The organism is Paenibacillus pasadenensis DSM 19293 (genome assembly GCF_000422485.1).
Taxonomy (GTDB): Bacteria; Bacillota; Bacilli; order Paenibacillales; family Paenibacillaceae; genus Paenibacillus_O; species Paenibacillus_O pasadenensis.
In genome coordinates this window covers 216,479-272,106 of sequence record NZ_KE383850.1, presented here as the reverse complement: position 1 = coordinate 272,106, position 55,628 = coordinate 216,479, and the positions used below count along the sequence as shown (strand labels likewise).

The following is a 55,628-nucleotide window of genomic DNA, read 5'->3' as shown; positions in this document are numbered from 1 at the left end:
CGACTGGACGCCCGTTTCCTTGACGCCGGCCTCCTTGAGATCGGCCAGCAGCCGCTCCAGGACGGCCTTGGCCGCCGCCTCCTTGGCGCCGCTCGCCTTGACGACGAGCTGCACCGGTTTGCCCGAGCGCAGATGCTTGTCCGCCTGGCGCAGCTTCGTCTCGTAGTCATGCTCCTCGATGTGGGCGGTGAAGCGCAGCTCCTTCGCCTTGTCCGCTCCGCCCTTCGCTGCTGCGCCGCCCTTGCCGCCAGCACCCGGCTTGCCGCCGGCTCCCGCTGGTGCGGCCGAGCGCCGCGCCGCAGCCGCTTCTTGCTGGGCGGCCGCCTTACCCTTGCCCTTCGGCATCAGCCGGCACGGAGGCGGGCTGCTCATGAGCGACGTGCAGACGAGATCCGCTCCCGCCGCCCGCGCCAGCTCCAGCGCCTCCGCCCGCTCCACGACCCCGAGCCGCTCTCCGCCAAGGCCGGTCAGCTCCACCTCGAACGCCTTGATCTGCTCATTGATGAGCACTGCCATCTGCTCGCACGACCTTTCCCTATGTAGTCCCGTGCCCTTAGCATACCTGCGATCGCGGGCCGGTTCAAACAATCGCGGGCCGCAAGAGCAACCGCAAGGCCCCCGCAATGCTCCGACATATCTCCCGCAAAGCTTCGCCAAGCGTACGCGCCGAACCCCCGCGCCCCACCCAAAGCCTCGCACCTACAGCCCCACCTACAGCCTCGCGCCCACCGCCCCGCATTTACAGCCTCCCTCCCACAACCTCCCTCCCGCAGCAAAAAAGCCGCCCCCGGTCCGGTTCGCGGACCTGGAGCAGCTCCTTGCAAGCGCGGCCTAGCCTTGACCGCCCCTTACTTCCATTCGGCGACGCGGTCGATCGGCAGCCGGGTCGTGAGGCGGGCGTCCTTGGCGGCCTTGCCGATCGAGATGAGCATGGACGGCACGTAGCGGTCCGCCTCGAGGCCGAACGTCTCGGCTGCGCGCGACTTGTCGTAGCCGCCGATCGGGTTCGTATCGTAGCCGCGAGCGCGCGCCGCGAGCATGATCTGCATGCTGACGAGGCCGGTATCGAGCAGGATCATGTCGCGGAAAGCCTCCTTCGGCACGCTGCCGAACAAGGCGCCGTAATTGGCCAGCATCTGGTCCATGACCTCCTGCGTCATGTAGCCCTTGGCGACGGAGCTCGCCATGATGTCGCCGGCATAGTCGAACGCCTGCATGTCGCCGAACACGGCGATGACCGCCGCCGACGTGATGACCTGCGTGCGGTTGCGCGGAGCGATCTCCGCCAGCGCCGCCTTCGCCTCCTCGCTCTCGACGACGACAAAGCGCCACGGCTGCAGGTTGACGGAGGAAGGCGCCAGCGTCGCTTCCTCCAGCAGCTCCGTCATTTCCTCGCGGCTGATCTTGACGGACGGATCGTACTCGCGCACCGAGCGGCGCCCGGCGACGATCTCGCGGTAATCATTGGTACGGACAACGGCAGCTGCATTCGTCATTTCGGTTTCTCTCCTTGTGCAGGCTCTTGCGGCCTGCTTTTTATAGGTTCCTATCCTGCTTGCGTCCAAAACGCGCCGTCCCGCCTCGCGGCCCGGACGGTTCCGGCTCCATCAATCTCCGATCAGCCTCGCGCCCGCCTCGCGCCGGACCGTCGCAGCCGCAGCGCCGCCGGCAGCGGGAGGCTCCTCCAGCGAGCGGCCGAGCGCCGCGAGCAGCCGCAGCAGCTCCTTGCGCTCCGACTCCTCCAGCCCCGCCTGCAGCCGCTCCATGAAGCGCTCCTTCTGACGGTTGCACGACTCGATCCAGCTCCGGCCCTCGTCGGTCAGCCGCACCTTGGTCACGCGGTTGTCGTCCTGGCAGCGGGTGCGGACGAGCTTGCCCTCCGCCTCCAGCTGCTGCATATGGCGCGTCACGGCCGCGGGGTCGATCGAGACCGCCTTCTGCAGCTCGGACTGGCTGATCTCCTCCGCGCCCCGCAGCTGGCACAGCAGCTCCAGCCGGTTCGGGCTCACCCCGACATCCGTCTCGAACCGGCAAGCCAGCTGCTTGTTCAGATGGATCAGCACATACAACAGATCCTCGGTGCGGCAGCTCATGATGCCTCATCCTTTCTTCCGCATCCTCCGGATGCCGCTTTTCCTTGATCCCTCAATCGTTGATGGGTCAATGTTATCATAGGCATCGCTCCTCGCGCAAGCCCCTCCCGCCAGTCGGCGTTTGCCACCGGCAGCGCGATCCATTATGCTGAAAGGAACGACGAACAGGCATTCCCCCGCGCGGGAGACGCCTTTTGCAACAGGAGAGACATGCCCCATGAGCGCCAATTTGCCTTTGCCTTTCAAAAAACCGTTCGGAGCGGCCGGCCGCGGCTTGCCCGCAGCCGCGCTCGCCTCCGGAGAGAACAGCCGCCGCCTCGTGCCGGACGACGATGCCGACAGCGACTATTTCCGCGCGCTCGAGAGCCGCGGCCTGTTCCTGAACGGCCCTCAGATCGAGGCCGTCCGCCACGGCGCCGGACCGCTGCTGACGCTCGCCGGAGCCGGCTCCGGCAAGACGAGCGTGCTCGCCGCCCGCACCGGCTATCTGATCGCGGAGCGCGGAGCCGATCCGCGTTCGATTTTGCTCGTCACCTTTTCCGTCAAGGCCGCCCAGGAAATGAAGGACCGGATCTCCGCCCTGCCCGGCATCGCGCCGGCGGCCGCCAAAGCGGTAACCGCCCGCACGTTCCACTCGTTCTTCCTGCAGCTGCTGCGCAGCCAAGGCTATCGCCAGGAAATTCTCGGCGGCGGCCCGCTTGCCGTCATCGTGCTCAAGGGCATGCTGCGCGAGCTCGGCATCGCCGACCGGCTGGAGCCGGAGACGGCGCTCGCCGCGCTGTCCGAGGCCAAGCTGAGCCTGCGCTCGCTCGGCGAGCTGCCGGAAGCGAGCCAGGCGGAGCGCGACCTCAAGCGGCTGCTGCTGCGCTTCGAGGAGTGGAAGGAGCGCGAGGGCCGCATGGACTTCGACGACATCCTGCTCTGGTCGCATCGGCTGCTGACCGAGCGTCCCGCCCTGCTGCGCACGCTGCAGGAGCGCTTCCGCCTCATCATGATCGACGAGTTCCAGGATACGAGCCGGCTGCAGTACGAGCTGATCCGCCTGCTCGCGGGCAAGCGCGCCAACCTGATGGCCGTCGGCGACGACGACCAGACGATCTATGGGTTCAGCGGCGCCCGGAGCGAGTATATCCTCGGGTTCCGGGACGCCTTTCCCGGCGCCCGCGTCGTCACGCTCGACACCAACTACCGCTCGTCCGCGAGCATCGTCGGCCTCGGCAACGACATCATCCGGCACAACAAAACCCGCTACGCCAAGACGCTCAAGGCGGTGCGGACGAGCCGCCAGGTGCCGCTCTACATCCGGCCGTTCACGACCGACCAGGAAGCGGCGGCCGTCGCCGCCCATATCCGCGAGCGGGTCGACGAGGGCGCGCGCGGCTGGGGCGACTTCGCCATCCTGTACCGCACCGCCAGCAACAGCCGGGCGATGTTCGAGCAGCTCGTGCTGTCGGACATCCCGTTCCATCTGCAGGACAGCGGCGAGCTGTTCTACGACCAGTCGGCGGTGCGTCCGCTCGTGGACTACTTGCGCCTGTCGGTCAAGCGGCGCGACTTCGCGGCGATGGAGGGCGTGCTGCCCTCAATGTACGTGGGCCGCGCCAAGGGCATTGCCCATATCCGCGCCAAAAAAGGCCCGCTCATCCATCTGCTCACGCTGGACGGGCTCAAGGACTTCCAGCGCGACTCGATCCAGGCCCGGATCACGTTCATCAAGGGGCTGAAGGCGCTGAAGCCGGCGGACGCCATCCGCCGCATGCGCAAGGACTTTTACGACGCCTGGCTCGACGCCGAGGCCGCAGGCGCGGGCGGCGCCGACACCGTCTACAAGGAAACGCTGCGCGAGGCGCTCGACGAGCTGGAGGCATCCGCCGGCCGCTTCGCCGACGTGCCGTCGTTCCTCGCGTTCGTGAAGCGGATCGGCGAGCGCCACGCCGAGATGCGCGCGCTGCCGCCGGAGGCGGCCCGCGATGCCGTCAAGCTCATGACCATCCACAAAAGCAAGGGGCTGGAGTTCCCGGCCGTCGTCCTCATCGGCGCCTCCGAGGGCATCCTGCCCCACAGCCTCGCGCTCGAGGCGGACAAGCTGTCCGACTACGGCAACGGAGCGGCTGCGGCGGGCGATCCCGCCTCGCTGCGGGAGGCCGCGCTGGAGGAGGAGCGCCGCCTCGCCTACGTCGCCGTCACCCGCGCGCGCGACGAGCTGCTCGTCAGCTCGCCGAGCCTGTGGCGCGGGCGCAAGACGGACGTGTCGCGCTTCCTGCTCGACGCGTTCCGCACGGCCGCTCCTGCGGCTGCGGCGGCTGGCAGAGCCGCGGGCGCGGCTGCAGGGCGGGGCGTTGGCGTTTCGGCCGCGGCCGAGGCCAGTCCGGCCGCTCGGAGCGCAGCGACGAGCGCTACCGCTGCGGCCCGGCCGCGGGCCAGTCCGGCCGCTCGCCGCGCTAACCTTGGCGCAACGACGAGCGCTGCCGCTGCGGGCGCGGCCGGGGCCAGTCCGGCCGCTCGTCGGGCACACCCTGGCGCAGCGACGAGCGCTACCGCTGCGGCCCAAGCCGCGGGCCGAGCCAAGGCCGATCGGCCTCAAGCGTGACCGAAAGCCTAGTGCTTTCCCAATCTGTTTCCATCATCGGCGGGTTCGTACAACTCCATGATCGAACAGAAGCAGGCGGCTCCCTATCCACGCGCCCGTCTGCCCTGTCGAGGCGAATAGCGCGCTGACCCGCGCTGACCCGAATAATGGCTGCAAAATATTCGTTGGCGAGGCACCTGTCGGCGCCGAAACAGCCGCCGGCCCAAAGTCCCGCCCTTCTCGGGCGGGGCTTTTTACTATTGCGCTGCTATTTCCCTCCGTCTGCGGAGCGGCAAGCGCGAGTGTACGAGCTCTAACGAAACTGGAAGACGCTATTGTGCTTTAAACGAGCGATCTAAAATTGTAACGATACTGAGGAACGTTATTGACGCGTTGCGAGGCAGACGGGATGCTTTTTTGACTCCATAGCGCTTCTCCGTATCGTTAGCTTTCGGAAAACGCGGATATAGGCAAAATAGCGTTTCTCCGTATCGTTAGGTTGGCTACGACTCGGACCGGAAGCCGTCACAAGCTGCTCCCGCGACGTCCGCCATTCCAGTACGCCATGCCCTCCTTATGACGTCCGCCACTCCAGTAGGCCTTGCCCTCCCGCGACGCCCGCCCATCCAGTACGCCGTGCCCTCCTTACGACGCTCGCTCCCTCCAGTACGCTGCTCTTTACGACGCTCGCCCATCTAGTACGCCACTCTTTGCGACGCCTTCCGCTCCAGCCGTCCGCACTTCTCCCGCGACGTCCGCCCCTCCAGCTCCTCCGCGCGGCAATCTCCTCCGATGGCACCGTTCCAGTACATTCTCCTTCTTCACCACGGCGTTCCGCCAACGGCCTTTCCCTACGACATCGCCGGCTCACCCAGCGGCGCCTGCCATCCGGCATCCGCCCCGCTGGCCGACACGCAAAAACCGGCCTGTCCCTGGGACAGGCCGGCTTCCGCTTCCGATGGAACGGGGAGCGGAATCGTTATTTCTTCTTCTTTTTGTTTACCGAGCCGAATGCGGCTTTGGCATCCGCCGTCAGGTCCTGCGCGAACTCCGTATCTTGGTTAGCCGCGAAGCTGTTCAGCTTCGTCGATTGGACGTCTGCCTTGCTTGCCTTGTTTTTACCCATGAGAATCGGCACCTCTTTCGTGGATAATGGGCTTGCCCCGATAGCTTGCGCACGACGGCAGCTTTTCATGCGGTTCCTGCCGCGCACAACTTCCGCCCGAGCCGATCCCGGTCCCGGGTCCAGGTCGGATTCCATTCGGGGGGCCGTGTCGGCGCTCCCGGGCCTGGAGGTACAATAAGGACATCAAGCCGCACAGCCGGGCAGCCGGCGGTGCCGCATATAGAGGAGACTGACACCGCCATGAAAACCTTGTATCGCTCCCGTACCGACCGCAAAATCGCGGGGCTGTGCGGAGGAATCGGCCGCACGTACGGCTTCGATCCCGGACTCGTCCGGATCGGCTTCATCGCCGTCGGCGTCTTCAGCTGCGGCACGGCCTTGCTGCTCTACGCCGCAGCCAGCGTCGTCCTGCCCAAGGAGCCGGAATGGAACGGCCCGCCCCCGCGGGAGCCTTTCTACAGCTGATCGCCTCACCGCAGCTGCTCGCCCGACTGCAACTGAACGCCTCACCGCAGCTGTTCGCCCGTCTGCAGCTGATCGCCTCACCGCAGCTGTTCACCTGACTGCAGCTGATCGCCTCACCGCAGCTGTTCGCCTTTCTACAGCTGATCGCCTCACCGCAGCTGTTCACCTGACTGCTCGCCCGACTGCAGCTGATCGCCTCACCGCAGCTGATCCCGACCGATGCTCATTCTTTCCGTCCAGGTCGGAATCAACATCATTCCCTCACCCCCAAAAGGAGCGTGTATCCATGAGCGTATTCGACCGTATTTTGAACCTGACCAAAGCGACCGCCAACGAAATGCTGAACAAGATGGAAAACCCGACGCTGATGATGAACCAATATATCCGCAACATGGAAGAAGAGATCGACGGCATGAAGAGCGAGCTGCACCGCCAGCAAGCGGCAAGCCGCTCGTACGGCTCCCGCCTGGAGGAAGTGACGCAGCTCGCCCAGCACAACCAGGCCAAGGCCGAGGAGGCGCTGCGCGAAGGCCGCGAGGCGGAAGCCCGCGCCGCGCTCGAAGCCAAGCTCCGCTACTCTGATCAGGAGCAGGAATACCGCCGCTTGCACGAGCAGGCGAAGCATGCCTCCGTCGAGCTGGAGATCCGGCTGGACTCCGCCAAGGAAGAGCTGCAGCGCCTCATCCAAAAGCGCAACGAACTGAGCGAGCGCATCCAAAAAGCCGAAGCGGCCGCCGAGCGCACCGCTCCGAGCTTCAGCCACGGCTTCGAGCCGGGACGCGCCTCGCGCGGCTTTGAGCGCATCGAGGAAAAAGTACTCCAATGGGAAGCCCAGCTCGGCCTGAGCCGGGACTACAAAGGCCCGTCCGCTTCCTCTTCGAGCTATGCCGGAGGCTACGAGGCCGCTCCATCCGCCGCGCCGGACAACGGCCGCTCCGCCGCCATCGACGAGCAGCTCGCCGACCTGCGCCGCAAGATGAAGGGCGAGTAATCCTCCGCTCAAAAAGGCTATCCTGAAACCCAGGATGGCCTTTTTCCTGTCGAGCCCATTTCAGGGAAAGAGAAACAATTGCCCGCCCTGCCGCGTACAACATGGAAAAGGAGGTCTGCCTCATGACGCGCATCACCCTCGTCTTCCTCTCCGCCGGGCTCGGCTTGGCGGCCGTCGCCGGCGCGGTCGGCCTCGTGGCCGGCCAAGACTCCCTCGTCCGAATCTCGGCTTGGAGCGGCGGCATTCCGCTGCTGCTCGCGATGCTGTTCTCCGGGGCATTCATCCAGGCGGATTCCCGGCGCATCGGCACCTACACGGACGACGGCGAATCGCTGCGCCGCCGCAACGATTGGTCGGCCCGCTGCCTGCTGCTGGCGGTTCCGAGCCTGCTGCTGTGCGCTGGCGCTTATTTCCTTTAATTCGAAAGGAGCTCCTGCCGATGACGATGCGTCGGTTCCTGGCCAGTCTCGTCTTTTTGTCCACGAATATCTTCCTGGCCGCCTATGCGCTGGACATCAAGCAGTTGCCCGGTCCGGCCTGGGTCAACGACGCGGCGGACGTCGCCTACGTGCTTGGACAGGCGCTCGTCCTGCTGCTCGCGGAGGTGCGCCGGCCGCCGGCCGAAAAAGCGCTGCGCCTCTACTCGCTGGTCTCGCTCGTGATGCTGGTCGTCTTCGCATCGGTCAAGCTGGCTTGAGGCTGCCGCAGCACCTTGGCATGTATTGACAGCTTTTTGAATCGGTGATAGGCTCAACTCGTTGCGAGTGATAGTGATTCTCATTATTGATCGCGATAAATTATCATCAATCACCGGGGGTAACAAAATGAAAAGGCTTTTGTCTGGCACGACAGCCCTGCTTGCCGTGCTCCTGCTTACGGCAGCTTGCGGTTCGACAACGACGGAAAACACCGGCTCTGCCGCTACGAGCTCTCCCGCTCCGAGCTCTGCCGAGACGGCAGGTCCGATCGTCATCAAGCACGGAAAAGGCGAGACTAAGCTGGATAAGCCGGCTGAAAAGGTCGTCGCCCTGGAGTGGATCTATTCCGAGGAATTGATCGCGCTCGGCATTCAGCCCGTAGGCAACGCGGACAACAAGGAATACAAGCTCTATGTCACGGACGAAGCCGCGCTGGCGGACAGCGTCACGGACGTCGGCTTGCGCTGGGAGCCCAATCTGGAGACGATCGCCTCCTTGAAGCCGGACCTCATCATCTCCAACACGGACAACAACGACGCGATCTACGATCAGCTCCAGGCCATCGCCCCTACGATCGAGTTCGATCCTTATCCGAACGAAGGAGATGCCTACACGGGCATGGTCAACGACTTCAAGACGATCGCCCAAGCCGTGGGCAAATCGAAAGAAGCCGAGCAAGTGCTTGCCGATCTCGACGCGCACTATGCGGAGGCCAAGCAGAAGCTGGCGGCAGCGGGCAAGGACAACTTCCACTATGTCATCACCCAAGCGTTCACCAGCCAGAACGCAGCCGCGCTGCGCATGTTCACCGACACCTCGACCGTCGTCCAAACGCTCGACCGCATCGGCTTGATCAACGACTGGAAGTCGGAAAAATTCGAGAAATACGGCTTTACGGACGCGACCTTCGAATCCTTGCCGGCCGTGAGCAGCTCCAACTTCATCTATATCGTCCAGGACAATGACAATGTCTTCGGCGAATCGGCGAAAGACAACAAGGTGTGGAACAGCCTGGACTTCGTGAAAGAGAACCGGACCTACGGCATCGGCGGAGATACATGGACGTTCGGGGGCCCGCTTTCTTCCAAAGCATTGGTCGACCGTGTCGTCGACGCGATCACAAAATGAGAACAAGCATCCTATTCGGGGGCGGCGCTGCTGCCCTCTTCCTTTTGCTGATTGCCAGCCTATGCTTCGGAGAAGCGCAGATTCCGGTCCATGTCGTCGCGGACGCCCTCCTCCATCGCCAGGATGCGCTTGAGCATCATATCATCTGGGACATGCGCCTGCCGCGCGCGATATTGGGCGTCCTGTCCGGAGCAGGGCTGGCCGTGGCCGGAGCGCTGCTGCAGACCGCGACCAAAAATCCGCTCGCTTCCACCGATACGCTCGGCATCAATGCGGGCGCTTATTTCATGGTGGTCGCCGGAACGGTCTACTTCCCGACCTTGCTTCACCAGTCTCCGTTCCTCTTCGCCGCCGCCGGCGGCGGCCTGGCCGCGCTATGCGCCTACGTGCTCGGAGGGGGGCGAGCCGCGACGCCGATCCGGCTGGCCCTGTCCGGCATGATCGTCGCGATGGTCATCGGTTCCTTTACGAGCGCGCTGCATATTTTCCATGCCACCGAAACCCAGTCGCTCTTCCTGTGGGGCTCGGGCTCGCTCGCCCAGCTCGATTGGCACGGCGTCTCCTACGCTTGGCCGGGGGTCGTCGCGGTCGTGCTGATCGCCTTTTTCATGAGCAGGCAATTCGATGTCCTGAACCTGGATCCGTCCACCGCCCGATCGCTCGGGCAAAAGGTGGAGCTCGCCCGCTTCGCGGGGTTGACGCTGGCCGTGCTTGCCGCTTCCGTCGTCGTCAGCGTCGCCGGACCGATCGGATTCGTCGGCCTCGTCGCGCCGCATCTCGTCCGCCTGAGCGGACTGAGCAAGCATAGCGGCCTTTTGCCGGCAGCCGCCCTGTGGGGAGCCGTGCTGCTCACCGGAGCCGACGTCCTGGCGCGGATCGTGCGCAGCAGCATGGGGGAGATGCCCGTCGGCGCGATGATGGCCATCATCGGAGCCCCGTGGCTGATCTGGCTCATCCTGCGCAAGATGAACGGCGCCTTGGGCTCGCCGCCCTCGTCGCCGATGTCGATCGGCTCCGGCCGCGTGCCGATCCGGTTTCCGCTGCTCGCCGCCATCATGCTCGCGGCCGTCGTCTCCTTCATCCTCGTCAGCATGACGATGGGCGGCACGCGCATCCCGCTCGGCCAGCTCTTCGCGAGCCTGATCGGCTCGGAGCAGGCCGGCTCCTATTCCGTCCTCTTGAACCTGAGGCTGCCGCGCACCCTGGTCGCCGCAGGCGCAGGCATCGCGCTGAGCGTGAGCGGCGTGCTGATCCAAGCCTCCGTCCGCAATCCGCTGGCCGACTCCTCGATTCTCGGCGTGACCTCGGGAGCCGGCTTCGGAGCCTTGCTGGTGCTCATCGCCTGGCCCGAGTCTCCGATCTTCCTGCTCCCGATCGCGGCTGTCGGCGGGGCCGCCGCGGCTGCGGCGATCATCTTCCTGTTCGCATGGCGAAAATCGCTCAGCCCCGCGGTCCTCATCCTGCTCGGCATCGCGGTTTCCGCTGTCGGCTCTGCCGGCATTCAAGCGCTGATCGTGCTCGGTCCCCTATGGGGAAGCACCGGCTACATCTGGCTGACGGGCTCGACATACGGACGCACATGGACTCAAGTCGGCGTGATCGCCCTCTTCCTGGCCGTCCTGCTGCCTGTGGCCGTGCGGCTGAGCCGCAAATTCGACGTGCTGGCGTTCTCCGACGACAGCGCCGCCGGACTGGGCCTGCCGGTGCGCAAAACCCGATTGGCCGCGATGACGACAGGCGTCCTGCTCGCCGCAGGGGCCGTCGCCGTCGCCGGAACGGTCGGCTTCCTCGGACTGATCGTCCCGCACATGGTCCGCAGCCTGATCGGCCACAACACGCGCCGCTCGATCCTTTTGTCCAGCCTGATCGGAGCTCTCCTCATGGTGATGGCCGATGCCGTCGGCCGTACGATCCTCGCTCCGGTCGAGATTCCGTCCGGACTGTTCATCACCTTGATCGGGGCGCCCTATTTCCTGTTCTTGATGTTCCGGTCGCAGACGAGAAAGATCTGAGCATGGCGAAGCCCCCCTGCCGCTGCGCGCGGCCGGAGGGCTTCTTCGAGTTCAATTACGGAACAGGGCTGCCTGCGATCTCCGCAGCTGCGCGCCCGAGTCCGGCCGACTTAGCGTCCCGCATGCTCCAGCACGAACTGCAGCTTGTCCCGACGATGGGCGCCGTTCACCTCATGGCCGAGAAACGGGTAGTCGCGGATTTCCTTAGGCGCATGGATGCGGTTGTACGCCGCGTAGACCGTCTCCGGAGGACAGATCGGGTCCTTCCAGCCGACGCTTGCGAGCACCGGCGCCGAGATGCGGCAAGCGAGATTCATGTTGTCGAAGCAAGCCAGATGCTCCAGCAGCCGCGACAGCTCCTCCGGCTTGCGGCTCGCCAGCTGCCCGGCCTCGGACAGCGAGCCAGCCGAGCTGAAGATCGCCTGGTCGACATGACATAGGTTCGGGATGTCGGCGAGCACGGCCGCCAGATCGATGCCGGCGGGCGCCTCCAGGCCGCATAGCGCGGCCACCGCCAGCGCGAGGCCGCCTCCTTGGCTGCCGCCGCAAGGCACGAGCCGGCGCGCGTCGACCTCCGGCTGCGAGGCCGCCGCCTGCAGCGCCTTGAGGCTGTCGACAAAAAGCGCCATGTAATACGTCCGGTCCGGCCCCTCCAGCAGATTTTGCGTCATCCATCCTTTGGCCATGCCATGCAGCGAGGGCAGCAGGCTGCCCGTCTCGCCCCCCTGGCCTCTCGCATCGACGGCCAGCACCGCATAGCCCGCCAGCAGCCAGCCCGCATGATCCTCGGGGTAGCCGGCGCCTGCCGTGTAGCCGGGGTAGATGACGATGCACGGAACTTGCCGGCCCTCCCGGGCCGCTTGCGCGGGCACCATATACAGTCCGCTTACCGGCGTCTCGTCATAGCCCTCATACGTGATCCGATACACATCCGCATAGGGAAACAGCTCCTCGTCCACGCGCTTGCGCGTCTCGCGCAGCGGCTTGCTCCAAGCCTGCTTGAGGCGCGGCTGCCAGAACGCCTCGCTTTTCTCCTTCTCCATCGTCAGCGGCGGCATATACAGCTGCAGCTCCATCTTGCGCCGCTGTAGATGGTTCAGCTCGGTGTTGCCGGGTATGCTCGCATAAGAATTCATCATCCCGCCTCCTCGCCCGCTCGGGCTTCCTTCTGTGCAAAGGGTACCTGCTTCGCCCGCCCGCCGTCAACGCCTCGTTTCCTATTACCCATTCCGCTCTCGCTCCCCAGGAACATTTGTTCCGTCTTTTTTTGGATTGCTGCCACCCTGTTGTCACAGCTGCCGGTTAAGCTGGATTCAGATCGCAGCCCGGCAAGCTTGGACTAGGCATTCCCGCCTTTCCGCTTGACGGGGAACCCAAGGAGGAACCCTTTATGATGGCAGATGACCTATATCGCTACGAGCTGGAGCTGAAGCGGCATCACCGGCAGTCGGGCCAAGCGGCAGGAGGGCCGAGGCTTCCGGGACAGGCCGCGCCTCCGAATCCGCTCGTCCGCCCCGGCAGCGTTCGGCCCGGCACCGTGAGCCCCGGCGCCGGCCGCGCGCTCCTGTCCTGGTTCCGCAGCTGACCGGACGCAGGGCGCCGTCGGCAAAAAAAGCCTCCGCCCTCCCGGCAAGCGGGATGGCGGAGGCTGGATCGATCAGGCATAATGGCAGGCGGCCCAGTGGGACGGATTCGGTCCGACCTGGCGCAGCTCCGGCACTTCGGCCGCGCAGCGCTCGGTCGCCGCCGGGCAGCGGGTGCGGAACGGGCAGCCGCTCGGCGGGCTGATCGGGCTCGGCAGATCGCCGCGCAGCACGATGCGCTCCTTGTTCGCCTCGATCTCCGGATCCGGGATCGGGATCGACGAGAGCAGCGCCTGCGTGTACGGGTGGCGCGGATCGGCGTACAGATCCTCGCTGTCGGCGATCTCGACGAGCTTGCCGAGGTACATGACGGCGATGCGGTCGCTGATGTGCTTGACCATCGCCAGGTCATGCGCGATGAACAGGTACGTCAGGCCTTCGGCGCGCTGCAGGTTCTGCAGCAGGTTGACGACCTGCGCCTGGATCGACACGTCGAGCGCGGAGATCGGCTCGTCGGCGACGATGAATTTCGGATCGACCGCGAGCGCGCGGGCGATGCCGATGCGCTGGCGCTGGCCGCCGGAGAATTCATGCGGGTAGCGCGTCAGATGCGAGGGGTTCAGGCCGACCTTATCGAGCAGGCGCTCGACGGCGACCTTGCGCTCCTTGGGACTGGACACGAGCTTGTGGATGTCCAGCGGCTCGGCGATGATGTTCTCGACCGTCCAGCGCGGGTTCAGCGAGGCGTACGGATCCTGGAATACCATCTGCATCTCGCGACGGAAAGCCTTGAGCTTGGAGCCTTTGAGATCGTAGATGTTGGAGCCATTGTAGCGCACTTGGCCGGAAGTCGGCTCGTACAGGCGCATGATCGTGCGGCCGGCCGTCGACTTGCCGCAGCCGGACTCGCCGACCATGCCGAGCGTCTCGCCCTTGCGGATGGACAGGCTCAGGCCGTTGACCGCCTTGAGCGTCTTGCCCTTGCCGACTTCAAAAAACTTGCTGAGGTTGTCCACCTCGAGCATCGCGTTCGGTTGGCTTGCCATCGGTTCTCCTCCTTACTCCGGCTTGGCGTGGAGCCAGCACTTGGATTCGTGGGTGTCGCTGTGCGTAAACATATACGGATCCTGCTCGAGGCAGACCTCCATCGCGTACGGACAGCGGGCGGCGAACGCGCAGCCTTGCGGAGGATTCGCCATGTCGGGAGGCGTTCCATCGATCGGGATGAGCGGCTCGTCCTTGCGCTGGTCCAGACGCGGCAGCGACTTGAGCAAGCCTTGGGTGTACGGATGCTGCGGCGACTTGAAGATCTCGAACTTGTTGCCGCGCTCCACGACTTGGCCCGCATACATTACGATCACTTTATCACACATGTCGGCGACGATGCCAAGGTCATGCGTGATAAGGATGATCGACGTGCCGAGCTTCTCCTGCATGTCCTTCATGACCTGCAGGATCTGCGCCTGGATCGTCACGTCGAGCGCGGTCGTCGGCTCGTCGGCGATCAGCAGCGTCGGGTCGCAGCTGAGCGCGATCGCGATCATCGCGCGCTGGCGCATGCCGCCCGAAAACTCGAACGGGTACTGCTTCACGCGGGCTTCCGGGTTCGGAATGCCGACGAGGCGGAGCATGTCGACCGCCTTTTTGGAGGCGGCGTCCTTGCTCATGTTCTGGTGGCGCGTCAGCACCTCGACGATCTGGGAGCCGATCGTCATCGTCGGATTGAGCGACGTCATCGGGTCCTGGAAGATCATTCCGATATCGCGTCCACGCACGGATTCCATCTGCTTCTCCGTCTTCTTGAGCAGGTCGCTCCCCTCAAAGACGATCTGTCCGCCCTTGTACGTGCCGGGCGGCGTCGGAATGAGGCGCATCATCGACTGGGCCGTGACGCTCTTGCCCGAGCCGGATTCGCCGACGATCGCAAGCGCCTCGCCCTTGGCCATCTCGAAGGATACGCCGCGCACGGCTTGGACTTCGCCGCCGCGCACGCGGAACGAGACGCGCAGATCATCGACTTTAAGAATCGGTTCCATGGTGCTTCACCTTCCTCATCTATCGGTTGCTTAGCGCAGGGGCCGCGCTAGGCCCGCTGCGAGAAGTCATATGAAATGCTGCCGCCCTGCCTTCACCGGCAGCCGGCGGCGGCAGAACGTTCATGGTCGGATCGGACGTTTTATTCCACCCGGGTCTTCGGATCGAACGCATCCCGAAGTCCATCGCCGAAAATATTGAACGCGAGCATGGCGAGGCAGAGCATGCCTGCCGGGAAGAGCAGCGTCCACGGGTAGATCGTCCAGCTCGTAAGCGAGTCGTTGATCATGACGCCCCATGATGCGGCCGGGGATTGCACGCCGAGGCCGAGGAAGCTGAGGAACGCCTCCGCGAAGATGGCGCTCGGTACGGTCAGCGTCATCGTGACGATGATCGGGCCCATCGTGTTCGGGATGAGATGCTTGAACAGAATGCGGAAGCCGCCGGAGCCCATGGCTCTGGCTGCCAGGACATACTCCTGGTTTTTGAGCTGCATGATCTGGCCGCGCACGATCCAGGCCATGTTGATCCAGCCCGTCGCGGTGAGCGCGATGATGAGCGTCCACATGCCTTGGCCGAGCACGACGCCGAGCAGGATGACGACGAGCAGGTAAGGAATGGAGTAGAGAATTTCGCTGATCTTGTTGAGCACCTCGTCGACCTTGCCGCCGAAGTAGCCCATGATGCCGCCGATGATGATGCCGAGGATGACGTCGGCGATGGCGGCGACGATGCCGACCGTCAGCGAGATCTGAGCGCCTTTCCAAGCGCGGGCGAACAGGTCGCGGCCGAGCTCGTCCGTACCGAAGTAATGCGTGCCGCCTGGCGCGAGGAACGTGTCCAGCAGCTGCTGCGAGCGGAAGTCATGCGGCGTGAACAGCGGGTAGATGACCGCCATGATGATCATCAGCAGCAGCACGACACCCGAAGCCATGGCGAACTTGTTGGCCGTCAGCTTCATCATGGCCAGCTTCCAGGTCGTGTAGCTCGGCGCCATTTGCTGCTGCGCGAAATCGCGCTTTTTCAGCGGCACGAACTTCTTCGGATCGGGAAGAGGCCGTTTCGTTTCTTTGATCTGGTCCATTGTTGATCAGCCTCCCTTGCTGCTCTTCTTCATCCGCGGATCCACCATCGCGTAGCCGATGTCGGCGAGGAAGCGGGCGAACATCAGGATGACCGCATAGAACAGGGTAATGCCCATGATGAGCGGATAGTCGCGGTTCGTGACGCTGTTCGTGAAGAACTGGCCGAGTCCCGGCACGTTGTAGATCTTCTCGACGACGACGCCGCCGGTGATGATGTTGGCGCTCATCGGCCCGAGATAGGTGACGACAGGCAGGATCGCGTTGCGCAGGCCATGGCGGAGCGTGATGCGCAGCGGCGACATGCCTTTGGCCTTGGCGGTGCGGATGTAGTCGGCCGTCAGCACCTCCAGCATGGAGGAGCGGGTCAGCCGCGCGATGAACGCGATCGGCAGCGCCGACAGCGCGAACGTCGGCAGCACGTAGCCGAGCGGCGAGTTGAGGCCGGACACCGGCAGCCATCTCCACTCTGCGCCGATATAGTACTGCGTGACGGAAGCGACGACGAAGTTCGGGATCGAGATGCCCAGGATGGAGATTACGACGGCGAACTTGTCGATGAGCTTGCGGTTGTACATCGCGGAGATCATGCCGAGCGCGACGCCGACGATGACCGAGACGATGATCGCGAAGATGCCCAGCTTGGCCGAGTAGAGGAACGACTGGGAGATGATCTGCGTGACGGTTTGGCCCGGCGTTTTATAGGAAATGCCGAGATCGCCCTGCACGATGTTGCCCAGGTAGACGAGATATTGCTGCCAGAGCGGCTTGTCGAGGCCGTAAAAGGCTTTGAGAGCTTCTTGCGCAGCCTTCGGAGTCTTTTCATCCAGGAAAGGGTTGCCCGGCACCGCCTGCATGAGGAAGAAGGTCAGGGTTGCAAGGACAAACAGAGACAGGAGAATGTTCAGAAATCTCCGGCCGATGAAACGAATCATTCCAGCACCTCTTTTCATTACCTTGCCCAACCGCAAAGAAAGAAGGGACGTCCGGAGACGGTCCGGCGCCGGAAAGCGCCGGACGACGGCTCCTGCCGCGGTCCCTTCTTCTCTCTGTCAGTTGCTCAGGCGGTATGCTTATTTGGAGATGTAAGCGTAGTTGTAGTTGATGTTGCCGTTGTACGTCATGAAGGCATCCTTCACATAAGCCTTGACGAGGGAAGAGCTGGTGTCATAGTAAACCGGCATGACAGCCATGTCGTCGATCAGGATTTTTTCCGCTTGAGCGAGCAGCTTCACGCGCTCAGCCTTGTCGGCGGAAGCGTAAGCGTCCTTGATCAGCTTGTCGTAATCGGCGTTTTTGTAGCCGATGTCGTTGTTGCCGCTGCCCGTGATGTAGAGGTCGAGGAACGTCATCGGATCGTTGTAGTCCGCGCCCCAGCCTGCACGAGCGATGTCGTACTTCAGGTTGGTGCGGTTGTCGAGGAAGACTTTCCATTCCTGGACTTCGGTCTTCACTTCGATGCCGAGGTTCTGCTTCCACATTTCCGTGATTGCGGTCGCGATCTTGGCGTGCTTGTCCGACGTGTTGTAGATGAGCGTCGTCGCCGGGAAGGAGTCCATGCCCTCTTCCTTGAGGCCTTCGGCCAGCAGCGTCTTGGCTTCATCGACGTTTTCGGAGAAGTACGTCTCTTGCGTCTCTTCGCGGAAGCTCTTCTCGGCGCCGGTGATGCTAGGCGGCACGAATCCGAATGCCGGCTTCTGGCCTTCGAGCACGACGCGGTCGATCAGCAGCTGGCGGTCGATGGACATCGACAGAGCCTTGCGGACCTTGGCGTTGTTGAACGGCTTTTTGCTTTGGTTGAAGATGTAGTAGTACGAGCTCGCGGCGTCGGTGATCTTCAGCTGCGGATCGTTCTCCTTGCGAAGCTTGTCGATCTGCGGGCCCGGAATCGTGCCCGTCGGCTTGCCGGCCCAGTCGAGCTGGTCCGTGTTGAAGTTGTTCAGCTCGGTGTTGGAGTCCGCCATCATGGCGAAGTCGACCTTGTCGAGCTTCACGTCGGCTTGGCCGTAGTAGTTCTCGTTGCGCTCGATCACGACTTTGGCGTTGTGCTCCCATTGGGTCAGCTTGAACGGACCGTTGCTGGAGAAGGTAGCGGCTTCGTTCGCCCAGTTGGGATCTTTTTCGACGGTGACTTTGTCGACCGGGTAGTACGTGTAGAAGTTGACGAGGCTGAGGAAGTACGTCGTCGGGTTGACGAGCTTCACTTCGAGCGTCGTGTCGTCGAGAGCCTTGACGCCTACGCCGGCTGCATCGCCCTTGCCGGTGTTGTAGGCTTCAGCGCCTTCGATGTAGTACAGCTGGTAAGCGTAAGGAGCCGGCTTGGCCGCGTTCGGGTCGAGCGTGCGCTTCCAGGAGAATTCGAAGTCATGCGCGGTGACCGGGTTGCCGGAAGACCATTTGGAGTCCGAGCGGATCTTGAACGTGTACGTCTTGCCGTCCTCGGATACTTCCCAGCTCTCGGCCATGCCTGGAACGGTCTCGCCGTTCTTGTCGTTCTTGGTCAGGCCTTCGAAGATGCCGTCGGCTACCGTGCCGGACACGTTGTCCTGCATCAGGGCCGGGTCGAGCGTCGGAGGCTCGGACGTGAGGTTCATGCGGAACACTTGGTCGCCGGAAGGAGCTGCCGCTTCTCCGCCTGCATTGTTCGCAGCCGCATTCTCGTTGCCCGTATTGGCTGCGCCGGTGTTGCCTGCATTGCCATTATTGCTGTCGCCGCATGCAGCAAGTACGCCGCCCGCGATCATAAGTGCCGCCAGTGTCAATCCTGTCTTTTTGTACACTAACCTTACACGCCCCTCACATTAATGGTTGAATAGCATATATTGAATTATACTATTCTACTTGATGAAGCACAACTTGCATTATTTTCTTTTGCCAAATAAATTTATCACTATGCACTCATCGTGTAAATCATTTAAATTTACTGATAATTATGCAGTTTTATTGACTAATACGTTGTCGCTTTATTCAATTAACGCAAATGTTTGATAAAGTAAAACATCTGCATAATATAAGCTTTTTTTGCTTCCATTCCCTTCCTTGTCCGCTTGCGGCCTCTTGGAAGCCAGAAACCGAAATAAATATCCATTCATCTTTATTCATAATATTTCACGCCACTCCCGGCTCCGCAACGGCCGGGGCATCCGCATCCGCTCGGCTCCGGATTCGCTTCTCCGTTTCCGAGGCTCCTTGACGGGATCGTCCGCCTGTGTATTTTTACCTGCTCTCCTTGGTTTTATGTATCTGTCCCAAGGCCCTCCCCGACGCCGCATCCGCCCTACGCCAAAATCGTTTTCTGCGAGAACGGACCTAAGCCTCCTGTCCTGTCGAGACGGGAGGCCGGCCATAGATTCCATTCTGATGTCAGGTATTCGAAATGCCTGGAGCCGTGTTCTTCTTCTCTTGCCGATATTCTGTCGGCGTCATCTGGAATCGCTTGCGGAACACCTGCGTGAAATGCCGCATGTCCTGATAGCCGATCCGCTCCGCGATCTCTCCGAGCTTCAGATCGGACTCCCGCAGCAGCTGGCGCGCTTCCTCCAGGCGCAAGCCGATCAGGTAGTCCTTGAAGCCCTGGCCCGTCTTCTGCTTGAACAGCTGGCTGAAATAGACCGGATTGAGATAAACGACGGCCGCGATCCGCTCCAGCGACAGCGACTCCTCCCGATAGTGGGCGGCGATATATTGAAGGGCGACCTCGATCGCCTTGTTGTCGCTGCCGCCCTTGATGCGCAGCGGCGCCTGGCCCGGCTCGTCCGCGGCCGTCATCGTCCGGTACAGCTTCCGCACGGCGTCCGGAACTTCCCCGATCTCGCCGATCCGGCCGCTGGAGGCGATCTGGAACGGAATCCGCAGGTAGCGGCCGAGGTAGCCGCGCAGGCTGGCCAGCAGGCCGGACAGCGCCTCCTCCGCTTCCACGGCGGCGACGCCGATGAGCGTATGCCGGTCATAGCTGACGACGAATCCGTCGCCGCTGCGCTCCAGCAGCTCGCTGAACACGTTGTCCACGACAAAATGCTCCAGCCCCGCGTCGCGCAGTCCCGGCTCGAGGCGCACCATGACGAGATGGAACGAAGGATAGCGGTCCATCAGGGAAGGCACGTCCAGCTGCCCGACATCCTGGCCCGAGGCGAGCCGCTGGAACATCGCCTCGCGCAAGTATTTGCGGCTGCTGCGCAGCAGCTCTCCCTCCTTGAGGGCGCTGCTCTCCGCCGCGAGCTCGGCCGCCAGCTCCCCGACGAGCTCCAGCAGCCGCTTCTTGCCGATCGGCTTCAGCAGATAGTCCTTCGCGCCGAGCTGCACCGCTTTTTGCGCGTAGGCGAATTCCGAATGAGCCGAGATGACGACCCATTTGATGGCGGGATAACTGCGCCGCGACAGGCGCATGAACTCCAAGCCGTCCATGCCGGGCATGAGGATGTCGGTCAGCACGATGTCGATGGGATGCTCCGACAGCACGCGCGCCGCCTCGTCGGCCGAGGCGGCCAGATGGATGCCGCAGTCCGGCATGGACTGCTCCAGCGTCCGGCGGATGCCGGTGCGGATGATGCTTTCGTCGTCTGCGATCAGGATGTTCATGACTGCTGCGTCTCCTCTCCCTTTTGCGAGTCGGCTGCCGGCGCAGGCTCCGCCTGCGCTTGCGTCCGTCCGGCCAGCGGCGGAATCGGCAGCGTCAGCCGGATGACGGTGCCGCCGTCCGGCTCGCGGTCCGCCTGCAGGCCGTAGCCGGCGCCGAACGTGTGGCGCAGCCGGCGATGCACGTTGGCGAGCCCGATCCCGCCCTGCCTGCGCTCGGCTCCCGGCTGGATCTTGACCTGCGGCGCAGCCTCGAACGAGGCGCGCAGCCGCGCGAGCGTCTCCTCCGGCATGCCGACGCCGTTGTCGCGCACCGTCAGCAGCAGCCGACCTTCCCGCGCCTCGGCCGTCAGCTCCAGCCGGCCGTCGCCGGACAACGGCTCGAGGCCGTGCTTGACGGCGTTCTCGATGACCGGCTGCAGGATCATTTTAGGCATCGGCACGTCCAGCCATTCCTCCGGAATGTCGATGCCGACCGACACCCGGCCCTCCAGCCGGATCGTGATGATCGTCAAATAGTCGCGGATCTGCTCCAGCTCCTCCCTCAGCGTCACCGGCGCGCCCTGCTCCCAGTGGCTGCTGTAGCGGAACATCCGCGAGAGCGCGAGCACGACCTCTCCGAGATCGTCCTCCTCCCGCTCGTCCAGCATCCAATAGATCATGTCGAGCGTGTTGTACAGGAAATGCGGATTGACCTGGGACTGCAGCGCGAGCAGCTCGGCGTTCTTCTCGCCGGCCGCGCTCTGGCGCACCCGGTCGACGAGCCGTCCGATCTGCCGCACCATGCGGTTGAACGAGGACGCCATCGCGTCCATCTCGCGGTAGCTGCCCGATTCGATGACGCCCTGGAAGTTGCCGAGCTCGACGCGCTTCATCTCGCGGATGAGGCGGCGCATCGGCGAGGAGATCATGTTGGACAGCACCGAGGCGGCGACGATTGACAGCAGCACGAGCACGACGCCGACGATGATGAGGTAGCGCTGCATCTCGACGAGCTCCACCTTGAGGTCGCGCGCCGGCGTCACCGTGATCGCCGTCCACTCCGCGAACGGCAGGCGCGAGGAGACGACGAGCTTGCCGTCCTTCTCCGTGACGAGCGATTCCCCGGCCGTCTCCGGACGCGGCCCCTCGGCGATCGCCGGCAGCTGCCGCGCTCCGCCGGTCGAGCTCACGAGCCGGCCGCCCTCGTCGATCAGATACACCTCGCTGCTCGGACTCAGCTTGAGGTTGGCGAGCGCCGCGACGATGGGGGCTGGACTCGACTCGTACAGCACGACGCCGATCGGGCGATGCTCGTCGAGGTCGAACAGCTGCCGTCCGAAGGCAAGCACCGGACGATGCTCGTTCTGGTCCACGATCGACGACGGATAGATGCCGAGCCAGACGATCTTGCCGCCTTCCTCGACGATCGAGCGGTACCAGTCCGCCGAGCGGTAGCCGGGCACCATCTCATTGATGTAATTGCCGTAATTGTACACCGGCCCGCGGTCGGTGATGATATGGATGCCGATCATATCGTCGCGGGAGAAGTAGTTGGTGCCGATGATGTTCGTGATCGCCCGCTCGTTCGCGAACCGCTCGCGCGGCTCGGTCGGGCTCGCCTGCAGCAGCCGCACGAGGTCGAAGTTGTTGGAGATCGACTTGGACAGGCTGTCGAAGCCTTTGTCCAGCAGGTCGAACAGGCCGATCGTCTGCGACACGTTGCGCTGGGACAGGTCGGTGATCTTGCGCTGCAGCTGCTCGGTCGTGCGGTTGTAGAACAGCAGGCTGACGACGATGACGATCCCGGTCATGCAGCAGAGCAGCACGAGAAAGAGCCGTTGCTGGAGCGTCTGGCTGCGCGGCCACATGAGCGTCCCCCCTTTGGACGGCAGAATGACGGCAAAGCCCCGCGCTCCCGCGCGAAAAAAATTCGCGCGGGAGGCGGGGTTCGCTTTTGAAGCGGATGAACCGAATGAAGCGGTTGACGATGAAGGCTCCGGACCGCTCCGGCAGAACCGGCCCTGCCCGGCTCTGCCGAGAGCGTCAGCCCTTGACGGCGCCGGCCACCATGCCCTTGGTGATGCGCTCGGACAGGATGAAGTAGATCAGGATGACCGGAATCGCGCCCATCACGAGGAACGCGCCGATGTTGCCGTAATTGGTCGTGTACTGGCTGACGAAGCTGTTGACGCCGAACGGCAGCGTCTTGAGCCGCTCCGAGGAGATGAACGTCGCCGCCAGGATGTACTCGTTCCAGATGTTGATGAACGTCAGGATGCAGACGGTCATGATCGGCGGCACCGAGATCGGCAGGATGATGCTGCGGAAGATCCGGTACACGCTCGCGCCGTCCATGAACGCCGACTCCTCGATCTCATGCGGGATGCCTTTCATGAAGCCGCTCAGGATGAACACCGCGACCGGCGTCTGGAACGCGATGTACGGCAGGATGAGCGACCAATGCGTGTTGAGGATGCCGATGTTCTTGAACATGACCATCAGCGGCAGCAGCGTCGCCTGCATCGGGATCATGAGGCCGAGCATGAAGACGAGCAGCGCGGCCGGCGCCAGCTTCCAGCGGAAGCGGGAGATCGCATAGGCGACCATCGACGCCAGCACGATGACGACGACCATCGTGATGACGGTGACGAAGATGCTGTTGAACAGATAGCGCAGATAGTTGCCCTGCTCGTACGCCTCCGTATAGTTCGCGAAGCGCGGAGACGCCGGGAGCGCGAAGAAGCTCCCGCCTAGGATTTCCTCATTGGTCTTGAAGGAATACAGGATGAGCCAGAGCAGCGGGTACACCTGCGTGACGACAAGGATGCCGAGGAGAAGATACACGACTCCTTTTTTGATGGATGCCATAGACCGTATCTCCCCCTTAGCCGACCTTTTTCTCGATGCGGTTGAAAACGCCGTTGATGACGAAGGTGAACGCCAGGCAGATGAACACCAGCGTCATGGCCAAGGCGCTGCCGTACCCGTACTTGAAGGTCAGGAACGTGTTGTTGTACATGAGCGTCGAGATGACGTCCGTCGCGTGGGCCGGTCCGCCGCCGGTCATGACCATGATGAGGTCGAACGCCTGCAGGGAGCCGATGAACGCCAGCACGATGGAAATCTTGAACACCGGCACGATGAGCGGCAGCGTGATGTAGCGGTCCGCCTTGAAGCCGTCCGCGCCGTCGATCTTGGCCGCCTCGTAGATGTCGGACGGGATGTTCTGGACGCCGGTGAACTGGATGATGAGGTGATAGCCGAAATACTGCCAGAGCGAGACGAAGTACAGGCAGTACATCGCGAACTGCGGCGAGCTCAGCCAGGCGCGCATATGCCCCTGCATGCCGAGCGCGTTCAGGATGCCGTTGATCATGCCGCCCATGTCGAGCGGGTTGTAGATCGTCTTCCACAGCTGGCCGATGATGACGACCGACAGGATGACCGGCATGAAGTAGATCGACACGAGCCGGTTGCCGCGCTTGACGTAGCGGTTGATCAGGATCGCGAACAGCAGGCAGATCGGAATTTCCGCCATGGAGAACACCGCGTACATCAGCGTGCGGCGCACCGCCGGCCAGAAATGAGGGTCATGGAACAGGATGTCGACGTAGTTGTCGAGGCCGACGAACGTCTTGTTGACGCCGATGCCGTCCCACTCGACCAGGCTCGTATAGCCCGAGATGACGATCGGGACGAATACCATCATCATATACAGCAGCAGACAAGGAAGCACGAAGATTCCGATCGTCCACCAACGCACTTTGAGTACATTCATGGTTTTATCTCTACTCCTCTCCCGCAGCGGACGAGAGCCGTCCGCTGTGCCGAAAAGGCAAGGACAGCCCCCTTTCGGGGAAACCGTCCTTGCCGCCCGGCCTTTCTTCCGGCCAGGGGGCCGGCTAGCTGCCTATCGCAGGCTTACTTGTTGGCCGCGAACGCGTCTTGATGCTCTTTCGCCACTTGCTTGGAATCGACCTTCTGCACGAACAGGTTCTGGATGCTGCTCAGATGAGCCTGGGCTACGGCCGGGTTCATCGTGTTGTCGAAGGCGAGGTCGCCGCCGCTGACGCTCTTGAACAGATCGAGGATGCCGACCGCCAGATCGGAGTAGCCCGCTGCCGCGAAGTCGCCTTCGACGACTTGGCCGAGGCCGACTGCGTCCTTCAGCTCGAATTTCTTTTTCGGGAAGTTCGTCATGAAGTAGTTCAGGAAGTCCTTCGTTTCTTGCGGATGCTTGCTGTTCGCGCTGATCGCGAAGCCGGAGCCCGGCGCCAGCATGAACTGGTTGACGTCGCCCTTGCCGTTCACCGTCGGGAAGGAGAACGCGCCGACCTTGCCCGCTACGCTGGAAGCGTCGATGTTGCCCGTTTCCCACGAGCCGATGATGAACATGGCCGCTTTGCCCGTCTTGAAAATGTTGCCGCCTGCGTTGGCGTCGATGCTCGTCGCGCCCTCTGGGAACGCGCCGGCCTGCACCAGCTCCTGGAACGCGTCGACCGCTTCCGTGAACGCCGGATCGTTGAAGTCCTTCTTGCCGTCCATGACGTCCTGCAGGAAGCCCGGGCCGCCGTTCGTGCGGAGCAGGATGTTCATGAACAGGAACGAGCCGGTCCATGTATCCTTCTCGCCGATCGCGATCGGCGTGATGCCTTTCGCCTTAAGCGCCTTGACGTCCTCGAGCATCTCGTCGAACGTCTTCGGCACGTCGGTGATGCCCGCTTGGGCGAACAGGTCCTTGTTATAGTAGACGACCTCGATGTTGTTGCCGTCCGGCAGGGCGTATACGTTGCCGTCGAAGCTGTAGTAGTCGAGCAGCCCTTTTTGGAACGTATCCTTCAGGCCGTTCTGGTCGAGCATGTCGTTGAGCGGCGCAAGCACGCCCGCGTCGACGAACGGCTTCATCTGGGCGGCCGGATTCACGATCGTGATGTCCGGCACTTCCTTGGAGGCCGCTTGCGTCTTCAGCTTCAGCTTCTGCTGGTCGGTATTGAGCGAGTCGAGCTCGATCTTGATGTTCGGGTTGGCCGCCTCGTAGTCGGCGACGAGCTCCTTCATGATCTTGTTCGTCACGGAGGTTTCGTCCGGGTAGATGTTCTGGAACGTGATCGTCACTTTTTTGCCGCTGTCGCCGCCGGAGGCTCCCGTATTGGCTGCCGCCTCGTTGGACGCGCCGCCCGTATTGGCCGCCGGCTCGTTGCCGCTGCCGCATGCCGCGAGGCCGACCGCCAGCGCGCCTGCCGTCAGCAGCAGCGCGGATTTCTTCAGAGCTTTCTTTTCGGACCTTCTCATCTGTTTTTCCACCTTTCAAGTCCCCCTTGGCAAGTTATATCTGGATTATGCGCTCGTGAAGCGGTTGCAACAAGGCAGGAACTTCAGGGGTGAGGTTTGATTTTTTCAGGTGTTGGTTCGGCAGCCCTCCGTCTCGAGACGGAGGGGCCGCCGGGCTTTCGTCCGATTTTCGCGCCGCTATCTTGCCATGATGAATAGCGCATGGTATGTTGGTTCCAGCGAACGGTATTCCTCATCGACAGCTATTACACATTAATTAATACCGTGCATAAGATAGGAGCCATGCGGATGAACGTGCAATTCAAAAAAGGCGTGCTCGACCTGTGCGTCCTCTCCCTGACCGCTTGGGAGGACCGCTACGGCTACGAGCTGGCGGTGGCCATGTCGTCCAAGTTCGAGGTCGCGGTCGGCAGCGTCTATCCGCTGCTCAACCGGCTGACGCAGGAAGGGTACTTCACGACCTACCTGCGCGAATCGCCGGAAGGACCTCCCCGCAAGTACTACAAGCTGACGCCGCTCGGGCATCAGCATCTGATGGAGCTCTTGCGCGAGTGGCGGACCTTCTCGCATGCCGTCGACGAATTGATCAAGGAAGGTGTGGAACGATGACGAGGGAGCATTACTTGAACGAGCTGTGGCAGCAGCTCGCCCCCGTTCCCGAGGCGAAGCGGCGGGAATGGATGTATGACTACGAGGAGCATTTTCGGATCGCGGCGGAGCAGGGGCAGCCGGAGGAGCAGACAGCGGCGGAGCTCGGCGATCCGCGGGCGGTCGCGCGCGAGCTGCTGCTCGGCTACCGCGTCGAGGCAGCCAGCCAAGGAGGCGGAGGCGTGCGGCTCGTCTCGAGGGCGGTGTTCGCCGCGGTCGGGCTCGGCTTTTTCAATCTCGTGTTCGTGCTCGGCCCGTACCTCGCCCTGCTCGGGCTGCTGCTCGCGCTGTGGGCGGTCGCCGGCTCGTTCGTCATCGCCGCCTTCGCGGTCCTGCTGGAAGGATGGACCGGCGACGCGATCGCGATGCCGCTCGCTGTCTTCGGCGCGATGATCGCCGGCGGACTCGGGCTGCTGCTCGGAGCCGCGGCCTATAAGCTGACCGGAGGCATCATGCGGCTGACGCTGAAGTATTTGCTGGCCAACACGAAGATGATGAAAAGGAGCGTGGCGAGATGAACCGCAGCATGAGGAATGTCGTCCTGCTCGGCCTGATCCTGCTGCTCGGCGGCTTGATCGGCGCCGGCGTGACGTTCGGCCAAGGCGACCGGGAGTCGCTCCTCCAGTTCGGCACGGAAGAAGTGAGGCTGAGCGAGGAGGTGCCGGCGGACGGCATCTCGCGCCTTCGGGCGGAGGCCGGCAGCATGGACATCGAGCTGGCGGCAGGCGCGAGCGACGACAAGATCGTCGCGACGATCACCGGCCGCGCGAGCAAGAAGTCGCTCGACAAGATCAAGCTGGAGCTTGATCCGCAAGGCGACGAGCTGACGGTCAAGGGCAAGGAAGGCGGCGTCTTCACGTTCGGCTTCAACATCGTGAACGTGACGATGCGCATCGAGGTCCCGGCGCGGAAGTTCGAAGCGCTGCAAGCGGAGCTCGGCAGCGGCGATATCGACGCCCAAGGAATCGAGGCCGGGGAGCTGACGTTCAAGACCGGCTCCGGCGACATCGAGCTGAGCGGCGTCAAAGGCGGCGTCATCAGCCTGCGGTCCGGCTCGGGCAGCATCGACGGCGAAGGCGTCGTCGCGGAGGAGCTGGCGGCCAAGGCGAGCAGCGGCAACATCTCGCTCGAAGACGTGCTGGCCGCCCTCCAGCTCGATGCGGGCAGCGGCAACATCCGGGCCGAGATGGACCGGCTGGAGCTGCCGGTCACCGCGAGCAGCGGCAGCGGCAACATTACGCTGGCGACGAGGATCGCCCCGGCCTCCGCGACGGTCCAGTACTCGGTCGGCTCCGGCCGCTTCCGCAGCGACTGGAACGAGGACGAGGACGGCGAGCGCAAATCGCGCGAGCTGGTCTTCGGCGACGGCCAGGTGCAGGTGAAGCTGAGCACCGGCTCGGGCAACATCTCGCTGCGGGAGGAATGACGCCTTCCGGCCGGCCGGCCGGAAGGGCTCCGGCGCGGAGCGGATTGAAGCGCATCGCGAAAAACGAGAAAAAACCGGCTCTTTCCGCCGGTTTTTTCTCGTTTTCACGCCGCTTCGCGCGCTCGGCTCCCGCCGCGCCCGCTCGGCTACTTCTTCTCGATGGCCGCCTGATAGATGTCGATGTACTGCTTCAGGTTCAGGCCGTCGAAGCCTTTGACATACGCGTCCCAATCCGTGTCCAGATCCTTGTTGCCGATGACGAACTGGGCGAGGTTGGTCATGACGTACTCCTTGATTCCCGTCGTCAGCTGGGCCGCCGTCTCCGTATCCTCCGGCCGCAGGTACGCGCCGGACGGATAGAATTCCGCGGGAGCGTACGGCTCGTACAGCTTGGTCGCTTGGGCGAGCCGCGTCTCGTAGCCCTTCGAGCTGAGCGGGTTCTGGCTGGAGGCGAACGCGTCGCGGAACTCCTTGGACATATCCTTCGGTCCGAGCAGCGACCAGCTGTCGTTGCGGATCTCGTTCTCGTCGGCGGGCGGCAGGTTGTCGAAGCTGTACTTGGCCGGCTTGCCCCAGATGTTGAGCTCGCCCTCCTTCGCCTTGTTCCAGCCGATGCCCTCCTGGACGCCGTATTCGCTCAGCAGCGCGCCTTCCTCGCTGAACGCGTAGTCCACGAGATGAATCGCCGCGATCTGCTGCCGCTCGGACGCCTTGTTCGTCAGCGCGAAGGCGAAGTCGGTGATGCCCTGCTGCACGCCGGTCAGCTGCACGCCTCCCGGTCCCTTGAGCGGCGGCACGGCGACCCAATGCTGATGGCGCGTGATGCCGTCGTCCCACACATTGACGAGATAGCTGAGCAGCGCCGTCGTCATCGAGCCGACGATCTCGTCTCCCTCGCGATTGCCGAGCTGGCTGATCGCCTGGTCGTTCTGCGTGAACGCGGCCGGATCGATGAGCCCTTCCTTGTACAGCTTGCGCATATAGGCGAGGCCCTCCCTCCACTCCGGCTTGTCGGCCGCGAAGCCGACCTGGCCGTCCTGAAGCGTCAGGTACTTGTCGTTGTCGTTATAGATGAAGGCATTCATCAAATAAGCGTCGAAATTGCCGTTCCAGACGTTTTTGTTCGGAGCCCCCGTAAGCGGGATCTCGTCGGCCTTGCCGTTGCCGTTCGGATCCTTCGTCTTGAAGGCCCGGAGCACCTCGTACAGCTCGTCGGTCGTCGTCGGCACCTGCAGCCCGAGCTTGTCGAGCCAGTCCTTGTTCATCCAGTACTTCTCGGAATAAGTGCAGTGGTAGCACTCGTTGAAGCGCGGGATGCCGTAAATGTTGCCGTCGGGAGCCGTCATCGACTCCTTCAAGTACGGCTTCTTCTCCATGAGCGCCTTCAGGTTGGGCGCGTACTGGTCGATCAAGCCGTTGAGCGGAATCAGCACCCCCTGCTTGCTGTACGTCAGCAGGTCGGTGTTGGAGAACTTGCCCTCGAGGAACACCTCCGGGTAGTCGCCGCTGGCCAGCAGCAGCTGCCGCCGGTCCTTGAGCGCGTCCTGCGGAGCGAGATCCCACTTGATCTTGACGCCGAACTTCTCCTCCACCCGCTTCGTATACTCGTTCTCTTCCAGCGGAGCCTTGCCCTGGACGGCAAAAAACGTCATCTCGACCGGCTTTCCGTCCTCCGCCGCTCCCGCTGCCTCGCCCCCGGCCGCTCCGTTCTCGCTGCCGCTCGAGCAAGCTCCCAGCAGCAGGCCCGTCGCCGCCAGCAGCACGGCCAGCCGCTTCCCCTCGCGCTTCCATCCCATACGCTCAGCCCCCTTCGATATGGTCCAATCCAATCATGCGCAGCCTTGCTCCGGCCCGTCCGGCTTTTCGCGGACGAGCCGGCCGTGCTGTCTCCCGCGCCTCCTCCCAGGGAAGAGGCGCGCAGACGGAAAGCCTCACCTCCTTGAAGCCGCGCGCCGGTCAACCCTTCAGCGAGCCGACCATGACGCCCTTGGCGAAATGCTTCTGCACGAACGGATACAGAACCAGCACCGGCACGCTGGCGACGACGATGAGCGCATACTTCAGCGCCTGCTCAAAGCCCTGGTCGCGCATCCCCTTGGTCGTATTGGCCAGCATTTCCGGATCCGACGCGTTCAGGATGAGCAGGTTGCGCAGCACGTACTGCAGCGGGAACAGATGCTCCGACCGCAGGTAGATGAGCGCGTCGAAATAGGCGTTCCAGTGGCCGACCGCATACATGAGCGTGAGCACGGCGAGGATCGGCTTGGACAGCGGCAGCACGACGCTCCACAGGTAGCGGATATCGCGGCAGCCGTCGATCTCGGCGGCTTCCTGCAGCTCGGCCGGAATCGACGTCTGGAAGAAGGTGCGGGCGACGATGACCTGGAATACCGAGAACACGCCCGGCAGCCACATCGCCCAGCGGGTATCGAGCAGATGCAGCTCCTTCACGAGCAGATAGGTGGGAATGAGGCCGCCGCTGAAAAACATCGTCGTCATCATCAGCACCATGAAGAAGCCTCTTCCGGCCAGGCGCCGCTGCGACAGCGGAAAGGCCATGAGCACCGTGAACGCCACGTTCAGGAACGTGCCGACGACGGTGTAGACGATGCTGTTCCAGTAGCCGAGCATGAGCTGCGAGCTCTGGAAGATCGAAGCATAGGCCCGCAGCGAAAAGTCGACCGGCAGCAGCCACACCTGTCCGGAGACGACCGCTCGCGGAGAGCTGAAGGACGAGCTTACGATGTAGAGCAGCGGATAGGCGACGGCGACGGCGACAAGAGCGAGCGCCGCGTAGATGGCGGCGACGAGCATGCGGTCGCCGATCGGCTCCTTGATGCGCCGGGAGCGGAGCATGGGCATCCTCCCTTCTTTTACCACAGGCTGTTCTGCGACACCCTGCGGGAGATCGTGTTGACCGCGACGAGCAGGATGAGGTTGATGACGGAATTGAACAGGCCGACGGCGGACGAGAAGCTGAAGTTCGCCCCGAGCAGGCCGACCTTGTACACATAGGTCGCGATGACTTCGGAGGTGGCGACGTTGAGCGGGTTCTGCATGAGGTAGATCTTCTCGAAGCCGACGCCCATGATGTTGCCGAGGCTCAGGATGAGCAGGATGACGGTGATCGGCACGAGCGCGGGCAGGTCGATGTGGAGCATCTTGCGCAGCCTCGACGCGCCGTCCATCCTCGCCGCCTCGTACAGCGACGGATCGACGCCGGCCAGCGCCGCCATATAGATGATCGAGGCGTAGCCCATCTCCTGCCAGACGCCGGACCAGACGTAGATGGACTTGAAGAAGCCCGGCTCGCCCATGAAGTTGGGCGCGGTCCAGCCGAACAGGCCGTACAGCCGGTCGGCGATGCCCACATGCGGCGAGAGCATCAGGATGAGGATCGAGACCATGACGACGGTGGAGATGAAATGCGGCGCGTAGGTGACGAGCTGCACCGATCGCTTGAACAGTCCGGTCCGCACCTCGTTCAGCGCCAGCGCCAGCAGGATCGGCACCGGGAAGCCCGCTGCGAGCGAGTACAGGCTGATGAGCAGCGTGTTCTGGATGAGGATCGGAAAGTTCGGCGAGCGGAACAGCGCCTCGAAATGCTTGAGGCCGACCCATGGGCTCCCGAGGATGCCCTGGACGATGTTGAAATCCTTGAAGGCGATCAGGACGCCGAACATCGGAACGTACTTGAAGACGATCAGATACAGGACAGGCAGCAGCAGCAGCACGTACAGCTCCCAGCTGCGCTTGACCCTTGTCCATGCATGAGCCATAGGCATCTCCTTTCGCAACCGCTTGGATGGGACCGGCTCGGCCCGGGCGGCCGGCGTCGCTGATTCGATGGTAGCCCGCCCGCCTCCGCAGCCGCAATGCGTAAGATTCGTTGACTTCACGATTTTCTCCGCGCCGTTTCGGGCCGAAACGGCCGCCATTCCGATCCGGTCGCAGCCGTCTCTGTGACGTCCGCGTCATATTATCTGACCCGATCGGCGAGCGGAATAGAAAAAAGCCTTGCCTGCGCCAAATGGCGTAGGCAAGGCCGGAAGGCCGGAAGGCTGCGGATCACCCGGCGCTCGGTCGCGGCGCCCGCTTGCGGAAATCGCTCGGCGACATGCCGGTATGGTTCTTGAACGCGCGGTTGAAGGAATTGTAGTTGTAATACCCGATGTGCCGGCTGATCTCCTGCAGCGACAGCGACGGTTCGCCGAGCATGCGCTTCGCCTGCTCCATCCGAAGCCCCATCAGGAAGTCGATGAAGTTTTCGCCGAACTGCTCCTTGAACAGCTTGCTGATCGTCTTGGGATGGATGGAGAAGCGATCGCCGAAATAGTCCAGCGACAGCTCCGGGCTGCCGAAGTTCTCCTCCATGTAAGCCCGGATCTGAGCGATCTCGCTGCGGGCCGACTGCGAGTCGCGCAGCTCGCTCATCCGCGCGTCCATCCGCTCCAGCGCGCCGAGGCAGCCTGCCTCCAGCTCGTCCAGCGCCTCCCACTCCCGGTCGAGGGCGAGCAGCTCCGCCTCCGCCTCCTTCCACGCCGTCCAGTACTCCTTGGCCAGCTCCAGGAACATCCGATCCATCTGCTGGTACAGCACCTGCTGCAGGCTCTCGATCTCCTGACGCGAGAAGCAGGACTGGCGGATCTGCGCGTACAGGCTGCGCAGCCGCTCCCTCCAGCCGGGGTCGCCCGTGCGGAACGCCTGGGCGAGCTGCTGGATCGTGCCGAAATGGTCATGCAGCGGACTGCCGCCGCTGCCGAGACGATCCGGCGTGATGACCTTGCCCGTGCCGAGCGCGGCCTTGTAGGCCAGCAGGCTGGCGGCGATGTCCGCCGAGCGGCGGATCTCCTCGAGCGGTCCGGCCGGACCGTGCAGCGCCATCGTGGCGCCGAACGCCAGATTGTCGCGGATCCAGTCCGACGCCTCGGCGGCCAGCCGCCTCGCCTCGTCCAGCCCCGCTTCCGGCGGCAGCCAGACGATCGCGCTCATGCGCCGGTCTCCCGTCCATTCCGCCCAAGCCGCTCCGCCGCCGCCCTGCACTGTCTCCGTCACGACGCTTGCGAGCACGAACTTGAGCATCGCCTGGTCGTGGGCGCTGTAGGCTCGGCAAAAAGCGGCATGGCGGTCGATCTCCAGCGTCCACGCAAACGCCGTCCGCCCGCGGGGCTCGAAGCCAAGACGCTCCAGATCGGACTCCCACTCGGCCTGGGAGATCGGAGCGCCGCCCGCCAGCGCCTCCAGAAAGCGATGCCGCTTGCGCAGCAGCCGGTTCTCCGTATCCTGCTGCTTGGAGCGCTTCATCTCCTCCATCAGCTGCTCCAGCGACAGGCGGATGAAGCCGAGCTCGTTGCGGTCGGCTCCCGGGCCGTCCTGCGGCACGAGCGAGCTGGAGCGAATCAGCGAGACGAGTTGGCTGATCGGCCGGTAATTGCGGCGGGTGACATGCACGACCCAGGCGATGCCGAGCAGGACGGCGCCCAGCGCCAGCACGAGCCAGACGCTGTACAGGTCGAGCGTCAGCTTCAGCCCTTTGCCCGTCGGGCCGCTGGAAACCGTCCAGCCTGTGTACGGCGAGACATACTGGGCCAGAACGAGCTCGCCGCCGTCCAGCCTCGGCCCGATCGCAGGCTGGCCGCTGCGGTCGGACATGGCGATGAACGTCTGGCCGGGGTCGTACATGGAAGCCAGCTCCTGCCCCAGCTTGGACAGGCTGACGTTTACGACGACGTAGCCCGTCTTGACGCTGGAAAAGCCCGGGTAAGCCCGCACGATCGTCATCACCTCCGCCGGCTTGGACATGGCATACGGCTGGAACGAGCGCTTGTCGCTCCATTGGCCGATCGGCCGCTCCCCGTCGAGATAGGATCGGAGGAAGGCGGCGTCGCGGAACGGCTCGGTCTTGAGCGAGCCGTCGCCGAAGACAAAGCCGTCGCGGGGGCGGTACAAATAAATGGAGTCGATGGCGGGATTGCCGAACGCCCATGAGTCCATCAGCCGGTCCGCCTGCAGGTTGACGAAGACGTCCTCCGCCTCCGCCCGGTAGAAATCCTTGAGCACGGCGGAGCCGAGGATGTCCTGCAGGATGCGGTAGTCGATGGCGCGCAACGAGTTGTCGGCATGGCGGATCGCCTGCTGCACGAGGAAGTCGTTCGCCTTGGCCGCTTCCTTGCGGCTCTGCTCGTTCAGAGCTTGGAAAAAGACGACGAACAGGATCGACACGACGATGAAAAAAGCGGGAAGGTACGAGAGCAGAAGCTTGCGGAACCAGCTGCTTTTCATGAAGATCCTCCCTTCAGCCATGGTAGACGAAGCCCGAAGCGGCCCTACGGCGCGGCGCTTGCGCGATTGGCGGCCGTTATTCAGACGCGAAGGCGCAGCATAGGCGCGATCGGAGCGGGACGGTCCGCGGCGGCTGCGGTTGCGGGGGGCGCGGATGCGGCGGCGGACTCGGGTGCGACGGATTCGGTTGCGGGGGGCGCCGAGACGGCGGTGGCTTCGGCTGCGGCCGCTCCGGTTGCGGGGGTCGCCGAGGCGGCGGCGGACTCAAGTGCGGCGGATTCGGTTGCGGAGGGCGCCGATGCGGCAATGACTTCGGCTGCGGCCGCTCCGGTTGCGGGGGTCGCCGAGGCGGCGGCGGACTCGGCTGCGACGGCTTCGGTTTTGGGGGGGCGCCAATGCGACGTCGGCTTTGGTTGCGTCGGCTTCGGTTGCGGCAGAACGAGGCCGGCCGGGGCTCTCTAGGCTCCGCTTTGCTTTTTTCTCCATGCTAACCTATCCTCCTCTCTCAGGCTACCATACGCAGGAAGACGAGCTTTGCCAATTCTCAACATTCGCCGACTTCACGATTTTCCCCGCCGCTGATCCGGCCTCCGCCGCAGCCCTCTTTTTCGCCGGTGATGCGGCATGCTCCCCCGCTTCGCCCCCTCTCCCTTGCGCCGCGCCGCCTCCCACGCGCTCACGCCGTTTTCCGTCCTGACGCGCGGCTTCCTTGAATCCGGCAGCCCGCAGGAGTATCGTTAGAGGAAGCAGCCGAACCTGCCCCGGCCTCGCCGCGCCTATGCGGCCCGAGGACCGGCAGGCGGCACATCCGAGGAAAGAGGTCCATTCCGAATGAAAAAACGTATCCTGCCCGACCCGCCCGCCTATGTCCTGATCGTCGCCGCCGTCGAAGCGGAGCGGGATGCCGTCGTGCGGGGCCTGATGAAGGCTTGCCCCGAAGAAAGCTGCGGCGAGGCGGAGGGCCCCCTGCGCCGGGTCGGGCGCTACATCGTCGTCGCCGGCGGCGTCGGCCCGGCCGCTGCGGCAGCCAGCACGGCGCTGGCGATCGCCGGCGGGCCGCCGCTGCGCTATGTCGTCAGCGCCGGCATCGGCGGCGGCTTCCCCGGAGCCGCGCCGATCGGCTCCGTCGTCGTCGCGACCGAGATCGTATGCGCCGATCTCGGAGCGGAGACCGCGCAGGGCTTCGCCAGCGTGGACGAGCTCGGCTTCGGCTCGTGGCGCGTGAAGACGGACCGCGAAGTCGCCGAGGCGCTGGCCGAGGCGCTGCGGCAGGCCGGCATGGCCGCGACAGCGGCGCCGGTGCTGACGCTGTCCACGGTGACGGGCAGCGGAGAGACGGCCGCCGAGCTGCTGCGCCGGGTGCCCGGCGCGGCGGCGGAGGCGATGGAAGGCTACGGCGCGGCGCTCGCCGCCTCGATGCACGGCATCGAGGCGATGGAGGTCCGCGCCCTCTCGAACGCGGTCGGTCCGCGCGACCGCGACGCCTGGCGCATCGGCGACGCGCTGGCGGCGCTGGAGCGGACGGCCGCGATTTTGCCGGAGGTGCTGAACATCCGATGAAGATGAAAATCGCTTATTCTCCATGTCCCAACGATACCTTCGTGTTCCACGCCTGGGCGCACGGCCTGATCGCGGGCGCGCCCGAGCTCGACGTGACGTACGCCGACATCGACGTCACCAACGGCTGGGCCGCTCGCGGCGAAGGACCCGAGGTCATGAAGATCTCGTATGCCGCTCTCCCCTACGTGCTGGACCGCTACGCCCTCATCCCATGCGGCGGCGCGCTCGGCCGCGGCTGCGGCCCGCTCGTGCTGACGGCCGGCGGCGGCCGGATCGCTGCGGAGCGGGCGGAAGTTGGCGGCGCGGCGGAGCCGACCGCAGGAACGGATCGGCGAGAAGCCGGAGATGCTGCGGCGAGCTCGCAAGGCGGCAGCGGCGCAGCGGCACGCCCGTCGGCCGACGCGTCAGCCGGAGCGGCTCGCTCCCATGTCGGCGCTGCTGCGCCGGGCATGGACCCGTCCTGGCTGAGCGGCCGGACGGTCGCCGTGCCGAGCGACCGCTCCACGGCGTACCTGCTGTTCCGGCTGTGGACGGCGCAGCAGATCACCGGCGAGCCGCCGCGCATCGTCGTCCTGCCTTTTCACGAAATCATGCCCGCCGTCCGGGACGGCCGCGTCGATGCGGGCCTCGTCATCCACGAGGCGCGCTTCACCTATCCCGACTACGGCCTGACGCTCATGGCCGACATGGGCGTCTGGTGGGAGGCCGACACCGGCCTGCCGATCCCGCTCGGCGCGATCATCGCCCGCCGCGGCATGGACGTCGAGTCGCTGGCCCGTTGGACGCGCGCCTCGGTCGAATACGCTTGGGCGCATCCGGACGAATCGGCGGGCTATGTACGCGAGCACGCCCAAGAGATGTCGCCGGACGTCGCGCGTTCCCACATCGCGCTTTACGTCAACGAGTTCACCCGGTCGCTCGGCGAGGACGGGCTGGCCGCCGTCGAGTCGCTGCTCGGCCGCGCCGCCCGCGAGGGCCTTGTCCCCGACTTCGACCCGGCGCTGCTGCGGAGCTAAGCGCTGCGCGAATGTCCCGGTGCGGAGCCTTTGCGGGGATGGCGCCGCGGTCCTCCTGGCCATAAGAGCAATCAGCCTCGAACAGCTGCGATCCGCCCTGATTCGCAGCTTGGATCGGGGCTTTTTTGCAGCTATTCGAGCGATAAACCATGCCGGCCTCTTCGTCGCGCTTCGTCCCGATCGCGTGCATCGCACCTTCGCTCCAGCGGAAGGCGCTCCGTTTTGCAAGCGGCTTCTCCGGTCGATACATGACGGCTGCTGACGACGAATCAGATCGTTAGCAGCCCTAAATGGGACAGCTTCAAAATCTAACGACGCGCGAGGAGCTTAGCCATGCCAAAACGCCGGAAAAACATGCGGAAAGAGGCGAATTGCTAGTCTAAGCGTCTGAGGAGTCGTTCGATTTTTGGAGACGCGAAAAAAGGGCGGCTAAGCGTCTGAGGAGTCGTTGGCATCGAATGGGAAGCGCATGGTTCTCCAGGCGAGCGCCGTTCTCAACTCTCTATTCAGCCTCCCTCACGGCTTGACATGACGAGGCGGCTCAACTAAACTCAATATATGAACAAATGCTCATATATTATCAAGGGATAAGGAGGCTCATGATGAGTCATGAACCGGATCTAAGGCGCAGAGTTGGAAAGGACACGCCTCCATTCGAAAGCACGCGCAGCCTTGGGCAGGCAGAGCCAGGGCAAACCCACAACCATGACCACCTCAGCCGCTCCCACGACGGACACAGCCACGCCCGCTCTGCCCATAGCCGCTCCCACGACGGACACAGCCATTCCCACTCAGGCCATAGCCACTCCGGCAACGGACACAGCCACTCCCACGCGGGCCATAGCCACTCCCACAATCACGGCCACTCCCACGCCGGGCACGGTCATTTCCACGGAGGCGGGAGCGGCAACAAGCGCGGACTGCTCATCGCCCTCCTCATTACGACCGGCATCATGGTGCTGGAGTTCGTCGGCGGCCTGGCGACGGGCAGCCTGGCGCTGCTGTCCGACAGCGGCCATATGCTCAGCGACGCCGGCGCGCTGCTGCTGAGCCTCGTCGCCGTCGGCTTCGCCGCCCGCCCTTCCTCGCCGAAGCGCACGTTCGGCTTCCGCCGGTTCGAGATTCTGGCCGCCTTGTTCAACGGCGCGACGCTGATCGCCATCGCGATCTTCATTGTCGTCGAGGCTTGGGGCCGATTCTGGGAGCCGCCGACGGTCGCCAGCCGCTCGATGCTGCTAATCGCCGCGGTCGGGCTGCTCGCCAATCTCGCCAGCGCCTGGTTCCTGATGCGCCAGGGCGACGTGAAGGGCAACGTCAACCTGAAGAGCGCCTATCTGCATGTGCTCGGCGACGCTCTCGGCTCGGTCGGCGCGATCGCGGCCGGGGCGCTGATGTGGGCGTTCGGCTGGTACTGGGCCGATCCGGCGATCTCCGTGCTCGTGTCGCTGCTGATCGTAAAAAGCGCCTGGGGCATGCTCCGAAGCACCGTCCATATCCTCATGGAAGGCGCTCCCGAGACGGTGGACACGCAGCGGGTGCAGCTCGAGCTGGAGTCGCTGCCCGGCGTCATCGACGTGCATGATCTCCATATCTGGACGATCACCTCCGGCTTCGACGCCATGACCTGCCATCTGCTCGTCGAGGACGACGCCGACAGCCGCCGCGTCCTGCAGCAGGCGATCGCCCTCCTGCGGGACGGGCACGGCATCCGCCACTGCACGATCCAGATCGAGGATTCCAGCGTCCGGCACGAAGAGCTCGGCTGCTGATCGCTCCGGCATTCGCCCCGAGTCCAGCCGCGAGGCCCATTGCCTTGCCGTTCCGCGTCAAAAGCCCACCCAAACGGGTTTCCCCGCCGGATGGGCTTTTGGACTTTTCTTTCCTCAAACGCGGATGAACTGAATGACGCCTATCGTAAATAGAAGTAGAACCAGCACGGCCGCGCCGATGCCGATGCCGATTAAAAACTTACCCCCGAGCCCGGTGTCCCTGCGCCCGACCGGCCCATATCCCCGCTCCGACGTCGCCAGCTCCCGCTCCTCCAACTCCTCGACCCGCCGCTTCAAGTCCTGCACTTCCCGCTCCAGATCCATAGATGCATCCCTCCTCGCCCTACCCTATCACAGTTCATCCGGATTTTGGAAGATCACAGAAACCTTTCCATTCCCTTTACGTCTAAAGGAAAGGAAAATAAGAGCCCCGCTCCTCAGGCTCCACTACAGCGCCAAGGAGAGAGAATTCATGCTGCATCACATCGAACTATATGTCTCCGATCTGCAAAAGTCCGCTTCCTTTTGGGGCTGGTTCCTCGGCGAGCTCGGGTACGAGCCCTTTCAGGAATGGCCGGAGGGCCGCAGCTGGAAGCACGGCTCGACCTACCTCGTGTTCGTGCAAGCGAAAGAGAAATACTTGGACGTGCCGTACCACCGTGCCCGGGTCGGACTGAACCATCTCGCTTTCCACGCCGCCTCGCGCGAGCAGGTGGACCGGCTGACCGACGAAGTCCGCGCCAGAGGAATGAACCTGCTCTATGAAGACCGCCATCCCCATGCGGGCGGGGCGGGGACGTACATCCTCTTTTTCGAGGATCCGGACCGGATCAAGGTCGAGCTCGTCGCGCCGGCCGAGGAGCAGAGACTGCCCGAATGACCGATCAAAGGAGATGAGCTTATGAAGCCTGTCCGCCATGCTCATGCAAAAGCCCCCCTCGGAACGAGGCGCGCCGGCCGCAGCGCGCTCGGAATGCTGCTCGCCGTGCTCCTGCTGTCCGGCTCGGCTACGACGCCCGCAGCGGCTGCCGAGCCGGCAGGGTCCCAAGCGCCCGCAGCGGCCGTCAAGCCGACTGCTTCTCCCACGCCAGCGACCTCCTTTAAGGAGCTGGCCGCGTCCTGCGGTCCGAGCACGCTGAAGTCGGTGCTAATCGGCGGGGCAAGCGGCGTCGACGACCAGTTGTACGGAGCCCGCAAGGAGGATGCCGCGCGGATCAAGAAGGTTTGCGGGATGGTGCAAGCCTTTGCGAAGAAAGGCAAGCCCGTCAAGGCTTTCGATTCTACGCCTTACAGCTTCTTCTATGGACTCAGCCTGACCTTCTCCAATAAGGGCGATGCCTCCATCTTCGGCTCGACCGGCGGCCTGTACCTGGAATCCGGCTCCACCTTCCTGCAGCTTGACGACATCAGCGTGTCGAAAGACTACAGCTCGCTGTTCGTCAGGAATGAGGAAATCGCCGAGATTCCCGCGACCGCTCGCTTCGGAGAGAAGATTCGGCTGAAAGGACATGATCCGCTCCTTTTCTCCCCGGAGCTCTTTGTGTATTGGACGCCAAATGCCGAAACCTATTCCTCCTCCTCGGATTCATCCGGTTATCCCTATGACCACTCCCTGCTGATCGGCACAGGCACGCAGCAATTCGGCTACTACGACTTCTCCATCACGCTGCCCGCCTATGGCAAAGCAAAGGATGGAACGATGAAATTCCTTGAATCAAAAGGTTCTCTCAGCCTATACGTCGCCTATGGAGGCAATGGCAGCCGAACGTTAGGGGAGATGTCGCTGCTCCCCGCCGCCGAGCCGTTCCTGTCCGTGGACGGCAAGCCCGCGCTGGACGCGGCGCTGCGGCCCATCCTGCGGGAAGGGCGCGCCCTGCTGCCGCTGCGCTCCATCGCCAAGCTCGCCGGCAAGTCCGTCGTCTGGGACAAGGCGTCGTGGAGCGCGCTCATCCGCTCCGAGCCGCCCGCTCCGCGCAAGGGCGCCTACTCCTTCCCGCAGCTGTGGATCGACGGCAAGCTCGCCGCTCCGGAGCTGCAGCCGATTCTGCGCGACGGGCTGACCTACGTGCCGATCCGCGCGCTGACCGCGGCGTTCGGCATCTCCGTCTCCTGGAATGCGGCCAGCCGCAGCGTCGATATCGAGCTGCCCTGAGCTATGGTATAATGGCCGGAGCCAAGCCCGATCCGGGCCATCCCCCTTTGCAAAGGAGCGCCGCCGCCATGGCCTATATCCGACCTCTCCATACCGATGCCGACTTCCAGGAAGCGCTCGACGAGCGCATCCCGGTCCGCGTCTTCCGCGACGACCATATGGTCGAGTCCGGCAGCTGCATCGTGCGCTTCGACGAGCGCACCGTCGTGCTGCAGTCGGGCGTCGCCGATCTCGCCTACCACGCGCGGGCGCAATGCGAGTTTTTCGAGCTGCGCAAAAAAAGCTGAACCTGCTCGGCTCACGCGCGCGGCGGAACTCCCGCATGCGCGGTCCAGATTTAAATCAAGCAAAAAAAGCCTGCCGCTTCGGCAGGCTTTTTTGCACTATTTAAACCATATACTCCAAGCCTACATCTGAAGCTGCTTGAGGTTGTAGAATTCGCCCTTGCGCGCGATCAGCTCGTCGAACGTGCCGACCTCGGCGATGCGTCCGCGCTTCATGACGACGATGCGGTCCGCATGGCGGATCGTCGAAAGGCGATGGGCGACGATGAACGTCGTGCGCCCCTGGATGAGCTGCTGCATCGCCTGCTGCACATGATGCTCGGAGGCGTTGTCGAGCGCGGACGTCGCCTCGTCGAGCAGGATGACGCTCGGATCGCGCACGAGCGCGCGGGCGATCGCGATCCGCTGGCGCTGGCCGCCGGACAGCTTGCCGCCATGCTCGCCGACCATCGTGTCGATGCCCTTCGGCAGGCGCGAGACCATCTCGGTCAGATGCGCCCGCTCCACCGCCTCCATCACCTGCTCCTCCGTGATGCCCTGCAGGCCGTAGGTGATGTTGTCGCGGATCGAGCCGGAAAACAGGATGTTCGTCTGCGGCACAACGGCCAGATGGCGGCGGTACTCGGACAGATCAAGCGCGGACAGCGGCACGCCGTCGACGAGCACCCGTCCGGAGGTCGGGTTCAAGAACCCGATGACGAGGTTGAGGATCGTCGACTTGCCCGCGCCGGACTCCCCGACGAACGCGATGCACTCGCCCGCGCGCACGTCGAGCGATACTTCCTCGAGCACATGCTGGTCGCCGTCCGGGAACTTCAGCTGCACGTCCTCGAAGCGGTACTCCCCGCTCAGCCGGGTCAGCTTGAGCTTGCCGGCGTTGTCCTCGATGTCGGTCGAGCGCAGGATCTCCGTGATCGAGGAGATCGACTCCGTGCCCTTGGCGATCATCGGGTAGACGTTGATGAGCGCCGTGATCGAGCCGAGGATCATGCCGAAGTAGCCCTGGTACATGACGATGTTGCCGACCGGGATGCTGCCCGTATAGGCGAGATAGGCGGTGAACAGCAGGCAGACGACCTGCACGATCTGGAACGTCACCCAGCCGGAGGCGCCGAAGTACGCCTCGACGAGGTCCATCCGGTACCCCTTGCCCTGCAGGCGCCGCAGCGTCGTGTCGATGCGGTCGATCTCGACCTGCTCGAGCCCGTGCGCCTTGGTGACGGGGATCATCTCCACCATCTCGGAGACGTGGCTGCTCATCGTCTCGATCTCCTTGCGGAACTCGCGATTGCTCTGCCGGATGCGCCGCTTGAACATCTGCATGACGCCGATCGCCGCCGGCACCGTCAGCACGTAGAAGAGCGAGACGAGCCAGTTGGAGTAGAGCGTCAGCCCGAAGGCGATGACGACGTTGAAGATGGCCGGGATGAACGCCAGCATGAGCTGCTTGCTCATGCCCTCGACGGCCTCGACGTCGCGCAGCACCTTGGACTGCAGCCGGCCGGCGGCGAGCTCGCGATGCGAGTTGATCGACAGCTGCTGCAGCTTGCGCACCATCGCGCCGCGCAGGCCCGCCTCGACCGAGCGGATCGCGCGGCTGAGGAAGCTGACGTAGGCGGCGTGGGTCGGGATGTTCTGCAGGACGACGGCGATCAGCACGGCGAAGTTGATCCACAGCTCCCGCAGGCTGTGCTGGTCCGGCTGCGCGACGATGTTGATCATGTTGGCCGTCACGATCGGCAGCACGTAGACGGGCAGGCTTTTGACGAGGAAAAAGACGATCGAGATCGTCAGGTTGAGGAAGTTCCCCTTGTACAGCGACATCAGATACTGGAATGCCGTCCGGTTCTCCGTCGTCGCCGCCTGCTGGAAGGCGCTCTCGAAGGAAGCGCTGGAAATCGGGGCCGGCGCGGTCCGGTTCATCATGTTGGATCATCCTCTTCCGTTAGGCTAACACCCGTTCGACAGGTCAAAGGAAGAATAAGAGATGGCCGGGCTCGGTGTCAATGGCCTGCATGCGGATGAGAGGGGACGAAGAAAGGAGGTCGAATTAGAAATGGAATAGTACTGGAAGGGGACGACATCGCCCCCGCAGCCGAACGATCTCGACCGAAAAAGGGACCTCTCCGCGCCTGATGGGCGGGGAAGGTCCCTTTCTCAAGTTGATCTTAATCAAAATCAAGGGTCACCGTAAGCGTGCTCTTGTCAAAGCCGACAATTCCGCCAAATGCTTCGGCGATGAATCGCACATTGACATACATCAAGTCATCATCGTCTGACAATGACGGACCTTGAATGAGCTTGATTTCCTTGCCGTTGATCGTCCCGGTCATTTTGCCGGCGGTCAAAGTAACGGTTGTCGTTTCGTTCTTGGCGGTCACCGTTTTGGTCTTGTTGTCGAATTCAGCATTCAGGTCCAGAGCTTCAAAAAAGGAACGAAACGGAACCATCGCCGACCCGCTTGGCGGGATCACGGCCTTCAGCTCGGCAACCTTGCCGTTGATGACAATCGCAGGGCGATGAATTCCGTCGTTATTCGATGGAGCTTTAGCAGCCCCTGCCAACCCGGCCCCAAAAACAGACAGTCCGACGATCAATGCCAGAAAGAGTACTTGGATTCGACGAGACAATTTTCTCAGCCCTTTCAAGATAAGGATCATATTCTCAAATGAGTAGACGCGATTTCCTCGAAAAGGTTGCTTTGTCAATCACAAGCAATTTCCACTGTATTGTTCGCATCCCGAGTAACGTCGCATGATCCACCAGAGGTGCGGAGAAGTTAGCCGATGTCCTTCCATCGACAGCCTTGATAGCCGATTCAGAAGGAGTATTTGCAATTTATTTTACAGATCCATTTATCAATCGGCTCGACTTATCCCGGCAGGAAAGCGTCAGCTCTTGATCGCGCCCGCGGCGATGTCGGAGATGAACTGCTTGCTGACGAACAGGAACAGGACGATGAGCGGGATGACGGCCAGCAGCGTGCCGGCGATCACCATCGAGTAGTCGGACAGATAGATGCCGTTCAGCGAGGCGAGCGCCACCTGCAGCGTGTACTTGCTCTCGTCGGTGAGGATGATGAGCGGCCACAGGTAGTCGTTCCACGCTCCGATGAACGTGAAGGCGCCGAGGAACGACAGCGCCGGCCGCAGGATCGGCAGCGCCACGTTCCAATAGAGGCGGAAGAAGCCGCAGCCGTCGATGCGGCCCGCGTCCAGCAGCTCGCTCGGCACCGACTCCTGGGCGTACTGCCGGATCCAGAAGATGCCGAATGCGTTGGCCATGCCGGGGATGATGAGCGCCTTGAACGAGCCGACCCAGCCGAGCTTGGCCATGATGACGAACGACGGCACGAGCGACAGCTGGGCCGGGGCCATCATCGTGGCGAGCAGCAGCACGAACAGGATTTTTTTGCCGGGAAACTCGAACTTCGCGAACGTGAACCCCGCCAGCGAGTCGAAGAACAGCACGAGCGCCGCGCAGGCCGTCGCGACGAACAGCGTGTTCCAAAACGCGCCGAAGAAGTCGATGTTCTCGAACACGCGGGAGACGTTGTCCCCGAGCTTCGTGCCGAACCACAGCTTCGGCGGGAAGCTGTAGATGTCCGCTGTCGTGCGGGTCGCCATGACGAGCAGCCAGTAGAACGGGAACACGGAGAGCAGCAGTCCGGCCGTCAGGCCGACATGCAGCAGGATCGATCGGGCTTTCATCTCACTTCACCCCCTGGTCATGGGACGGCCGGCCTTGGACGAACAGCCAGTTGACGATGGAGAAGAGGGCGATCAGGATGAACATCCCCCACCCGACAGCCGCGCCGTAGCCGAAATAGTTGTGCACGAAGGCTTCCCGGTACAGATAAAGGACGATCGTAAGGCCGCCGCCCCCGGCGCCGCCGTCGTTGCCGACGAGCACCTGGGGCTCGGTGAACACCTGCATCCCGCCGATGGTCGAGGTGATGAGCGTGAACAGGATGATCGGCCGCAGGTTCGGAACGGTGATGCGGAAAAACGCCTGCACGCCCGAAGCCCCGTCGATCTTGGCCGCTTCGTAGAGCACGGTCGGGATGCTCTGCAGCCCGGCCAGGTAGATGATCGCGTTGTAGCCCGCCCAGCGCCAGATGACCATGACGGAGATCGCGAGCTGGATGCCCCAGGTGCGGTTCAGCCACTCGATGGAATTCAGGCCGAGCAGGTTCAGCGTGTAGTTCAGCAAGCCGTAGTTGTTGGAAAAGATCGTGCCGAAGACGATCGCCACCGCGACGAGCGAGGTGACGTTGGGCAGGAAGTAGCCGACGCGGTACAGCGTCCGCATCCGCACGAACGAGGAGTGGAGCAGAAAGGCGACGACGAGCGCGAGGAACAGCATCGGGATCGTCGAGTAGATCCAGATCAGCAGCGTGTTGCCGACGGCTCTCCAGAATTCCGGATCGGTCAGCATGAAGCGGTAGTTGTTCAAGCCGTTGTAGCTCATCCGTCCGATTCCGTCCCATTTCTGGAAGGAGAGGTACATGGAGAAGGCGATCGGGAACAAGCCGAATACCGCGAACAGAATGTAGAACGGCGATATGGCCAGGTATTCCTTGCGATGCTTCCAGATGCGGGCGGCCAGGCCGCCCTCGGTCCGTCTGGACGAGGGGACGCGGGCGGGCTCCGGGTTCAGCATAGGTTTTCCCATCGGATGACCTCCTGTCAGCCATTGGTCTGTGGATGCGGCGGCCGGCGGACCGCGCCCGTCAGCGCAGCAGCTCCTTGCGGATCCGGCTCAGCGCGTCGCGCCACGCCTTGTCGGGGTCCTTGCCCTGCAGGGCGACCGAGTTCAGCTCGCGCAGGGCGATGCCGTTCACATTGGTGAATTTGTCTCCAAAATAAGCGGGCTTGACGCCCCGAGCGGATTCCGCGAAGATTTGCCCAGTCGCCTGATCGCCGAAAAACGGCTCCTTCTCCTGCAGGATGGGATCGTCCAGCGCTTTCGCCGCGGACGGGAACAGGTTGATGTTCTTGTACGTCCGGATCTGGTTGTCGGGGCTCTGCAGGTAGCGGATGACGTCGAACGCTTCCTTCGGATAGCGACTCGACTTCATGATGGCGAGGAACGATCCGCCGTTGTTGCCGTCTCCCCCAGGCGCCCGGGCGACGCGCCATTTGCCGGCCGTATCCGGTGCGCCCTGCTCCAGGATCTCCTTCATCCAGACGGCGCCGACAAAGGAGGCGATGCTGCCGTTGTTCATGGCGGCGTTCCACTCGCTCGTGAAGGCGTCCGCGTTGCCGGCCAGCTTCATCCGCGCGGCCTGGACGGCGAGATCCCACGCCTTTTTCACCGACGATTCCGGCTTGTCGCCGATGAACTCGCCGTCCGTGGAGAAGTAGATGCGGTCCGACTGGGCGTTGAACTGCGTGTAGATGTTCTTGACATTGTCGAGCAGCTTGACCTTGCCGCCAAAATGGTCCTGGAGCTGCCGGCCCGCCTGGAGGTAGCTCTCCCAGGTGCCGAGCTCCCGCTGGACGTCGGCCGGCTCGGACGGCAGGCCGGCCTCGGCGAACAGATCCGCCCGGTAGAACAGCGCGGTCGGGCCGGTATCGATCGGCAGCGCGATCATCGTCCCTTCCGCGGTGACGCCGAAGTTCCATTTCCAGTCGAGAAAGTCCGGCTCGATCTCCTTGGCGCCGAGCTCATACAGATCGTAGAAGCGGTCCGAGCTGACGAACAGCTCGGAGACCCAGTCGTTGAAGGCGACGATGTCCGGTCCGTCCGTGCCGGCGGCGAGCGTCGTCTTCAGCTTCGACTTGAAGTCGCCTCCGATCTTCTGGGCGTTGATCTTGATGCCGGGAAACTTCTGTTCGACCGATTGGATGAGTCCGTCGTCGAGGCTGCGGTTCCAGTACCAGAGCGTAAGCGTCTTCGTATTCTCGGCTGGAGCCGGGCCGCCGCAGCCGGCGGCGACCAGGGCGAGCGACAGCAACGGCAAGCCGATCCTTCGGAATTTGACCACTCCGCCATTCCTCCTGACATGCTGGACTTCGCCCGGACCAGGGACAGGCCTCTGCCGGTCCCGGAGCCGGGCGCCTGATTGATGTATCCGCTTTCAGTTTATTCCGCTTTTCACCTGAACTTGCTCGTCCGGCATGAATTTAGGCCCTCGGACCGAGGTCGGCGAAGAGCCGAAAAAGCCCGGCGAGGTCGTCTCGCCGAGCTTTTTGCTGCGATATTCCTTTAACCGGCGGCACGGTTGGCCGCATTCGAAAACCGCTAGCGCCGCTTCTTCTTGCGCAGGTCCTCCATCAGCTTTTTGCCAGTCGGCGTCTGGGCCAGTCCGCCGCCGGCGGTCTCGCGATGCTTCTCCGGCATCGCCGCGCCGACCTCGAGCATGACCTGCACGACCTCGTCGCTCGGGATGACGCTGCGCACGCCGGCCAGCGCCATGTCGGCCGCGGCGAGCGCGGTGACCGCGCCGAAGCCGTTGCGCACGATGCACGGGATCTCCACGAGCCCGCCGACCGGATCGCAGATGAGGCCGAGCGTGTTCTTGAGCGCGAGTCCGACGGCATGCACCGCCTGCTCCGGCGTGCCGCCGCGCAGCTCGGCGAGCGCGCCCGCCGCCATGCCGATGGCCGAGCCGACCTCGGCCTGGCAGCCTCCCTCCGCGCCGGAGACGAAGGAGTTGTTGGCGATGACGTAGCCGATCGCGCCCGCGGCGAACAGCGCCTCGGTCATGATGTCGTCGTCCCAGCCGAACCGCTCCTGCGAGCTGACGAACACGCCGGGGATGATGCCGCAGGAGCCCGCCGTCGGCGTCGCCACGATGCGGCCCATCGAGGCGTTCACCTCGGAGACGGCGAGCGCGTACGCCATCGCCCGTCCGGCGTCGCCGCCGAGGCTCGGCTCGGAGCTCTCGTTGTAGGCGGCGACCCGCTGAGCGTCGAGGCCGGTCAGTCCGCTGCGCGACGTCGTGTCGCGGGTCAGGCCGTTATGCACGGCGTCTTTCATGATGCCGTAGTATTCCTTCATCGTCGCGAATTCCGCCGCTTCCTCGCGTCCCGACTCCTTGGCCTGCTGCTGCAGCATGAGGCGTCCGATCGACAGGCCGCTCTCGCGGCAGCGCTCACTGAGCTCCTTCAGCGTCCGAAAGTTCATCCGCCATCTCCTCCTCTTCTCCGTTCAGATCGACGTAATCGGTGCCGAGCACATGCGGCAGCCGCCGCACCCGCTCCAGCAGCGTCACCGCCGCCTCGCCGTCCAGCTCGACGACCGCCAGCGCCTCGCCCTGCCGTTCCATCCGGCTCAGCGACAAGCCGGCGATGTTGAGCCCCGCCTCCTCCAAGGCGGCGGTCAGCCCGGCGATGACGCCCGGCTGGTCGCGATGGCGCACGAGCAGCGCCGGGCAGGAGCAGCCGAACTTGACGGCGAAGCCGTTCACCTCGACGATCTCCACGTTGCCGCCGCCGATCGAGGTGCCGAGCAGCGACAGCTTGCGCCCGTCCGCCGCCTGCAGGTCGAGCCGCACGGTGTTGGGATGGGGGAACAGCCCCTTGCCCTCGCGGAAGGTCAGGTCCATGCCCGCCTCCTCGGCGAGCTCGACCGCATCCGGCAGGCGCGGATCGTCGGTGCGCATGCCGAGCAGCCCGCCGGCGACGGCCGTGTCCGTGCCGTGGCCTTGGTAGGTCGCGGCGAACGAGCCGAAGAAGGAGACGCGAGCCGTCTCCGGCATCGCGCCGAGCAGCCTGCGGGCGGCCAGCCCGATGCGCGCCGCTCCGGCGGTATGCGAGCTGGACGGGCCGACCATGGACGGCCCGATGATCGAGAAGACATCCTTGAAGCGCATGCGCTTCCTCCTTTTTAGTGGCTGAAATGAAAAGGAACAGGGCGGCGGAATGCGTCGAAACAAAGGCTCGTGCGAGCCCTTTGCTTCCCCGTATTCCACCGCTCTGTCCCTTGTACCTGAGAGTTGCCCCCGACAGCGCCGCGATGCCGGCGCCATGAAGTTTCCCCTTGGGTGATTCCGACGCGCCGCCCTGCGGCCGGACCGGGCTTGGATGCCCGCTCGGCCGTCCGCAAGGCGGCGCGGAATGCTCTCCAGAGCTGCGTCCGGCAAAGGTCCTTTTGCCTGAGAGATTCCCCTGCGTGCAGGTTGCTCCTTCGGCGCTGCCTCGATCATGCAGGCAATCTCTCCCGCTGCCATCATCCGCTGTGCCTTCTCATTATATGCAGGAGGACAGCCGGCTTCAACCCGGGCGGGCAAGTTCGGCCTCAACCGCTCGGCAGCCCAGGCGATGGCACTAGGAGGGCAAGTTCGGCCTCAGCCGCTCGGCAGCCTGGACGATGCCAGCCGGGAGGGCAAGTTCGGCTTTAGCCGTTCGGCAGCCTGGACGATGCCAGCCGGGAGGGCAAGTTCGCCTTCAGCCATTCGGCAGCCTGGACGATGCCAGCCGGGAGGGCAAGTTCGGCTTTAGCCGTTCGCCCCCCTACTCTCCGACGCCTCTGGGGCTTATGCTGGTTGCAGAAGGAGGAGATGCGCATGACGTTGAAAGGAAGGGCGGCTCTCGTCACCGGCGTCAGCCGGGAGGCGGGCATCGGCACAGCGATCTGCCGCGCGCTGGCGGAGGGCGGCGCCGATCTGTTCTATACGCATTGGCGCGCTTACGACGCGGAGGAGGGCTGCGGCCTGCAGGAAGGCTGGCCGGACCGGCTGCAGCAGGAGCTGGAGGGCATCGGCGTGCGGGCCGGGCAGATGGAGGCCGACTTCATGGACCCGGACGTGCCCTTGCAGGTGCTGGACGAAGCCGAGCGCGCGCTCGGACGGCTGCCCTCGATCATCATCCACAACGCGTGCTACTGCGCGCCGACCAGCTACCGGACGCTGACGCAGGAGTCGCTGGATCGGCATTATATCGTCAACAATCGGGCTCCGGCCCTGCTTAGCATGGAGTTCGCGCGCCGCTTCGAGCAGGCGCATCAGGCCGGCGGGGCGGGACGCATCCTGTTCCTGCTGTCCAAAGGGCCGGACGCCGACAACCTCGCCTACCTCGCGACCAAGCAGCTGCTGGCGGGCCTGATCGAGCCGCTGGCCGCCGGACTCGCTCCGCTCGGCATCACGGTCAACGGCCTCGATCCGGGCCCGACCGACTCCGGCTGGATGTCGGACGAGCTCAAGCGGCAGCTGCTGCCGCTGTTCCCGATGGGCCGCATCGGACAGCCGGAGGACGCGGCCCGCGCGCTCGCCTTCCTGGCGAGCGACGAGGCCCAGTGGATCACCGGCCAGTCGATCCGCTCGGAGGGCGGGTTCCTCGGGCGCTAGCGAAGGGGCGCTGGGGGACCGCCAGCCAAGGCACTCTGGACCCCCTGTTGTGCTGGTGCGCCGGGGTTCTGCGGGCCAAGGCACTCTCGACTCCCTGGTTGATTCAATGCGCCGGGGTTCCGCCAACCAAGGCACTCTCGACTCCCTCGTTGAGTCAATGCGCCGGAGTTCCGCCATCCAAGGCACTCTCGACTCCCTGGTTGTGTCGACGCGCCGGGGCTCTGCCGACCAAGGGACTCTAGACTCCCTCGTTGAGACAATGCGCCGGGGGGGGTACCATCCAAGGCACTTTCGACTCCCTGGTTGAGTCAATGCGCCGGGGTTCCGCCATCCAAGGCACTTTCGACTCCCTGGTTGTGTCGACGCGCCGGGGTCCCGCCATCCAAGTCACTCTCGACTCCCTGGTTGAGTCGACGCGCCGGAGTTCCGCCATCCCAGGCATTCTCGACTCCCTGGTTGTGTCGACGCGCCGGAGTTCCGCCAACCGAGGTACTCTCGACTCCCTGGTTGTGTCGACGCGCCGGGGGACCGCCAGCCAAGGTACTTTCGACTCCCTGGTTGAGTCAATGCGCCGGAGTTCCGCCAACCGAGGCACTCTCGACTCCCTCGTTGAGTCGATGCGCCGGGGGACCGCCAGCCAAGGCACTCTCGACTCCCTCGTTGATTCGACGCGCCGGAGTTCCGCCATCCCAGGCACTTTCGACTCCCTGGTTGTGCTAGTGCGCCGGGATTCTGCCAACCAAGGCACTTTCGACTCCCTCGTTGTACTGGTAGGCCGGGTTTCCTCCAGCAAAGGCATTCTCGACTCCCTCGTTGAGTCGATGCGCCGGAGTTCCGCCAACCGAGGCACTTTCGACTCCCTGGTTGAGTCAATGCGCCGGAGTTCCGCCATCCAAGGCACTCTCGACTCCCTCGTTGAGACAATGCGCCGGGGGGCTACCATCCAAGGCACTCTCGACTCCCTGGTTGAGTCAATGCGCCAGGGTTCCGCCATCCAAGGCACTTTCGACTCCCTGGTTGAGTCGACGCGCCGGAGTTCCGCCATCCAAGGCATTCTCGACTCCCTGGTGCTGCCACTCCGGACGAACCGACGACGCATCACGTTGTTGTCGACCTCCGAGAAACGGTTGGCGATCCGACTTGCATTCCCCTCGAGAGCGCGATGCGAAAAAGACCGTCCGCCGACCGCGATGCCGCCGCGCGCAGCAAAAAAGCCTTCCCGCCTCGATCCGAGGCTCGGGAAGGCTTTTATGCTTGGGCCGTGCTTAACCGGCCAAGCCCCAGATGGCGCAGCCGGCCAGACCGGCGGGATAGCCGGCTGCGGAAGCTCCGCTCCAGGTGGCACCAACGCCGCTCCAGGCGGCAAGCGCCTGCGGCGCGACCGCATCGGAAACGGCGTTCCAGCCGGCTTGCGCCTGCGGCGCGCCATCGCACGCGCCGCGGCCCTCCGCCGGCACGGCGGCTGCGCCGGCCGCGGCACGCGCCTGCACGCGCCCCGCCAGCGCGGCGGCGGCTACGGCCGGCTCCAGCGCTTCCTGCTCGGCGAGCGCCGCGATCGCGGCGGCGTCGCCCGTGCGCAGCGCCGCCGCCAGGCCGCGCACGCGCGCGAGCAGCGACTCGTCCGCCGGCTCGCGCAGCCCGCCGGCGGCCAGGTCGCGGCGGACCGCGCCGAGCGCGCGGCGGGCGCGGTGCATCGCCGCCTTCACGGCGCCCTCGGTCATGCCGAGGCGGAGCGCCGTCTCGGCGATGCTGCTGCCGTGCATTTCACGCAGCAGCCACACCGCCAGCTGCAGCGGCGTCAGCCGCCGGCCCAGAGAGTGGAGCATCGTCTCCAGCTCCCACCCGCCGGCGGCCTCGCCGCTTGCTTCCCGGTTCGGCTCGGCTGCGGCAAGCTCCGGCAAGGAGCGTTGGTGCAGCGCCTTTTTCCTCTGCTGGTCGGTCCACAGATTGCGCGCGATGCGCAGCAGCAGCGCCTCGCGGTTGGCATGCGCCTCCCAGCCGGGGTAGGCCAGCGCGCGGCACCAGGCGGACTGCTCCAGGTCCTCGGCGTCCCAGCGCGAACCGGCCAGGGCGAGGCAGTAGCGGCGAAGGGCGCTGCGCTCCTCCTCGGCGGCCATGCGAATTGCGTCCATGCGGGCAGCTCCTTTCCAGCGTGCGGATCTCGGTATTCGGTAAACGAACGGCCGCCTCGAAAGGATACGCGAACCGGCAAAATTTATTTCTCCCGCAGCCCCGTATCCTCGGGTGGCGCCGGTTCGTTTACCGGGGGCAAAAAGCAAACCATCGGCCGACCGCCCCTGAAGCGGCCCGGCTTACGAGGAGGAATCCCGATGAACCACGTGCCGTACGTCGTCGAGCAGACCGCCAAGGGCGAGCGCTCCTACGACATCTATTCCCGCCTGCTCAAGGAACGCATCATCCTGGTCGGCTCGGCCATCGACGACGCCGTCGCCAACTCGGTCATCGCCCAGCTGCTGTTCCTGGCGGCGGACGATGCGGAGAAGGATATCACCATGTACATCAACAGCCCCGGCGGCTCGACGACAGCCGGGCTGGCGATCTACGACGCGATGCAGCTCGTGAAGCCGGATGTCCAGACGATCTGCACCGGCGCGGCGTACTCGTTCGGCGCGATCCTGCTGCTCGCGGGAGCAAAAGGCAAGCGCAGCGCCCTGCCCCACAGCGAGGTCATGATCCACCAGCCGCACGGCGGCGCGCAAGGGCAGGCGAGCGACATCGCGATCTCCGCCCGCCGCATCCTGAAGACGCGCGAGACGCTCAACCGCATCGCGGCGGACCGGACCGGCCAGCCGCTCGAGCGGATCGAGCGGGATATGGACCGCGACTATTTCATGTCGGCGGAGGAGGCGCTGGAGTACGGGATCATCGACCGCATCCAGATCTAGCGGCAACGCGCTTGTTCCAAGCTCGACCATCGACCGCATCCAAATCTAGCGGCAGCGCGCTTGTTCCAAGCTCGATCATAGACCGCATACAGATTTAGCGGCAGCGCGCCTTTTCACCCATTCTATTCCCTGATAGGGTAAGATGGAAGCAAGACCTATTCCGCTCAAGCGAGGTGAACCGTTCATGCTGGATAAGCTCATTGGAAAAAAGGTTCTGATCCACTTCATCGACGGCACGCTGGCCGAAAACGGCGTCCTCGAGCAAGCCGACGACAAATTCGTGAAGTACGTCACCGACTACCAGGAGCTGTACATCCCTATCACGTCCATCCGCACGATCAACCTGCCTCTGAAGGAGAGGGAAAAGCCGAAGGTCGGCTTCGCCTGACCTCGATGATTGCCGTTCCGCTCCGCCGCCTCGGCTGCTGCCGGGGCTTTTTCTTTGCCTCCGCGCCCCTCGCCCGCCTCCATCTCCGGATGAACCTTCATTGCCTCGCAGCTATAAAAAATAGCCCTGATGCTGCATCAAGCAAGCCTCAGGGCCTCTCTCGACCCGCCAGCCGCCCCAGCAGCAGGTTCGCCCCCGCATACAGCAGCCCCGCCAGCCCGAACATCCACCACGACGTCCACGGGCTGAGGCCGTAGCCCTCCCGGAAGTCCAGCGGGTAATCCCGGTACTGCAGCTGCCCCGCCCATAGGAACAGCCCGGTGAACAAAGCCGTCTGCAGCAGCGGGTGGCGCAGCCAGCGGTTTGCCGCGAGCGTGATCGGCAGCATCACAACGGCATAAAGCGCGACCGCGAGGAGCAGCGTCAACGCGATGAAGATGCCTCCAATATTCATTAATCCGTAATACTCCGTCGTCGCGATCTTATACCCCTCGATCCGCTCCACGCCGAGCACCGCCCCCATGAACAGCGCGATGAAAATGAAATTCAGCAGCAGCAAATAAGTCACGATGGCGCTGCCGTTTTTTCGACCGTTTTGGGAGCCGCCGCCGGCTAGTTGTCCGGACCTTCCCGAAACCGCCGCTCGCTCCCTTGTCGTCGACCTGTTCTTCTCCATCATCGCCCGCCTCCTTCTCTGCGGAATCCCGGCGCAAGCGCCAACCAAGCCCTCGCCAACGCCAAAGCCAGCGCTCCGCCGCTGAACAGCAGCACGCCCCACAAGCCTGCCTGAGCAAGCGGCGATTCGTGGTCCCAAGGCGTATCGTCCGCATGGGTCAGTCCATACTGCAGCAGCGCGAGGCTGCATCCCGCGAGCAGCAGCGAGCCGCCAAGCGCGGCGCTGACGATGCGCTTCGCCCTCTTGTCCGCCCCGCCGGCCGGTCCGATCCGACCTTTGTGCCCACCCTGGCGCCCGCCCCGCTCTTGGCCGCTGCCGGATCCGGCATGGCCGCCCGGCCCTTCGCCCCGCTTCTGCCGTCCCTTATCCGAACCGCCGCCTCGCCTCATCCGGTCCCGCTCCTCTCCATAGCTCGCTGTTATCCGGTTAGACGCCTCTCCCTGCAAGAAAGTTCCAGGTGCTGCCCTTGCCATCTGTCGCCCCGGTTGCTATAATGTCGGGAATCAGTTGCCTAGGGTTCCGCGGCGCAGCGCGCCGGACTGGTCCGAGAGGGAACGGCACGGCCGCATGGCCGCGCAGACACGGAGGGATAAAAGCCCGGGAGATGACCGCTTTCGCAGCGGCAGTCTTCCGGGCTTTGTTGCGGGCATCTCCTGCGCGGGATGGGGCATACTGGAAACGGCGGCCGCACGGAGCGCGTCCAGCGAGCCGCAGCAAGTGCGGCATCAGAAAGGGGACTTCATCATGAATCGTTACTGGCTTCAAATCGTCGGCGCCTGCGTGTTCGAGGTAGGCTGGGTCATCGGTCTCAAGCATGCCGACACGGCGCTCGAATGGGCGCTGACCGCCGTCTGCATCCTGATCAGCTTCTATGTGCTGCTGAACGCGGCGCGCCACTTGCCCGTCGGCACCGTCTATGCGGTATTCGTCGGACTCGGCACGGCCGGCACCGTCCTGGCCGACATGATCCTGTTCGGCGACCCGGTCAAGCCGATCAAGCTCGCGCTCATCGGCGTGCTGCTGATCGGAGTCGTCGGCCTCAAGCTGCTCGGCCACGAGCCGGCGGCGGACAAGTCCGGAAAGGAGGCGGTCTGACATGGCCTGGGTGTATCTGATCGGCGCCGGGCTGTGCGAGGTGTTCGGCGTGACGATGATGAACCGGCTCAACGAACGCCGCAGCTTCGCGAACTTCGCCCTGCTGGCCGCCGGCTTCATCCTCAGCTTCCTGCTGCTCAGCCTGGCGATGCGCGATCTGCCGATGGGCACCGCGTATGCGGTGTGGACCGGCATCGGAGCGGCGGGCGGCGCGGTCGTCGGCATGCTGTTCTTCGGCGAGTCGCGCAGCGTCCTGCGCATCCTCTGCATCACGCTCGTGCTCGGCGCGGCCGTCGGCCTGAAGGCGCTCGGCTGAGCGGGATGAGCGAGGGAGCAGGATGAGCGAGGGAGCAGGGCCAGATGCAGCATGAAGGACAATTCAGGCAAGCGGCGGCATCCCTTTCGGCGAATCAGGATCGGCGAGCTCGGGCATCATTTATAAAAAAGCGTCCCGCCCCATTCATCAAGAATGGGCGGGACGCTTCTTTAATTGGGACCGAGCCG

The 55,628-nt window shown here is 64.0% G+C and carries 52 protein-coding genes and 2 riboswitches (1 of these 54 cut by a window edge); of the genes, 22 read left to right on the top strand and 30 right to left on the bottom strand.

The window, feature by feature from the left end; translation table 11 throughout:
- From H582_RS0116890 to H582_RS28165, 3 genes are all read right to left on the bottom strand, one after another.
- On the bottom strand, positions 1-516 hold the 5' portion of the coding sequence (locus H582_RS0116890) for a translation initiation factor IF-3 (protein ID WP_028599456.1). 39 nt of this gene lie to the left of the window's left edge; 516 of the gene's 555 nt are visible here — the first part of the coding sequence; it begins with the start codon at positions 514-516; the stop codon falls past the left edge of the window.
- A gap of 332 nt (positions 517-848) precedes the next feature.
- Positions 849-1,496, bottom strand: coding sequence for a nitroreductase family protein (locus H582_RS0116885; RefSeq protein ID WP_028599455.1), 648 nt, complete (start codon positions 1,494-1,496; stop codon positions 849-851).
- A 111-nt stretch (positions 1,497-1,607) separates the two neighbouring features.
- On the bottom strand, positions 1,608-2,093 hold the full coding sequence (locus H582_RS28165; RefSeq protein WP_101808444.1) for a MarR family transcriptional regulator: 486 nt from the start codon (positions 2,091-2,093) through the stop codon (positions 1,608-1,610).
- Positions 2,094-2,310: 217 nt separating this feature from the next.
- Here H582_RS28165 and H582_RS28160 point away from each other — a divergent pair, with 217 nt between their 5' ends.
- On the top strand, positions 2,311-4,683 hold the full coding sequence (locus H582_RS28160; protein WP_052333366.1) for an ATP-dependent helicase: 2,373 nt from the start codon (positions 2,311-2,313) through the stop codon (positions 4,681-4,683).
- A 958-nt stretch (positions 4,684-5,641) separates the two neighbouring features.
- Here H582_RS28160 and H582_RS32050 read toward each other — a convergent pair.
- The gene (locus tag H582_RS32050; protein ID WP_127464474.1) at positions 5,642-5,923 is read right to left on the bottom strand and encodes a hypothetical protein; all 282 of its coding nucleotides are present in this window, start codon (positions 5,921-5,923) and stop codon (positions 5,642-5,644) included.
- 105 nt (positions 5,924-6,028) lie between these two features.
- Between H582_RS32050 and H582_RS0116860 the strand changes: the two genes are divergently transcribed.
- The 6 genes from H582_RS0116860 to H582_RS28155 all read left to right on the top strand — a co-directional run bounded on the left by H582_RS0116860 (position 6,029) and on the right by H582_RS28155 (position 11,082).
- Positions 6,029-6,253 (top strand): PspC domain-containing protein, encoded by a 225-nt coding sequence (locus H582_RS0116860; protein ID WP_028599454.1) that lies wholly within the window; start codon positions 6,029-6,031, stop codon positions 6,251-6,253.
- Between the two features lie 286 nt (positions 6,254-6,539).
- Positions 6,540-7,244 carry a PspA/IM30 family protein gene (locus H582_RS0116855; protein ID WP_028599453.1) on the top strand — a complete coding sequence of 235 codons (705 nt, stop codon included), beginning with the start codon at positions 6,540-6,542 and terminating at the stop codon, positions 7,242-7,244.
- 122 nt (positions 7,245-7,366) lie between these two features.
- Positions 7,367-7,663 carry a DUF5316 family protein gene (locus H582_RS0116850; protein ID WP_028599452.1) on the top strand — a complete coding sequence of 99 codons (297 nt, stop codon included), beginning with the start codon at positions 7,367-7,369 and terminating at the stop codon, positions 7,661-7,663.
- A gap of 20 nt (positions 7,664-7,683) precedes the next feature.
- Positions 7,684-7,941: a hypothetical protein gene (locus H582_RS0116845; RefSeq protein WP_028599451.1), complete on the top strand. Its 258-nt coding sequence runs from the start codon at positions 7,684-7,686 to the stop codon at positions 7,939-7,941.
- A gap of 127 nt (positions 7,942-8,068) precedes the next feature.
- On the top strand, positions 8,069-9,070 hold the full coding sequence (locus H582_RS0116840; RefSeq protein WP_028599450.1) for an ABC transporter substrate-binding protein: 1,002 nt from the start codon (positions 8,069-8,071) through the stop codon (positions 9,068-9,070).
- Entirely contained in the window at positions 9,067-11,082 is a 2,016-nt protein-coding gene (locus H582_RS28155; protein WP_043111473.1) for an iron ABC transporter permease, read from the top strand. Before H582_RS0116840 ends, H582_RS28155 begins: the two co-directional genes overlap by 4 nt.
- Before the next feature lie 110 nt (positions 11,083-11,192).
- Here H582_RS28155 and H582_RS0116830 read toward each other — a convergent pair whose 3' ends face one another.
- Complete coding sequence (locus H582_RS0116830) at positions 11,193-12,221, bottom strand: acetylxylan esterase (protein WP_101808442.1); 1,029 nt, start codon at positions 12,219-12,221, stop codon at positions 11,193-11,195.
- A 251-nt stretch (positions 12,222-12,472) separates the two neighbouring features.
- On the opposite strand from H582_RS0116830, the gene H582_RS0116820 reads away from it, so the two are divergent.
- Complete coding sequence (locus H582_RS0116820) at positions 12,473-12,667, top strand: hypothetical protein (RefSeq protein ID WP_028599448.1); 195 nt, start codon at positions 12,473-12,475, stop codon at positions 12,665-12,667.
- 72 nt (positions 12,668-12,739) lie between these two features.
- Here the strand turns inward: H582_RS0116820 and H582_RS0116815 are convergent, their stop codons facing one another.
- From H582_RS0116815 to H582_RS0116770, 10 genes are all read right to left on the bottom strand, one after another.
- Positions 12,740-13,711: an ABC transporter ATP-binding protein gene (locus tag H582_RS0116815; protein WP_028599447.1), complete on the bottom strand. Its 972-nt coding sequence runs from the start codon at positions 13,709-13,711 to the stop codon at positions 12,740-12,742.
- A gap of 12 nt (positions 13,712-13,723) precedes the next feature.
- Entirely contained in the window at positions 13,724-14,701 is a 978-nt protein-coding gene (locus tag H582_RS0116810) for an ABC transporter ATP-binding protein (RefSeq protein ID WP_028599446.1), read from the bottom strand.
- A gap of 140 nt (positions 14,702-14,841) precedes the next feature.
- On the bottom strand, positions 14,842-15,783 hold the full coding sequence (locus H582_RS0116805; RefSeq protein ID WP_028599445.1) for an ABC transporter permease: 942 nt from the start codon (positions 15,781-15,783) through the stop codon (positions 14,842-14,844).
- Positions 15,784-15,789: 6 nt separating this feature from the next.
- Positions 15,790-16,716: an ABC transporter permease gene (locus tag H582_RS0116800; protein ID WP_028599444.1), complete on the bottom strand. Its 927-nt coding sequence runs from the start codon at positions 16,714-16,716 to the stop codon at positions 15,790-15,792.
- A gap of 138 nt (positions 16,717-16,854) precedes the next feature.
- Complete coding sequence (locus H582_RS0116795; protein WP_028599443.1) at positions 16,855-18,561, bottom strand: peptide ABC transporter substrate-binding protein; 1,707 nt, start codon at positions 18,559-18,561, stop codon at positions 16,855-16,857.
- A gap of 583 nt (positions 18,562-19,144) precedes the next feature.
- Complete coding sequence (locus tag H582_RS0116790; protein ID WP_028599442.1) at positions 19,145-20,359, bottom strand: response regulator; 1,215 nt, start codon at positions 20,357-20,359, stop codon at positions 19,145-19,147.
- Complete coding sequence (locus H582_RS0116785; RefSeq protein WP_028599441.1) at positions 20,356-22,206, bottom strand: cache domain-containing sensor histidine kinase; 1,851 nt, start codon at positions 22,204-22,206, stop codon at positions 20,356-20,358. The genes H582_RS0116790 and H582_RS0116785 overlap by 4 nt, the downstream gene beginning before the upstream one ends.
- Positions 22,207-22,381: 175 nt before the next feature.
- Positions 22,382-23,206 carry a carbohydrate ABC transporter permease gene (locus H582_RS0116780; protein WP_028599440.1) on the bottom strand — a complete coding sequence of 275 codons (825 nt, stop codon included), beginning with the start codon at positions 23,204-23,206 and terminating at the stop codon, positions 22,382-22,384.
- Positions 23,207-23,222: 16 nt separating this feature from the next.
- Positions 23,223-24,116: a carbohydrate ABC transporter permease gene (locus H582_RS0116775; RefSeq protein ID WP_028599439.1), complete on the bottom strand. Its 894-nt coding sequence runs from the start codon at positions 24,114-24,116 to the stop codon at positions 23,223-23,225.
- A gap of 143 nt (positions 24,117-24,259) precedes the next feature.
- The gene (locus H582_RS0116770; RefSeq protein ID WP_028599438.1) at positions 24,260-25,630 is read right to left on the bottom strand and encodes an extracellular solute-binding protein; all 1,371 of its coding nucleotides are present in this window, start codon (positions 25,628-25,630) and stop codon (positions 24,260-24,262) included.
- 288 nt (positions 25,631-25,918) lie between these two features.
- On the opposite strand from H582_RS0116770, the gene H582_RS0116765 reads away from it, so the two are divergent.
- Genes H582_RS0116765 through H582_RS30260 form a run of 3 tightly spaced genes read left to right on the top strand, consistent with a single transcriptional unit; the run spans position 25,919 to position 27,704 of the window.
- Positions 25,919-26,239 carry a PadR family transcriptional regulator gene (locus H582_RS0116765; RefSeq protein ID WP_028599437.1) on the top strand — a complete coding sequence of 107 codons (321 nt, stop codon included), beginning with the start codon at positions 25,919-25,921 and terminating at the stop codon, positions 26,237-26,239.
- Positions 26,236-26,796, top strand: a complete 561-nt coding sequence (locus tag H582_RS0116760) for an HAAS signaling domain-containing protein (protein ID WP_028599436.1) — start codon at positions 26,236-26,238, stop codon at positions 26,794-26,796. The genes H582_RS0116765 and H582_RS0116760 overlap by 4 nt, the downstream gene beginning before the upstream one ends.
- Entirely contained in the window at positions 26,793-27,704 is a 912-nt protein-coding gene (locus H582_RS30260) for a DUF4097 family beta strand repeat-containing protein (RefSeq protein ID WP_028599435.1), read from the top strand. Before H582_RS0116760 ends, H582_RS30260 begins: the two co-directional genes overlap by 4 nt.
- Positions 27,705-27,850: 146 nt before the next feature.
- Here the strand turns inward: H582_RS30260 and H582_RS0116750 are convergent, their stop codons facing one another.
- The 4 genes from H582_RS0116750 to H582_RS0116735 all read right to left on the bottom strand — a co-directional run bounded on the left by H582_RS0116750 (position 27,851) and on the right by H582_RS0116735 (position 33,986).
- Positions 27,851-29,500: an extracellular solute-binding protein gene (locus tag H582_RS0116750; RefSeq protein WP_043111472.1), complete on the bottom strand. Its 1,650-nt coding sequence runs from the start codon at positions 29,498-29,500 to the stop codon at positions 27,851-27,853.
- A 160-nt stretch (positions 29,501-29,660) separates the two neighbouring features.
- Entirely contained in the window at positions 29,661-30,560 is a 900-nt protein-coding gene (locus H582_RS0116745; protein WP_028599433.1) for a carbohydrate ABC transporter permease, read from the bottom strand.
- A gap of 17 nt (positions 30,561-30,577) precedes the next feature.
- Entirely contained in the window at positions 30,578-31,489 is a 912-nt protein-coding gene (locus H582_RS0116740; protein ID WP_043111471.1) for an ABC transporter permease, read from the bottom strand.
- 283 nt (positions 31,490-31,772) lie between these two features.
- The gene (locus tag H582_RS0116735) at positions 31,773-33,986 is read right to left on the bottom strand and encodes an AraC family transcriptional regulator (protein ID WP_028599431.1); all 2,214 of its coding nucleotides are present in this window, start codon (positions 33,984-33,986) and stop codon (positions 31,773-31,775) included.
- Positions 33,987-34,817: 831 nt separating this feature from the next.
- Here H582_RS0116735 and H582_RS0116725 point away from each other — a divergent pair.
- From H582_RS0116725 to H582_RS28140, 3 genes are all read left to right on the top strand, one after another.
- On the top strand, positions 34,818-35,546 hold the full coding sequence (locus H582_RS0116725) for a futalosine hydrolase (RefSeq protein ID WP_052333362.1): 729 nt from the start codon (positions 34,818-34,820) through the stop codon (positions 35,544-35,546).
- Positions 35,547-35,548: 2 nt separating this feature from the next.
- On the top strand, positions 35,549-36,562 hold the full coding sequence (locus tag H582_RS0116720) for a 1,4-dihydroxy-6-naphtoate synthase (protein WP_028599429.1): 1,014 nt from the start codon (positions 35,549-35,551) through the stop codon (positions 36,560-36,562).
- Positions 36,563-37,164: 602 nt separating this feature from the next.
- Complete coding sequence (locus H582_RS28140) at positions 37,165-38,331, top strand: cation diffusion facilitator family transporter (RefSeq protein ID WP_084137383.1); 1,167 nt, start codon at positions 37,165-37,167, stop codon at positions 38,329-38,331.
- Between the two features lie 114 nt (positions 38,332-38,445).
- On the opposite strand, the gene H582_RS0116710 is transcribed toward H582_RS28140, so the two are convergent.
- Positions 38,446-38,655 carry a hypothetical protein gene (locus H582_RS0116710; protein WP_028599428.1) on the bottom strand — a complete coding sequence of 70 codons (210 nt, stop codon included), beginning with the start codon at positions 38,653-38,655 and terminating at the stop codon, positions 38,446-38,448.
- A gap of 148 nt (positions 38,656-38,803) precedes the next feature.
- Here H582_RS0116710 and H582_RS0116705 point away from each other — a divergent pair, with 148 nt between their 5' ends.
- The 3 genes from H582_RS0116705 (at position 38,804) to H582_RS0116695 (ending at position 40,770) form a co-directional block, all read left to right on the top strand.
- Positions 38,804-39,211, top strand: a complete 408-nt coding sequence (locus H582_RS0116705) for a VOC family protein (RefSeq protein WP_028599427.1) — start codon at positions 38,804-38,806, stop codon at positions 39,209-39,211.
- Positions 39,212-39,232: 21 nt separating this feature from the next.
- The gene (locus tag H582_RS0116700) at positions 39,233-40,483 is read left to right on the top strand and encodes a copper amine oxidase N-terminal domain-containing protein (RefSeq protein WP_028599426.1); all 1,251 of its coding nucleotides are present in this window, start codon (positions 39,233-39,235) and stop codon (positions 40,481-40,483) included.
- 68 nt (positions 40,484-40,551) lie between these two features.
- Complete coding sequence (locus tag H582_RS0116695) at positions 40,552-40,770, top strand: hypothetical protein (protein ID WP_028599425.1); 219 nt, start codon at positions 40,552-40,554, stop codon at positions 40,768-40,770.
- A 120-nt stretch (positions 40,771-40,890) separates the two neighbouring features.
- Here the strand turns inward: H582_RS0116695 and H582_RS0116690 are convergent, their stop codons facing one another.
- The 7 genes from H582_RS0116690 to sdaAB all read right to left on the bottom strand — a co-directional run bounded on the left by H582_RS0116690 (position 40,891) and on the right by sdaAB (position 48,586).
- On the bottom strand, positions 40,891-42,693 hold the full coding sequence (locus H582_RS0116690) for an ABC transporter ATP-binding protein (protein ID WP_228551236.1): 1,803 nt from the start codon (positions 42,691-42,693) through the stop codon (positions 40,891-40,893).
- Between the two features lie 242 nt (positions 42,694-42,935).
- Positions 42,936-43,475, bottom strand: a complete 540-nt coding sequence (locus H582_RS0116685; RefSeq protein ID WP_127464475.1) for a copper amine oxidase N-terminal domain-containing protein — start codon at positions 43,473-43,475, stop codon at positions 42,936-42,938.
- Between the two features lie 183 nt (positions 43,476-43,658).
- Positions 43,659-44,477 carry a carbohydrate ABC transporter permease gene (locus H582_RS0116680; protein WP_028599422.1) on the bottom strand — a complete coding sequence of 273 codons (819 nt, stop codon included), beginning with the start codon at positions 44,475-44,477 and terminating at the stop codon, positions 43,659-43,661.
- Between the two features lies 1 nt (position 44,478).
- Positions 44,479-45,441, bottom strand: coding sequence for a carbohydrate ABC transporter permease (locus H582_RS0116675; protein WP_028599421.1), 963 nt, complete (start codon positions 45,439-45,441; stop codon positions 44,479-44,481).
- A gap of 58 nt (positions 45,442-45,499) precedes the next feature.
- Positions 45,500-46,756, bottom strand: coding sequence for an ABC transporter substrate-binding protein (locus tag H582_RS0116670; protein WP_028599420.1), 1,257 nt, complete (start codon positions 46,754-46,756; stop codon positions 45,500-45,502).
- Between the two features lie 257 nt (positions 46,757-47,013).
- Positions 47,014-47,898 carry an L-serine ammonia-lyase, iron-sulfur-dependent, subunit alpha gene (sdaAA, locus tag H582_RS0116665; RefSeq protein WP_028599419.1) on the bottom strand — a complete coding sequence of 295 codons (885 nt, stop codon included), beginning with the start codon at positions 47,896-47,898 and terminating at the stop codon, positions 47,014-47,016.
- A complete protein-coding gene (gene sdaAB, locus H582_RS28135; RefSeq protein WP_052333361.1) occupies positions 47,867-48,586 on the bottom strand; it encodes an L-serine ammonia-lyase, iron-sulfur-dependent subunit beta in 720 nt (239 codons plus the stop codon). Before sdaAB ends, sdaAA begins: the two co-directional genes overlap by 32 nt.
- 260 nt (positions 48,587-48,846) lie before the next feature.
- Positions 48,847-48,946: riboswitch (glycine riboswitch) on the bottom strand.
- 333 nt (positions 48,947-49,279) lie between these two features.
- Here sdaAB and H582_RS0116655 point away from each other — a divergent pair.
- On the top strand, positions 49,280-50,059 hold the full coding sequence (locus H582_RS0116655; protein ID WP_028599418.1) for an SDR family oxidoreductase: 780 nt from the start codon (positions 49,280-49,282) through the stop codon (positions 50,057-50,059).
- A 1,265-nt stretch (positions 50,060-51,324) separates the two neighbouring features.
- On the opposite strand, the gene H582_RS28130 is transcribed toward H582_RS0116655, so the two are convergent.
- On the bottom strand, positions 51,325-52,191 hold the full coding sequence (locus tag H582_RS28130) for an RNA polymerase sigma factor (protein ID WP_052333360.1): 867 nt from the start codon (positions 52,189-52,191) through the stop codon (positions 51,325-51,327).
- Between the two features lie 198 nt (positions 52,192-52,389).
- Between H582_RS28130 and clpP the strand changes: the two genes are divergently transcribed.
- Together clpP and H582_RS0116635 are read left to right on the top strand one after the other, a co-directional pair.
- Positions 52,390-52,965: an ATP-dependent Clp endopeptidase proteolytic subunit ClpP gene (gene clpP, locus H582_RS0116640; protein WP_028599416.1), complete on the top strand. Its 576-nt coding sequence runs from the start codon at positions 52,390-52,392 to the stop codon at positions 52,963-52,965.
- Between the two features lie 184 nt (positions 52,966-53,149).
- The gene (locus H582_RS0116635; protein ID WP_028599415.1) at positions 53,150-53,353 is read left to right on the top strand and encodes a hypothetical protein; all 204 of its coding nucleotides are present in this window, start codon (positions 53,150-53,152) and stop codon (positions 53,351-53,353) included.
- 148 nt (positions 53,354-53,501) lie between these two features.
- On the opposite strand, the gene H582_RS28125 is transcribed toward H582_RS0116635, so the two are convergent.
- Together H582_RS28125 and H582_RS0116625 are read right to left on the bottom strand one after the other, a co-directional pair.
- Positions 53,502-54,032, bottom strand: a complete 531-nt coding sequence (locus tag H582_RS28125) for a hypothetical protein (protein WP_127464627.1) — start codon at positions 54,030-54,032, stop codon at positions 53,502-53,504.
- Positions 54,029-54,418, bottom strand: coding sequence for a hypothetical protein (locus H582_RS0116625; RefSeq protein ID WP_028599414.1), 390 nt, complete (start codon positions 54,416-54,418; stop codon positions 54,029-54,031). The genes H582_RS28125 and H582_RS0116625 overlap by 4 nt, the downstream gene beginning before the upstream one ends.
- 111 nt (positions 54,419-54,529) lie before the next feature.
- Positions 54,530-54,635: riboswitch (guanidine-I (ykkC/yxkD leader) on the top strand.
- Between the two features lie 138 nt (positions 54,636-54,773).
- Here H582_RS0116625 and H582_RS0116620 point away from each other — a divergent pair.
- Both H582_RS0116620 and H582_RS0116615 read left to right on the top strand, forming a co-directional pair.
- Positions 54,774-55,124: a DMT family transporter gene (locus H582_RS0116620; protein ID WP_028599413.1), complete on the top strand. Its 351-nt coding sequence runs from the start codon at positions 54,774-54,776 to the stop codon at positions 55,122-55,124.
- A 1-nt stretch (position 55,125) separates the two neighbouring features.
- Complete coding sequence (locus H582_RS0116615) at positions 55,126-55,440, top strand: DMT family transporter (protein ID WP_028599412.1); 315 nt, start codon at positions 55,126-55,128, stop codon at positions 55,438-55,440.
- Positions 55,441-55,628: the final 188 nt, after the last annotated feature.

Excerpts from the sequence above, each read along its gene's own strand:
- H582_RS0116885 (WP_028599455.1), bottom strand. The coding sequence starts at position 1,496 with ATGACGAATGCAGCTGCCGTTGTCCGTACCAATGATTACCGCGAGATC.
- H582_RS28165 (WP_101808444.1), bottom strand. The coding sequence starts at position 2,093 with ATGAGCTGCCGCACCGAGGATCTGTTGTATGTGCTGATCCATCTGAAC.
- H582_RS28160 (WP_052333366.1), top strand. The coding sequence starts at position 2,311 with ATGAGCGCCAATTTGCCTTTGCCTTTCAAAAAACCGTTCGGAGCGGCC.
- H582_RS32050 (WP_127464474.1), bottom strand. The coding sequence starts at position 5,923 with ATGGAATCCGACCTGGACCCGGGACCGGGATCGGCTCGGGCGGAAGTT.
- H582_RS0116860 (WP_028599454.1), top strand. The coding sequence starts at position 6,029 with ATGAAAACCTTGTATCGCTCCCGTACCGACCGCAAAATCGCGGGGCTG.
- H582_RS0116855 (WP_028599453.1), top strand. The coding sequence starts at position 6,540 with ATGAGCGTATTCGACCGTATTTTGAACCTGACCAAAGCGACCGCCAAC.
- H582_RS0116850 (WP_028599452.1), top strand. The coding sequence starts at position 7,367 with ATGACGCGCATCACCCTCGTCTTCCTCTCCGCCGGGCTCGGCTTGGCG.
- H582_RS0116845 (WP_028599451.1), top strand. The coding sequence starts at position 7,684 with ATGACGATGCGTCGGTTCCTGGCCAGTCTCGTCTTTTTGTCCACGAAT.
- H582_RS0116840 (WP_028599450.1), top strand. The coding sequence starts at position 8,069 with ATGAAAAGGCTTTTGTCTGGCACGACAGCCCTGCTTGCCGTGCTCCTG.
- H582_RS28155 (WP_043111473.1), top strand. The coding sequence starts at position 9,067 with ATGAGAACAAGCATCCTATTCGGGGGCGGCGCTGCTGCCCTCTTCCTT.
- H582_RS0116830 (WP_101808442.1), bottom strand. The coding sequence starts at position 12,221 with ATGATGAATTCTTATGCGAGCATACCCGGCAACACCGAGCTGAACCAT.
- H582_RS0116820 (WP_028599448.1), top strand. The coding sequence starts at position 12,473 with ATGATGGCAGATGACCTATATCGCTACGAGCTGGAGCTGAAGCGGCAT.
- H582_RS0116815 (WP_028599447.1), bottom strand. The coding sequence starts at position 13,711 with ATGGCAAGCCAACCGAACGCGATGCTCGAGGTGGACAACCTCAGCAAG.
- H582_RS0116810 (WP_028599446.1), bottom strand. The coding sequence starts at position 14,701 with ATGGAACCGATTCTTAAAGTCGATGATCTGCGCGTCTCGTTCCGCGTG.
- H582_RS0116805 (WP_028599445.1), bottom strand. The coding sequence starts at position 15,783 with ATGGACCAGATCAAAGAAACGAAACGGCCTCTTCCCGATCCGAAGAAG.
- H582_RS0116800 (WP_028599444.1), bottom strand. The coding sequence starts at position 16,716 with ATGATTCGTTTCATCGGCCGGAGATTTCTGAACATTCTCCTGTCTCTG.
- H582_RS0116790 (WP_028599442.1), bottom strand. The coding sequence starts at position 20,359 with ATGAACATCCTGATCGCAGACGACGAAAGCATCATCCGCACCGGCATC.
- H582_RS0116785 (WP_028599441.1), bottom strand. The coding sequence starts at position 22,206 with ATGTGGCCGCGCAGCCAGACGCTCCAGCAACGGCTCTTTCTCGTGCTG.
- H582_RS0116780 (WP_028599440.1), bottom strand. The coding sequence starts at position 23,206 with ATGGCATCCATCAAAAAAGGAGTCGTGTATCTTCTCCTCGGCATCCTT.
- H582_RS0116775 (WP_028599439.1), bottom strand. The coding sequence starts at position 24,116 with ATGAATGTACTCAAAGTGCGTTGGTGGACGATCGGAATCTTCGTGCTT.
- H582_RS0116770 (WP_028599438.1), bottom strand. The coding sequence starts at position 25,630 with ATGAGAAGGTCCGAAAAGAAAGCTCTGAAGAAATCCGCGCTGCTGCTG.
- H582_RS0116765 (WP_028599437.1), top strand. The coding sequence starts at position 25,919 with ATGAACGTGCAATTCAAAAAAGGCGTGCTCGACCTGTGCGTCCTCTCC.
- H582_RS0116760 (WP_028599436.1), top strand. The coding sequence starts at position 26,236 with ATGACGAGGGAGCATTACTTGAACGAGCTGTGGCAGCAGCTCGCCCCC.
- H582_RS30260 (WP_028599435.1), top strand. The coding sequence starts at position 26,793 with ATGAACCGCAGCATGAGGAATGTCGTCCTGCTCGGCCTGATCCTGCTG.
- H582_RS0116750 (WP_043111472.1), bottom strand. The coding sequence starts at position 29,500 with ATGGGATGGAAGCGCGAGGGGAAGCGGCTGGCCGTGCTGCTGGCGGCG.
- H582_RS0116745 (WP_028599433.1), bottom strand. The coding sequence starts at position 30,560 with ATGCTCCGCTCCCGGCGCATCAAGGAGCCGATCGGCGACCGCATGCTC.
- H582_RS0116740 (WP_043111471.1), bottom strand. The coding sequence starts at position 31,489 with ATGCCTATGGCTCATGCATGGACAAGGGTCAAGCGCAGCTGGGAGCTG.
- H582_RS0116735 (WP_028599431.1), bottom strand. The coding sequence starts at position 33,986 with ATGAAAAGCAGCTGGTTCCGCAAGCTTCTGCTCTCGTACCTTCCCGCT.
- H582_RS0116725 (WP_052333362.1), top strand. The coding sequence starts at position 34,818 with ATGAAAAAACGTATCCTGCCCGACCCGCCCGCCTATGTCCTGATCGTC.
- H582_RS0116720 (WP_028599429.1), top strand. The coding sequence starts at position 35,549 with ATGAAAATCGCTTATTCTCCATGTCCCAACGATACCTTCGTGTTCCAC.
- H582_RS28140 (WP_084137383.1), top strand. The coding sequence starts at position 37,165 with ATGAGTCATGAACCGGATCTAAGGCGCAGAGTTGGAAAGGACACGCCT.
- H582_RS0116710 (WP_028599428.1), bottom strand. The coding sequence starts at position 38,655 with ATGGATCTGGAGCGGGAAGTGCAGGACTTGAAGCGGCGGGTCGAGGAG.
- H582_RS0116705 (WP_028599427.1), top strand. The coding sequence starts at position 38,804 with ATGCTGCATCACATCGAACTATATGTCTCCGATCTGCAAAAGTCCGCT.
- H582_RS0116700 (WP_028599426.1), top strand. The coding sequence starts at position 39,233 with ATGAAGCCTGTCCGCCATGCTCATGCAAAAGCCCCCCTCGGAACGAGG.
- H582_RS0116695 (WP_028599425.1), top strand. The coding sequence starts at position 40,552 with ATGGCCTATATCCGACCTCTCCATACCGATGCCGACTTCCAGGAAGCG.
- H582_RS0116690 (WP_228551236.1), bottom strand. The coding sequence starts at position 42,693 with ATGATGAACCGGACCGCGCCGGCCCCGATTTCCAGCGCTTCCTTCGAG.
- H582_RS0116680 (WP_028599422.1), bottom strand. The coding sequence starts at position 44,477 with ATGAAAGCCCGATCGATCCTGCTGCATGTCGGCCTGACGGCCGGACTG.
- H582_RS0116675 (WP_028599421.1), bottom strand. The coding sequence starts at position 45,441 with ATGGGAAAACCTATGCTGAACCCGGAGCCCGCCCGCGTCCCCTCGTCC.
- sdaAA (WP_028599419.1), bottom strand. The coding sequence starts at position 47,898 with ATGAACTTTCGGACGCTGAAGGAGCTCAGTGAGCGCTGCCGCGAGAGC.
- sdaAB (WP_052333361.1), bottom strand. The coding sequence starts at position 48,586 with ATGCGCTTCAAGGATGTCTTCTCGATCATCGGGCCGTCCATGGTCGGC.
- H582_RS0116655 (WP_028599418.1), top strand. The coding sequence starts at position 49,280 with ATGACGTTGAAAGGAAGGGCGGCTCTCGTCACCGGCGTCAGCCGGGAG.
- H582_RS28130 (WP_052333360.1), bottom strand. The coding sequence starts at position 52,191 with ATGGACGCAATTCGCATGGCCGCCGAGGAGGAGCGCAGCGCCCTTCGC.
- clpP (WP_028599416.1), top strand. The coding sequence starts at position 52,390 with ATGAACCACGTGCCGTACGTCGTCGAGCAGACCGCCAAGGGCGAGCGC.
- H582_RS0116635 (WP_028599415.1), top strand. The coding sequence starts at position 53,150 with ATGCTGGATAAGCTCATTGGAAAAAAGGTTCTGATCCACTTCATCGAC.
- H582_RS28125 (WP_127464627.1), bottom strand. The coding sequence starts at position 54,032 with ATGATGGAGAAGAACAGGTCGACGACAAGGGAGCGAGCGGCGGTTTCG.
- H582_RS0116625 (WP_028599414.1), bottom strand. The coding sequence starts at position 54,418 with ATGAGGCGAGGCGGCGGTTCGGATAAGGGACGGCAGAAGCGGGGCGAA.
- H582_RS0116620 (WP_028599413.1), top strand. The coding sequence starts at position 54,774 with ATGAATCGTTACTGGCTTCAAATCGTCGGCGCCTGCGTGTTCGAGGTA.
- H582_RS0116615 (WP_028599412.1), top strand. The coding sequence starts at position 55,126 with ATGGCCTGGGTGTATCTGATCGGCGCCGGGCTGTGCGAGGTGTTCGGC.